Below are 57,460 nucleotides of genomic sequence, written 5' to 3'. Positions count from 1 at the left end.
GCCCGCCGGCCTCCCGTCCCGGCGGGTAGCTTGAATCACCAAAACGCTGATTTGTGAATCCCCAACGATTCAGTCAGATGGGCTAACGCTCTAATCACCCAGATCGAACAGAAGGAAAAGGGAGTTTGCGGCCCTTACCCGCAACCCGTCGCCGAGGCTCTTCTCAAGTCCGCGCAAAAATCCATCACACTGGCCGGCCACAAACTGCAGGTCACGCTCGAGGCGATCAAGACTCCTTGCGAACTCTGCGGCAAGCCCGAGGGACAGACGGACGTTCGGATCGGCAATCGCACAATCTCGCTTTGCAGCGAATGCATGCGTGCAGCGGATGAGCCCGCAAGCGGACAGGAAGAGAATTTCGAGTTTGCTTGCGACGTCCTTGACTGGCACTTTGCCGGCACTGCGCGCAGCAAACTCGTGACCACGATCCGCCAATTTCCCGGCCACATGCGGGTCGATGTCCAGGCCGCGATCGACCGGCTCTTCGGCAAAGCCATCCGGTTGTTCGGGCTGAACGAGGAGCAGCGCTACGAAACGCTGTCGATTTCGCGCCTTCTCAAGAGCGGCCGCTATGCGGTCGCGATCGCCCCGCTGCAATATTCCGACGTCGACGTCGGCGAGAAGAGCCCGGTCAAGTGTCTGGATAACGGACTGTGGCTGTGCCAGCAGGACGGTCTCCGTTATGCGGTGTTGCTCTGCGCACACCGCGAATACAGCCGCGAGCCAGGAATTCGGATCGAGATCCTGGTGCCGTCAGGCACCGCAGGCGCAGCCCTGGTCCAGCAGTGCTTCAGCGAGCTGGAAGAGGCCGTGCAGGCCGCACGAACCTATCGCGGCAAGATCCTCTCGCTCGATGCCGACTCCGACTATCGCGGTCGCTCGCGCGGCATCACCGTGCACCGATTGCCAGAGGTCGCGCGCAACGATGTGATCCTGCCCGAGCAGACCCTGCGGCTACTCGATCGCAACGTGCTGACTTTCGTCGGCACGCGCGATCAATTGCGCCGGCTTGGCCAGTCCACCCGGAAGGGCATCCTGCTGTATGGCCCACCGGGCACCGGCAAAACCCACACGATCCGCTATCTCGCGACGCATTTGCCCGGTCATACGACGCTGATCATCACCGCGGAGCAGATCGGCTTGCTCGGCGCCTATATGAGCCTGGCGCGCCTGCTGCAGCCATCGATGGTGGTGATCGAGGACGTCGATCTCATTGCCCGCGATCGCGACGACATGGGGCCGTGTGAAGAATCGATGCTGAACAAGCTGCTCAACGAGATGGACGGACTGAAGGAGGATGCAGACATCCTGTTCGTCCTGACCACCAACCGGCCAGAGGACCTCGAAGGCGCGCTCGCCGGCCGCCCGGGCCGGATCGATCAGGCGATCGAAGTGCCGCTCCCTGACGAGCAGGGCCGCGGCAAGCTGGTCCGGCTCTACGGCAAGGGGCTGCCGCTCGACGATGCGGTCATCACGGAGGCGGCACGCCGCAGCGAGGGCACGAGTTGCGCATTCATCAAGGAATTAATGCGACGGCTGGCCCAGGCGAGCCTGGCGCGCGATGGCGGCAACTCGGTAACGTCAGCCGATATCGACGAGGCGCTCGACGACATGCTGTTCTCCGGCGGTCGGCTCAATGCGCAATTGCTTGGCGGCGCACAGGCGATGGCGGCGGGGTGATTCCACCGCCATCGCGCTCAGCACGCATTGTCCCTAAGGCGCGCAGGTGAAGCTCGCCGCCTCCGTCACGGGGCCGGACTTGTAGTGCGGCCAGGCCGGCCAGCGGCACAGCGGCATCGCGCGTGTGACCGCAAATAACGGCGCCTCGACCTTCTGCTCGGTGACTTCGAGATCGCCGGGCGCCGTGCCCTTCTCGACCCAATCGACCAGCGCGCTCAGCATGTCGACATTGGCGGGCGCGCCGGAGCCGACATGGTCGACACCGGGCGCGGTGTAGAGCCGTGCGAACTCGGCGGTCTCCGATTTGCCGAGCTTGCGCTCGACGCTCTCGAAATAGCGGATGCCGGCATAGGGGCTCTGCGCGTAGTCCGCCATATGCTCGAGCATGATCAGCCGGCCGCCGCGGGCGCGAAAACGGCTGAGATCGGGATCTGTCGAATCCATCAGTGCCGACACCTCGAGCAGCCGCGCCTTGTGGTCCTCCACCTTGTAGGTGGTGACGTCGAGCTTGGGATCGCGCGCGAACACGTATTGAATGCCGCCGGCACCATAGATCCAGGCGATGCCGTTGTTGGGCGCGGGCGGCTGCGCCGGCGGCGCGGCGCCGAGCCACCACGCCATCCAGCCGCCGGTCGGTCCGATCGCCGGCGTATCCTCACCCGACACGCCCCAGCCTGGATAATCGTCGAGACCATTGGCGAGCGTGAACGGGAATTTGTAGGTGGCGTGCAGCGTGTCGACCGCCTTGATCTGCGCGTCGGTGAGGCACTGATCGCCGCTCTTGCCTTCGGCGCAGCGCAACGTCTCGACCTTGAAGGCTGCCTTGCAGCCCACGGGGTCCTGCACCAGCGCATCTTCGGATCCGTCGGCCTTGTCGCAGGCCGCTCGCACGGCATCGCCCACGAGCTTGACCTGCGCCGGATTGATCCAGCCCTCGCCCATGGTGACGATGCCGGAACGGGTGCCCGCATGCTGCAGTCCAACCCAGTTGATGACGGGCACGCGCGCGAAGATCCCGTCGAAATCGTCGGGATAACGCTGCGCCATCGTCAGGCCCTCGCGGCCGCCTTCGGACGAGCCCATGAAGTACATTTTTTCGGGCTTCTTGCCGTAGGCGCGCTCCATTAGCGTAACAGCGGCGTCACGCACCTTCTTGTAGGAACGATGAGCAAAATTCTCGAACGCCTCGTCGTTGAGCGCGAACAGCTGCGGCGGCTCGCCCGGCCTGGACTCATGACCGGAGTCGGTGCCGTAGGTGACGAAGCCGCGCGCGAGCGGCGACGGCTTGTCGAAGGGATAGGCCGGCGGCAAACCGAGACCGGTGATCAGCACGCCGTTGAAGCCACCGCCGCCATATTGCACCGAGCGCCCGTTCCATTCGACCGGGAGGTTGACCTGGAACTTGATTGGCGGCGCCTTGGGATCGACCGGGTCGATATGGCCGAGCACCTTGCAAAAGGCGGGATTGGCCGGCGTGATGCGTCCCGACGGCGTCGGTCCGCGCTCGGCAATGGCGAGCTGAGACGGTATCTGCAACGTCGCGGCATCGATCTTGACGGCGTCGGTGCCGCCGGCGAGACCTTTACAGACGGTATCCGCATCCTCGGCCAGTGTCGCCGCGAACGCGCCGGTCGCGCTCAGCGCTGCCGCAATCCCCACCAGCCATGCACACAGCCTTGCCCTTGTTAACGTCATCGTTTCCACCCGGCTTTCTCGGTTTTTGCGTCCGACAGTTGGCCGCATTCAACGCAACCTTCGTGCCTGCGTCAATCGCTTCAGAACGATCCAAGGGCGCTGCCCAGCGCAATCACAGCCACCAGCGCCAGCAGCGACGTCACGATGCCCACCATCACAATGTCCAGATAGCTGTCGCTATGGGTCAGGCCGCAGATCGCGAGCAGGCTGACCACCGCACCATTGTGCGGCAGGATATCCAGCGTCCCCGAACCGATCACTGCAACACGATGCATCAGCGCGAGGTCGATGCCGGTGCGCGCGGCGAGATCGACATAGGTCTGGCCTAGCGCGTCGAGCGCGATCGTCAGGCCGCCCGACGCCGAGCCGGTCAGCGCTGCCAGGATATTGGTCGCGACCGCGAGCGAGACCAGCGGACCGCCTTCGATCGCGAGCACCCATTCGCGCACCAGCGCGAATGCTGGCAGCGAGGCGATAACCGCGCCAAATCCGACGAGGCTCGCGACACTGAACGCCGGCAGCACCGACGCATTGGCCCCGGCGTCCATGGTTTGCCGCAATGCCGGCAGCCGCGCCCAGTTCAGCGCGATGGTCGTGACGATCGCCGCTGCCAGGGCGACCGCGACCGACCACACGCCCGCAACAGCGGCAAGCGACGTTCCGCCAAAACGCTGCTCGGCGAGATAAGAGACGTCGAGCCGCGGCAGCACCACGAGGGACATCAGGAGATTGACGGCCACGACGACGACCAGCGGCAGGACGGCACTCAGGGCCGGCGACGGCTCGCCGCTGCGATGGCCATGCTGCATTTCCGCCGGATCGAACTCCCGTGCCGTCGTCGCACGTTCGCGGACGAGCTCGTCGGCGGCGGCTCGCTCGGTCACATCCTCGACGTCATCGCCATAGCCTTCTCCGACGCGGCGAGCCTTGGCTTCGGCGCGATGCAGCCACCACAATCCCGTGCCGAGCATGATGAGGGAGGCGACGATGCCCAGGCCCGGCGCGGCGAAGGGCGTCGTGCCGAAGAACGGCATCGGGATCGCATTCTGGATCGACGGCGTGCCCGGCAAGGCCGACATGGTGAAGGTCGACGTCCCCAACACGATAGCGGCCGGAATCAGCCGGCGCGGAATCGCGGCGGCACGAAACAGCGAACGAGCCATCGGCACGATGACGAAGAACGCGACGAACAGGCTGACACCGCCATAGGTAACCAGCGCACCGGCCAGCACCACCGCCAGGATCACGCGCCGCTCGCCAAGACGTTTCGCCATGAAGGCGGCGACCGACGTGACCGCGCCGCTGTCATCCATCAGCTTGCCGAAGAGGGCGCCGAGCAGGAAGATCGGGAAAAACTGCGCGAGAAATCCCGCCGCGTTCACCATGAAGACCTGAGTGAGGTTCGCAAGCAGCGGCTCGCCGCCGAACAGTGCAGCAACGAGCGCTGCGAGCGGCGCAAGCAGCAGCACGCTCCAGCCGCGAAAGGCAAACAGCACGAGCAGGCCCAGCCCGACGAAGAGGCCAAGAAGCCCCATGCCTCAGCACTCCGCCAGAAGCACATCGAGATCGGCGGTCGATTGCCGGCCGATATCCGCACCGTGTTCGGCCAGGAACACATCCGCGGCGATGCGCCCCTCGGCACGCAGCATCGAGACGAACTCCCATTCCGCATTGAGCTTGGACGATGCGCCGAACTTCGCCAGCATGTCGCTCTTGATCCGATGCGTCCGCATTTTCGCCCAGCGCGCGCCCTCGCCGCTGCCGGGATCCGCCGCCTGGCGCAGCAGCGCGATCATCCGCAGCTCCTTCATCAGCGGTGAGTTGAAGGAGATTTCGTTGACACGGTTGAGGATCTCCGCGGCGGTCCGCGGCTGCTCCAGCCGCTCCGTCGGATTGATCTGAACGAGAATAGTGTCGTGCGCGTCGCTCTCGCGCACCAGCGGCGTGATGGTCGGGTTGCCGGCATAGCCGCCATCCCAGTAGGGCTCGCCATCGATCTCGATCGCACGGAACATGGTCGGCAGGCAGGCCGAGGCCAGCAGCACATCTGCCGTGATCTCGGCGTTGCGGAAGATGCGGCCGCGACCGGTGCGCACCCGCGTTGCAGTGACGAAGAGCTGGATCGGCGAGCGCGCCAGCCGCTCGAAATCGATGCTCTCGGCCAGCACCGCACGCAACGGATTGTAGCCGGTCGGATTGAGATCGTAGGGCGACAGCACCCGCGACATCAGGTCGGTGAGGATGTAGAAGGGCGAGGTATCGAGCGTCCAGCGCCCCATCAGCCGATCGAGCGGCGAACGCTGCAGCGGGCTGAAGGCCGCGGCCTTCGCGACACGGCGCCAATATTGTTCTAAGGCATCACGCGCGCCCTCGGCGCCGCCCGCCGTCCAGCCATCCGCCAGCACCGCCGCGTTCATCGCGCCTGCGGAGGTTCCGGAGATCGCGGCGATGCTGAGCCACTTTTCCTCCAGCAGGCGGTCGAGTACGCCCCAGGAGAAGGCGCCGTGCGAACCGCCGCCCTGAAGCGCGAGATCAATCAGTACGGCGTCCCGTTCCATGGCGGACACTCACGCAACTGAAGCTCAAATTCGACGCGATTTGTAACACGCCGAAGATGAGAGCAGTGTAGAGAGCAGTGGCCGCAAGATGCAACTGGAACGTAGGCCGCTCGCCGCCTAATGCTCGAATACCAGCCGTGCGCCGATCGTGCCTTCGAGCGCACGGATTTGCGCCAGCAGCGCGCCTGATTCCTCGCCGCCGAGATCGGCGTCCAGCACGACATAGCCGAGGTCGCCGGCCGTCTCCAGATATTGCGCAGCGATGTTGATGTCGCGCTGGAGGAAAACCTCGTTCAGCCGGCGCAGCATGCCCGGCACGTTGCGATGGACGTGGCTGAAACGCACGCCGGAGGGACGCAAATGCAGCTGCACCTCCGGGAAGTTCACCGCCCCCATGGTCGATCCCGTGATGAAATAGTCGACCAGCTTGCGTGCCACCTCGCCGCCGATGCGCTCCTGCGCCTCTTCGGTCGAGCCGCCGACATGCGGCGTGAGGATGACATTGCCGAGGCCCTGCATGGGGCTCTTGAAGCGTTCCGCGTTCGAGGACGGCTCAACCGGGAACACGTCGATGGCGGCACCGGCGATGTGGCCGTCACGCAGCGCGCCTGCGAGCGCGTCGAGATCGACCACCGTGCCGCGGCTGTTGTTGATCAGGAACGAGCCCGGCTTCATCGCCCGCAGTTCCTTCTCGCCGATCATGCCGGCTGTCTCCGGCGTCTCCGGCACGTGCAGGCTGACCACGTCGCTCTGCGCCAGCAGCTCTTCCAGCTTCTCGACCGGCTCGGTGTTGCCGTGGCGGAGCTTGTCGGTGCGATCGTAATAGATCACCCGCATGCCCATGGCTTCCGCGAGCGTCGAGAGCTGCGAGCCGATATTGCCGTAGCCGATGATGCCGAGCGTACGTCCCCGCACCTCGCGGCTGCCGGCCGCCGATTTTTCCCAGCCGCCCTCATGCGCCGACACCGAGCGCGGAAAGATCTGCCGCAGCAGCATCACGATCTCGCCGATGACGAGCTCGGCGACGCTGCGCGTGTTGGAGAACGGTGCGTTGAACACGGGAATGCCGCGCTTGCGCGCTGCCGGCAGATCGACCTGGTTGGTGCCGACGCTGAAGCAGCCGATTGCGAGCAGCCCGTCGGCGGCTTCCAGCACCTCGTCGGTGATCTGGGTGCGGGAGCGGATGCCGAGCAGCGAGACACCCTTGAGCGCCCGGCGCAGCGCCTCGCCATCCAGCGCCTTGGTCAGGCGCTCGACATTGGTGAAGCCCGCGCTCTTGAACAGATCCACGGCGCTGTCATTGACACCTTCAAGCAGCAGCGCCTTCGCGCTCCGCTCAGGGCTTTGGCCTGGGGCTGGCATGGAATCTCCGTAAGTAGCGGTTTTGCCGCAGCTCATAGACCGCGGACAGTGCGCAGCACAATAGGCTTTCGATATTGGGAGAAGATGGCGCGGCGGTAGATATGCTCGGTGTACTAGTCCCGTCATCCTTCGAGGCTTGCTCAGCGGCGCGATCGCGCCGCAGAGCGCACACCTCAGGGTGACGGATAACGGTATCAGATCACATAAAATCCGTGCGTGCCGTCACGGCGGAGCTGGTCGACGAGGCCGTATTCCCAGTCGAGATAGGCCTGCATCGCGCGCTCGGCGATACCGGTTCCCTCATAGGGGCGGCGGTAGCGATGCGCGGGGTCGGGCTTCGGCAGGCCCAGCGGAGGACCGACCTCGAGCGTGCCGGCATAGCCGCCTTCGAGCACATAGACCTCCCACCCCATCTGCGCGAGCCAGGACGCCGTCATGTCGGCGCGCACACCCTTGTCGTCGCTCAGGAGGATGCGCGCGCCGCGCACCGGCGCGGCCATGTCGGTCTCCTGCACGAGCTGGCCGCCCGGATTATGGCGGAAGCCCGGGAGATGACCGGCTGCATACTCCTCCGCGTCGCGCACGTCGAAGCGATAGAGCGTGCGGCTGGTCTCAGCGACCAGCGCTGACATCTCGTTCGCGCCGATATGGCGGACGCCGGCGCGATAGGCGACGTCGCGGGCCTTGGCCGGGCCGCCCTCGAAGGGCCCGATCGCGCCACGCCGGTCAGCACCATGAGCGAGCGTGTGCTGCGCCAGCGTCCAGCCGATCGTGCCGTTGCGCAGCGCCCGCACCTTGTTGGGCACGCCGGCATTGATCAGCGACTGGGTGCCGATGATCGAGCGGGTGCGGCCGGCGCAATTGACGATGATGGTGGTGTCAGGATCGGGCGCGGCCTGCCCGGCCCGCAGCACCAGCTCGGCACCAGGCACGCTGACCGAGCCCGGAATGTTCATGGTCGCATATTCGTCGAAGCGGCGGACGTCGAGGATGGCGATGTTGGCCTTGTCCGCGATCAGTTTTGCCACTTCGTCAGCGCTGAACGACGGCGTGTGCCGGCGCGCCTCGACCAGCTCGCCGAACGCCTTTGAATAGGAATTGACGTCTTCAAACACCTCGTAGCCCGCCGCGCGCCAGGCTTTCAGCCCGCCATCGAGTGCACGGACGTTGCTGTGGCCGAGTGCCGCGAGGCGTTCGGCGCCTACAGCGACCAGCCCCTCGCCGTCGTCAAACAGCACGACCGGCGCGTCCTTGCGCGGCAGCCGCACCGCGGCCTCGATTGCGATCCGGTCCGCGGCCATGTTGGCCGCGAACAGCGGATGGCCGGTGGCGAAGGCCGCCTCATACCTGAGATCGAGCAGCGCGATCTCCTCGCGCAACAATAGCGCGCGGCGGATATCGGCGGGGGTGACGGTCGAAAGCTTCATGGCATGAACCCTAAGCAAGGACAGGCCATGGGCTTTTGAACGATTGCGGCGGGCTTGGCTAGCCTTCGCATCCGTTCACTCGCCCGGAACCAGCCGCCCGAGCGGCTGCTGCGCCGGACGCCGCAGCTTGCGACGCGACAGGTACAGCAGGACACCCGTAACGGCAAACAGCGGCATCAACGCCGCGGCGATCATGAAGGCGAACTTGCCGGGCCAGCCCAGGACCGCGCCGCGGTGGATGTCGAGCACGCTCGCAACGGCTTTCTCGCCAAGCGTCTTGTCGGCATAGCGCTCCGCCGAGATGATCTGGCCGGTGACAGCATCGATGCGGAACTCATCGCGCATGGACTCGAGCGTGGAGTCCTTCGGCCACGACCGGATCCGCATCACCGTGCCCGGGGCGGTCGGGAGCGTCAGCTGCGCCCTGGCGAAGCCGTCGCTCTCCTCATACTTGAAGGCCGACCATGCGCGATCGAACCCGACCGGCTGAGCCGGTTCGGGACGGCCGGGTGGACGCGGCTGCTTCGGCTGCATCTTCGCCGCCGCCACATGCGGACGCGACAGCAGCCAGACCACGCCGTCCTTGTACCAGTCAAACGAGTACCAGAGCCCGGTCAAGGTCATCACGAGATAGACCGGCAGGACCCAGGTGCCGATGACGGCGTGCAACGAGCGATACAAGCCGCGGCCACTGAGCCCGAAATTCGGCTTCAGCCACATCTTCACGCTGCTTGCCCGGCGCGGCCAGCGCAGCACGAGCCCCGAGATCAGCATCACGATCATGCCCAGCGCGGCAACACCGGTAACCTGGCGCCCCCAGCCCTTGGCATCGCCGGGGATGAGTAGCCAGCGATGCAGCCTGCGCACCGTTGCGAAGAAATCCTCGCCGCGTGGAACGCCAAGCACGTGGCCGTCATAGGGATCGACATAGAGCGAAGACGGCCGCGCGCCCTGCTCGTCGCGGGCGAAGCGAACATGCACGGCCGCCGACGGATCGCTCGACAGCATGATGGCCGCAACCTTGCCGGCATCCGGCGCTACCTTCAGCCGCGCCGCCAGCTCATCCGGCAGCAGCGCCGGAGCAGTCGGTGGCACGACCCGCATGATGCCGGCGTTCAGATGGTCGACGATCTCGTCCTCGAAGCTCATGATCACGCCGGTCAGCGCGATCAGGGAGAGCAGCAGCGCGAGCACGAGGCCGGCAATGGAATGGACCTGGAGCAGCGCCGCCTTGATCCTGTGCCTGAGCCTACTCATCGAAGCCCGCCTTTTTGATGAGCGCGATGGCGGCTTGCTGGGTCCGGCCGATCTCGTCGATCGGCAGCGCATCGTCGGTGACCGAGCCCATTTCGGCAACGATCGGCGCGCGCTCCGCCGTGGCCAGCACGGGATATTCGAGCTCGGCGGCCGCAAACATCCACTGCGCCGGCGACGTGACCAGGAACTCCAGGAATTTCTGCGCGCCGGCGACGTGCGGCGCATGTTTCGCGATGGCCGCACCGGTGAGGTTCACATGCGTACCGCCGCCGTTGAAAGCGGTCGGAACCGCCTTGACCACCATCGCCCAGGCGCGCCAGTCGGCCCCTTCCCGTCCGTCACGCAATTGCGCCAATGCCACGGTGTTGCCGATACCGATCTCGCACGTCCCTTGCGCGATCTCGCGGATCACGTCGTTGTCCTTGCCAGCAGGCTTGTGGGCGAGATTGGCCTTCAGACCGGCGAGCCAGGCCTCGGTCGCCGCTTCACCATGGTGAGCGAGATAGGCGGCAACAAGCGCGACATTGTTCTGATGCAGCAGCGAACGCATGCAGAGCTTTCCGCGCCATTGCGAACCCGCAAGGTCCTCATAGTCGATCGCCGTAATTCCACCGTCGTTGCGCGCCATCACGACGCGCGGGCGGATCGCAAGCGCGATCCACTGCGAACTGCCCCCGCGAAGGTTGGCCGGAACGGCCTGTTCGAGACGCGGCGACGTGAAAGCCTGTGTCCGATCGCCTGTAGCAAGCTGGGTGGTCTTATCCAGTCCGATTGTCAGCAGGATGTCGGCGGGCGATGCCTCGCCTTCCGACGCCAGGCGCTTGACGAGACTGTCCTCGACGAAGACGATTTTGACGTTGATGCCGCTCGTTTCCCTGAAGGCCGCGGCAACAGGCGCAACCAGGGCAGTCTCCCTGGTCGAATACAGCGTGATCTCCTCGGCGCGACTCGCACCTGTGGCCACAAGGCAGGCAGACGCCGACGCGATCAGGACCGCGATGGCTTTGCGCTGCATCCCCATCGCTAGAACTTCACCGTGGCCGACAGCGAGAACCGCCGCGCATCGCCGATCGCGACGGCTAAAGCGCTTCCGGTGGTGGACGTATAGTAGACCTTGTCGAACAGGTTCTTGACGTTGAACTGATAGGTCACCGGCAGCTTGTCGATCTTCGTGTCGTAGGTCGCAAAGACGTCTGCGACGGTGTAGGCCGACAGAACGAACGTGTTGGCGGAGTCGCCCGGCCGGTCGCCGACATAGTGCGCGCCGCCGCCGAGCCGCAGACGTCCGGGCAGCCGGTCGCCGAAATCATAGACGAGGTAGAGCGAGGCCGTGTTCATCGCGGCGTTGAACAGCTTGGCGTTGCCGACATCGGGATCGTTGATCAAGCGCGCATCGGTATAGCCGTAACTTCCGATCATGCTCCAATCGTCAGTCAGCTTGCCGGTCACGTCCAACTCGACTCCGCGCGACCGGGCCGCGCCGGACGTTCGCGCCGAAACCGTCCCGTTGCCGAGATCGTCCCTGACCAGCACGTTCTTCTTCTGGATGTCGTAGAACGCCAGGGTACCCGACAGCCGCTTGTTGACGTCGAATTTGAAGCCGGTTTCCCACTGTGTGCCTTCCTCGGGCGCGAAATTGCCGGTGACCACGAAACCGACGGTCGTACCCGCGAACTGCGCAATGACCGAAGTCGGCTTCAGCGACTGGGTATAGCTCACGTAATACGAAAGCTGATCATTCAGCTTGAAGATGACGCCGCCGAGCGGCAGCACCTTATCGCCCGACAAATTGGTATTCGTGATGAAGACAGGCCGACCTTTTCCCGCGAGCTGCTCGTATTCCATCCAGCGCACGCCGCCGACCACGGACAGCCAGTTGGTCAGGTGGAACGTGTCCTGCGCGAAGAAGCCGCGGGTTCCGAGCTTGTCGGTCTGCTCGCTGTCGATTGCAGAAACGGTCGTACCCGGCGTGACCAGCCCGTAGACGGGGTTGTAGAAATTGAAGTTCGCCGTCGCCTGGCGGATCAGGTCGCGGCGATCGATCGTGCGATACAGCGCCTCACCGCCGAACAGGATCTCGTTGCGGAAGCCGCCCACCCAGACGTCACCCTGCAGATAGGAGGTGCCATAGCTGGCGTTGCTCAGCGAGTTCTGGGTGCCGTCGTTGCTGCGTTTCTCGACGCCGGTCGTGGCGTCGACATTGGTGATGCGGAGCTGGTTGGCGCTGTAGGTCTCGGTGTTGTAGCTGTAAGCCGCCGTGACCTTCCAATTGTCGTCGAGCCTCTGCTCGACCGAGGCCTGCACCAGGTCGGACGTGCCCCACATGTTGTTGAAGGGTTCGTCGAGCCGGCGCGTCGCGGGGATCGCCAGCGGGGCGCCTTTCACGAAGGCGGTGCCGCGGTCGAACGGATAGATGAATTCGCGGTGCTCATAGGTGAGCTGAACCGTCGTGGTCTCGCCGTACCAGGCGAGCGACGGGTTCACGAGCATTTCCCGATGGCGGCCGAAATTGCGCCAGTAGTCCTCGCTAACACCATAGCCGATGAAGCGATAGGCGAGACCGCCATCGCCGATCGGACCGGTGACGTCGAGTGTGCCGTCGGCGCCGTTGCGGTTGTTCGCGTAGGTCGAGCCGAGCAGCGTGACCGAACCGTGCTGATAGAGCTCTGGGCGCTTGCTGATCGTGTTGACGATACCGCCGGGATCCATGATGCCGTAGAGCAGCGAGGCCGGTCCCTTCAGCACCTCCACGCTGTCGACTGCGGCGTTCAGGCTGCGGGCCTGCACCAGCGGCATGCCGTTGCGCATGATCGAACCGTCGCGATTGTCACCGAAGCCGCGGCGGATCACCGCGTCCTGGGTACCGGCAAGCGTGTTGGTCTGGGTGATGCCGCTGATGTTGACCAGCGCATCGTCGATATTGCGCGGCAGCTGGTCCTTGATGACCTGCGCGGGCACGACGTTGACGGATTGGGAGGTGTCGAGCGGTGATGCGCCCGAGCGCAGCGTGCTCGCGCTCGGCATCGCGCGATAGCCGAGCTTTGCGGCTTGTTGCGCGGCGGCTTCAGTCGCCGCACGTTCGGACGGCGTCGGCGCCGCGGGCGGACCGGCCGTCGGGCTACGACGCGCGACTGCCTGTGTGCGTCGTTGCGACTGCTCCGAAGCGCGTGCCTGCTTCGGCCGCTGCGTCGGTGCATCCACATTCACCGGCGGCAGCGCCGTTTGCGCCTGCGCATTGGTGGTGTCGAAGGGATATCCGGCGAGCAGCACGGCCGTTCCGATGAGAAGGCTGGCGCGGCTGTTGCCGGCGCGATTTCGATGACCACTGACGCGAGGGCCATCCACAGGAGCACGCACTTTCGATTCACTTCCAAGTCACAGCATTGAAGTTGGCGCATCTACCAGCCGCGGCGAATGAAGAGAACCTGGCAGCGACTTGAATCGCTCTAGTGTTGAAGCGTTCTAAGCTTTGTTGCTCGCCGTGCGGCAATCGTCGCTTGCCATCGCAGGGCGCACGACACGCAGATCGCGAATTCGCGACAACGTGTCGCGCCCTCGTGCGATCTCAGGCGATGGCGAACTCGCCCGCGAATCGGCTTGCCGCCCAACCACGCCGGCGTCGGTCGCCGGTTACCGCGACGGGGCGAAACGCACGGCCACAAGATGCAAGCCATCCTCGCATCGCGATGCCCCCAAGCCGTCACATCGATCGAGACGTTGCTTGGGCGCAACAGCGCAGGAACTTTCGGCAACGGCACAGCTACCTTTGGTTGCGGAGTTCATCCGGATCGTGCGAGTTTTCCGGAGGGCGCTTCAACGGGGGGATCGGACCATGGGCATCCGAGTCACAGCCGCGGTTTTGCTTGGCGCATTTCTTGGCGGGTGCGGCTTGAGAGTGCCCGATTTGCAGGAATTTCCAGCCGCGCCGATCGACGGACAGCTCATGGTCCAGTCGATTGTCACCAGCGTGCACTGCGAAATTGCGAATGCCGTCAAGTTTGTAATCAATCGCGATCTTGAACTCGCCCGTTTGAATCACGGAAAGCGATATGCGGAGTGGCTGGAGACCTGGGGCGTCCAGGTCAGCCTCACGCTGACTATCGAAGAAAGGTCGTCCCTCAATCCAAACGCGGTCTGGCTGCCGCCCACACCGGCAAATTCGATATTCACGCTTGCCGGAGGAGCGACAGTCTCGGCCGACGCGACTAGGACCGACACGCTGAACTTTTTCTATACCATCCATGACCTATACTATCGCAAGTATTGCCAGACCGGCGTGCAGATGGGCAACTCGCCCTCTCCCCTAGTTCGAAGTGATCTGAAGCTCAGGGAGTGGCTACAGGCGCAGGTCGGACCGGTCGCGACGCAGGACATCTCGCCCCCCAGCGACCCCGGTGGGCCGCTCGAGCGAAATGCGATTTCTCACGAGGTCAAATTCGTCATATCGACCGCGGGCGACCTGACGCCAGCCTGGACGCTCGTCCAGGCGACGATCAACCAGAATGGAGCACTCCTCTCGGCAAGTCGCGATCGCACGCATGATCTGACGATTACGTTCGGGCCCAACGGCGGTCAGAAATTGGCGCTGCCAGCACTCGAAGCGCACTTCGCTAAGCAGGTCGGGCTTGCGGTCTCAACCAATCTGAAAGGCCGATAGCAATCGGACATCAATGACGTCGCACCATCGAGGAACAGGCAATGGCAAAGGCCAAAAAGCGTGCAAAGAAGGCAAGGACGGCGAAAAAGGCAACGACGGCGCGAAAGGTCAAAAAAGCAAAGAAAGTAGCGAGCCGCCGCCAGAGTCTGACGGCCAAGGCGGCGCTCCCCAGCTCGCCAATCTACGTTTCAGGGCCAAACGGCGAGCTCGAGCGTTGCGACTGGAGCAGCGAGCAAAACATCTATGTCTGCAAAGTCGTGAGCGATGGCGAAACAGCGCCCGCCGGCGCGCTTATGATGCGGCGTGCGACCCGGACAGCCTGATCGGCGTCGCTCCGCAAGCAGCAACAAGGGCGCACGTACAAACCAAGCACCGCGTGGCGGCGTGACCACAAGCTGCGGATGTTATGGATCGGCCGTGCGGTTTTTGCAGCTACGTGAGCGCGGGGCTGGTCAGTTCGTCCAGCTTCGCCTTGAGCGCGGCGCCGTCCGACAACGCACGCAGCGGCGGACGCACGCGCAACCAGCCGGCGTCGCCGGTCTGTGCGGCGAGAATGGCCTTCAGCGTCGTGAGGAAGGATGGCGATTTCACCACGATATCGACCGCGGCCTGCATGCGGGCTTCGACATTCTTGCCGTCGAACATCGCCTTCACCAGCTCCGGCGCGATGTTGGCCATGCCGCAGATGGTGCCGGCGCCGCCGCCGGCGATCGCACGCGCGATGTCGGTTTCGTTGCCGACCGTGATGGCGAGCTCCGGCGCAGCAGCGCGGAATGCCTGGAACTGCTTGAAGTCGCCGCTGGAGTCCTTCAAGCCGGCGACCACCTTGCCGTAACGCTTGCGCAAATTCGCCGCGACCGTCGTCGGGATCGCGACGCCTGAGACCTGCGGAATATGATAGAGATAGGCACGCAGGCGATCGTCGGCGACACCGTCGAAGATCGCCGCGAACGCATCCTCGATGCCTTCGGGCGTGACGCTGCGATCGAAGTAAGGCGGCAGATACAGCACGTGGCGCAGACCAAGTCCGAGCACGGCGCGCGTCAGCGCGATGCTGTCGCCGATGGCGGGGAAGCCGCCGCCGATGCCGATGCGTTCCGCCGGCACGCCGGCCTTGAGCACGGCTTCGATGGTCGCTATGCGTTCGGCAACATTGAACGAGGTGCCCTCGCCGGTGGTGCCGCACAGCACGACGCCGTCGACGCCCTTGCCGAAGAGTTTTTTGGCATGGGCGGCAAGCTTGGCGGAGTCCACGCTGCCGTCCGTCGCGAGCGGCGTCGCCGACGCCACCCAGAACCCGCGAATTGCCTCCGTCATAGCACCACCCATTGTTGCGGCTCCCGAATAAGCCCCTGATCTCCAATGATCTCAGAGAGCCTACCGAGCCTTGTTTTTGCTTTACTTTTCATCTTGTACCTTACATACAAGATAGGCGCAAATCCTTTCCGCCGTCGCGGCGCGCGTGAGGCGCAGCCAAATCTGGAGGAGGTCTCGCATGAACATGGTGACCCCCGCGGGATATCCCGAGCCATCGCTCGCCGCCTTGCGTAGCAAGCTCGGTGCCGCAGCCGTGCTGACCGGAAGCGACGTGCCCGCGCGCAATTGCAACGACTGGAGCGCGAGCCTGCCGCAGACGCCGCTCGCAGTGATCCGGCCGCTCGATGCGCAGGGCGTTGCCGATGCGATCATGACCTGCCGGCAGGCACGCCTGCCCTTCGTGCCGCAGGGCGGCTTGACCGGGCTCTGCCGCGGCGCCGCACCCGAAGCGGGCTGGGTCGCGATCTCGCTGGAGCGCATGACCGGCATCGAGGAGATCGATCGCGCCTCGATGACGATGACGGTGAAATCGGGCACGCCGCTGGAGACGATCCAGAAGGCAGCCGACGAGGCCGGCTTCTTCTTTCCGCTCGATCTCGGCTCGCGCGGCTCCTGCGCGATCGGCGGCAATCTCGCGACCAATGCCGGCGGCAACCGCGTGATCCGCTACGGCATGACGCGCGAGCTAGTGCTCGGTCTCGAGGTGGTACTGCCCGACGGCACCATCATCACCAGCCTCAACAAGCTGATGAAGAACAATGCCGGCTACGATCTGAAGCATCTCTTCATCGGCTCGGAAGGCACGCTCGGGATCATCACCCGCGTGGTGCTGCGGCTGTTTCCGAAACCGCGCTCGACGATGGCCGCGCTCTGCGCATTGAAGGACTATGCCGCGGTGATCGCGCTGCTCGATGCCGCACGCAGCGGGCTCGGCCCGCTGCTGTCGGCGTTCGAGGTGATGTGGCCGGACTATTGGGACGTGATCACGACGCGCGCCGGCGTCAAGCCGCCGGTCGCCGCCGGCCAGGGTCTCTATGTGCTGGTCGAAGCGCAGGGCACCGACGAGAGCGTCGATGCGCCACGCTTCCAGGCCTGGCTCGAAGAGCTGATGGAGCGCGGGCTGCTCGCGGATGCCGCCGTGGCGCAATCGCTGGCGCAGACGCAGGCGTTCTGGCGCGTGCGCGACATCTGCGCCGAATTCGGCCAGGTGCTGGGTCCGCACATCTCCTACGACATCGGCCTTGCGGTGGCGCGGATGGACGAGTTCGCCACGCGCTGCAAGGCGGCCTTGGCTTCCGGCATCAAAGGCTGCGAGAGCGTCTATTACGGTCATATCGGCGACGGCAATCTGCACCTCGTCTCCTGGGTCGCGGGCCTTCCGGTCGAGCAGCAGCCCAAGGAAGAGATGGACACGATCATCTATGGTCTCGTGCGCGACATGGGCGGCAGCGTCTCCGCCGAGCACGGCATCGGCACGCTCAAGAAGAAGTGGCTTGGGCATGCCCGCAGCGAGGGCGAGATCGCCCTGATGCGGACGTTGAAGGCCGCGCTCGATCCCGATCATCTGCTCAACCCCGGCAAGGTCATCTGAGAGCATCCATGCGCGCGCTGAAGCTCGATGCGCCGAAATCGCTGTCGCAGCGGGTGATGCTGCGGCTGCGGCAGGCGATCATCGACGGCGAGTTTGCGCTCGGTGCCGCCATCTCCGAGGAGATGGTGGCAAATTCCTTCGGCGTCAGCCGCACGCCGGTGCGCGAGGCGATGGGCCAGCTGCAGGCGCAGGGGCTCGTGGTGATCCGGCCGCAGGTCGGCAGTTTTGTGTTCACGCCGAGCGCGGCGGACATTGCCGCACTCTGCACTTTCCGCATCGCGCTCGAACCCAGGGCCGCCGAGCTCGCCTTTCGCCACGACCGCGATGGTGCGATCGCGACCATGAGCGATGCGATCGCGGCGATGGAGCCGGCGGTCGAGGCCAAGGACAACATCGCCTACGGCCGCGCCGACGCCAGCTTTCACGAGGGCCTGTTCGCGCATTGCGGCAACCGGTACCTCGCCGAATCCTACCAGCTCGCATCTAGCCGCGTCGCCGCGCTCCGCACCAACCTGACCTCGCCGATCGACGTGCGCACCCGCTCCTCCTTCGACGAGCATCGCAAGCTGCTCGATCTGTTCGCGCGCGGCGAGCACGCCTCCTTCGAAGCGGCGATGACGTCGCACATCACCAATTCGGGCGTGGTCTATGCAAAAGCGCTGAAGGTGGACTGAGCGGTCCTACCGCGCGTCTCCCGATTCCGGTCTGTCCAGAAAATCCAGCGCGGTGTTGATCTGTTCGAGCTGGTGCTCAATCTTGTCGCGGTCCTCGACCGACTGCGCCTGCTCGAGCTGTTCCACAAGCTTCTGCTTCCGCGACAGCAAGTTCTCTATGACTGTATTCACAGCTCCCCCACCGCCCGAGGCGAATATCGTGGTCATCCGGGATCCTGGACCGAGCGCGCGCGAGCCGGGCTCGCCGCAAACCCCATCACAATGTTCGCGAAGGCAGATGGTTCCCGGAACCTTAACCTTTCACGTGCCCGTCGGTTGTATTCGCGGCCCCGGAGCCCTATGCCTGTGCGCCATGGACACCCAAACCATCACCGCCGAAAAGCCCCTGATGGCGCAGGCGCGCCCGCGCAAGCCGGCGCCGTTCCTCCCCATGAGCCGCGCCGAGATGGATGCGCTCGGCTGGGATGCCTGCGACATCGTGCTGGTGACGGGCGATGCCTATGTCGACCATCCGAGCTTTGGCATGGCCATCATCGGCCGGCTGCTGGAGGCGCAAGGATTCCGCGTCGGCATCATCGCGCAGCCGGACTGGCACTCGGCCGAGCCGTTCAAGGCGCTCGGCAAACCAAATGTGTTCTTCGGCGTCACCGGCGGCAACATGGACTCCATGGTGAACCGCTACACCGCGGACCGCCGCCTCCGCAGCGACGACGCCTATACCGCCGGCGGCGAAGGCGGCAAGCGGCCGGACCGCTGCACCATCGTCTACGCGCAGCGGTGCCGTGAGGCGTTCAAGGACGTGCCGGTCGTGCTCGGCGGCATCGAGGCCTCGCTGCGCCGGATCGCGCACTACGATTACTGGTCGGACAAGGTGCGCCGCTCGGTGCTGGCCGACGCCAAGGCCGACCTGCTGCTCTACGGCAATGCCGAGCGCGCCGTCGTCGAGGTGGCGCAGCGGCTTGCTGCCGGCGAAGCACCGCGCGAGCTCGACGACATCAGGGGCGTCGCGCTGTTCCGTCGCGTGCCCGAAGACTATGCCGAGCTGCACGCCGACGATCTCGATTCCGCCGACGAGGGTGCCACGCGCCAGAAGGGCGCGACCGTGATCCGGCTTCCGGCGCTGGAGCAGGTTGAGCAGGACAAGGAAGCCTATGCGCGCGCCTCACGCGTGCTGCACCGTGAGAGCAATCCCGGCAATGCGCGGCCGCTGGTGCAGCGTCACGGCGACCGCGACCTCTGGCTCAATCCGCCGCCGATCCCGCTGACCTCAGAGGAGATGGACGCGGTCTACGACCTGCCCTATGCGCGCGCGCCGCATCCGTCCTATGGCGAAGCCAAGATCCCCGCCTGGGACATGATCAAGTTCTCGGTGACGATCATGCGCGGCTGCTTCGGCGGCTGCACCTTCTGCTCGATCACCGAGCACGAGGGCCGCATCATCCAGAACCGCTCCGAGGGTTCTATCCTGCGCGAGATCGAAAAGATCCGCGACAAGACGCCGGGCTTCACCGGCGTGATCTCCGACATCGGCGGCCCGACCGCCAACATGTACCGGATGGCGTGCAAGGACCCGAAGGTCGAGGCCGCGTGCCGGCGGCCGTCCTGCGTCTTCCCGGAAATCTGCCCGAACCTCAATACCTCGCACGACGACCTGATCCGGCTCTACCGCAAGGTGCGCGAGACCAAGGGCATCAAGAAGGTGATGGTCGCCTCGGGCGTGCGCTACGACCTCGCGGTCGAGAGCCCCGAATACATCAAGGAGCTCGTCACCCATCACGTCGGCGGCTACCTGAAGATCGCGCCCGAACATACCGAGCGCGGTCCGCTCGACAAGATGATGAAGCCGGGCATCGGCGCCTACGACAAGTTCAAGCGGATGTTCGATGCGGCGGCCGAGCAGGCCGGCAAGAAATATTACCTGATCCCGTATTTCATCGCGGCGCATCCGGGCACGACCGACGAGGACATGATGAACCTCGCGCTCTGGCTCAAGAAGAACCGCTATCGCGCCGACCAGGTGCAGACCTTCCTGCCCTCGCCGATGGCGACCGCGACTGCGATGTACCACACCGGCGTCAATCCGCTGCGCGGCGTGCGCCGCGGCGGCAGCGACAAGGTCGAGGCGATCAAGGGCCTGCGCCAGCGCCGCCTGCACAAGGCCTTCCTGCGCTACCACGACCCCGACAACTGGCCGGTGCTGCGCGAGGCGCTGAAGGAGATGGGCCGCGCCGACCTGATCGGCTCGCAGCCCCACCAGCTCGTGCCCGCGCACCAGCCCCCCGGCACCGGCAAGGCCGCCGGTACACGGCGACCGGTACGGCCGGGCGGAAAGACGCAGCGGTTCACGACCAAGGGTCTGCGGGTGATGAAGTAACGGGTGGACATGAGCAGGCTCGTCGTGACGTGCGCCCCTGCAAAAAATCTAAAACAACCCCATGCACAGTAGCCCGGGATAGCGAAATCAAAGGCTTAAAGCGCAACGCGATCGGGATGAGTCGTCATCGCGCCTGAGCTTGTTGTTCAGAGCACGACATTTCCGAAAAACAGAAAAGCGCTTGACCCGTCGGGCAAAACAGGCGCAAGATGGCATGATCGGTGCGTGTGGCAAGCGCTCGCTCACGCGACAGCTCGACAGGCATCTGCCTACGAGGGCGCCTACTCATAAACTCGTACTCATAAACTCGTCAGGTCCGCTTATGAACAGGCCGCTCGGACCAATCAGCTCACTCCAACCAGCGCCTTACAGACCTCCCGGCTGGCCTCTTGGAATAATTTGACGGCACTTCCGGCCCGTCGTCCCTTCAAGGTGATTGAGGCTATCGGGGCGGAAGTATCGCCAAGATCGACGTTCAGCGCGCGCAGCCATGCGCTACTCGATCGCATTCTGAGTATCTGCATGGGCAATAGGGTTATAAACCGGCTGCTCGCCAACAGATTCAACCGCATGTAGATTGAAATCGTGGTGACGGTCGTTGGCGGAAGCGGCAGGTTATGTCGCCGAAATAGCTCGACGCCGGTACGCCCCAAAAAAGAATCGGGCGGCGAGAGCGTCCATTGCTCTTGCATAAGTTCTGCGAGCTTCAACTTCTTCCTCGATCGCAGGAGCGGATGCCGTCGCTCCGCCATCACCGCAAGGGAGGATCTAAACAGCACCTCCGCGGACAAATCATCGGCGACCGGCAACGGCGCCCAGCGCGTTATGGCCAGATCAAGCATTCTCTGACGCAGAGCATGCTCCAGCGCATCCCGATCACCTATCGTGATATGATACCTGATGCCTGGATATCTGCGGACGAGATGTCCGATAATTTCTGTAACGATGGCGGTGACCGGCTCGGTCGTACCGATCGCAACGAGCCCTTGCGCCGGATCTGACCTTTGCACAATGTCGGTAACACCTAGCTTTATTTCGTCGAAAACGACGCGCGTGCGATCGACAAGAAGGCGACCGCACTCAGTGAGTTCAACTCCGCGCGAAGTGCGATCCAGCAGCGCAGCTCCGACGGAATGCTCCATATCGGTGATAGCTTTGGAGATCGCCGGCTGCGACAACCCGAGACGGCGAGACGCCTTGGCCATGCTGCCGACCTCTGCGACGGTCTGCAGCGTATGCAGATCCTTGAGGCGTAGGCGTCGGCCGATGCGGTCGTGCCACTGCATGGGCATTCACCTCACGTTATAGCCCGATAGGAAAATGCAATTTCGGGTTATAGCGTTGTTGCTTCAGAATAGCGAGATGGAAAGCCGGCCGGATTATCGCATTGCTGTCCCAAGCACATGGAGAACGCCATGCAGCTTTACTCGCGTCGCGCCATACTGGCCGGGTTTTCGGCTCTGGCTCTTCCGCTACCCGTTATTGCTGCCGACCAGCCGCTGAAGATCGTGTTTCCATTCGCGCCTGGTGGGTCGGGAGATTCGATCGCGCGGCTGTTTGCCGAGCAGCTTCAGACCAGGCTCGGCAAGGTAGCGATTGTGGAGAACCTTGCTGGCGCTGGCGGGCGCATCGGCGCTCAGGCGGTCAAGAATGCCGCACCGGGAGAGGAGGCAGTGCTGTTTGCTTCCGCTTCGCAATTCACGCTTCAGCCGCATCTCTTCAGGAGCCTGGGATATGATGCAGAGCGCGACTTTGTGCCACTTACGCAGGTGATGACGGTCGATCTGGCTCTGGCGGTCAGCGGGAAGCTGCCCATCCATTCGGTGCACGAACTCATCGACTGGATGAAGGCCAATCCCGAACAGGCCGTGTACGGCTCGCCGGGAGCAGGTACAGCACCTCATTTCATCTGCGGCGAGTTTGGTCGGATCACAGGACTAAACCTGCGCCATACGCCCTATAGGGGTACGCCTGCTGCCCTCCCGGATATGCTGGCCGGCCGGGTCCCGATGTATATGGCGTTTCTGTCCGAACTCCTGGAGCAACATGGGGGCGGTGGCATACGCATCATCGCCACTGCAGCCGCTGCGCGATCTTCCTTCCTGCCCCAGACCGCAACTCTGAAGCAGAGCGGGATCGATATCGACGCGGCCGGGTGGTTCGCGTTCTATGCGCCTGCCCATTCCTCGCGTCGGTTCGTTGAGCGCCTGGGACAGGAGATCATTGCAATCGGGAGCGATCCCGAAATGCGCGCAAAGATTCATGCCATGGGGTGCGAGCCAACAGGAACGACATCGGACGAACTTAAACGTATCCAGCGCGCCGAGTTCGAACGCTGGGGACCGATCGTCAAGGCGTCAGGATTCCCGATCGAAGGCTAGAGCGGCACATGACCACCGATCCCCGCGAAAAGTTGTTGGATCTTGTTCAATCGCACCGCGTGACGGCAGTGATCTATGTCGCTGCCCGGCTGGGGCTCGCCGAGTTGCTGCGCGACGGACCGCGAACGGTCGACGAACTTGCGAGCCGAACCCACACGGATCGGGACGCACTTGCCCGCTTGCTCGTCGCGCTCTCGACCGTCGGCATCTGCTCTCGCGTCGGTGAAGGCCGCTACTTGCTAACCGAACTGGGGGCGGGACTCGACGGTGCTGCGGGACGATCATTCAAGAACTGGGTCATTTTTGAAGGCTCCATGCTGACCAGGAGGTGGGATGGTCTTCTGGATTCGATCATGTCGGGCAAGACGGCTTCCCAACTTCAGGACGTCGACGACAATTTCGACCTGATGGCGCGCTCGCCAGAGCACGTGCGGGTATTCAATGAAGCCATGACAGACCTGACACGGCTGGTCACGCACGATCTACTGCAGGCCTATGACCTTGGCACGATCTCCCATTTGATGGATGTCGGAGGCGGCTCCGGGGAACTCGTGGGCGCGGTGGCGAGGGCATATTCAACCATCAGAGGAACGGTTTTCGATCTGCCGAGGTGCGCCGACGCCGCCAACCAGCACTTCGGGCACCTCGGAATCTCCGACCGCGTCGACTTTGTTGCAGGCGATTTCTTTCACGCGGTGCCTGCAGTGGCCGATGCGATCATCTTGAAAAGCATTATTCACGACTGGGATGATGAGCGCAGCCGCATCATTTTGGGAAACTGCCGCAAAGCGCTTCCCCAAAAAGGCAGACTGCTATTAGTCGAACGTGCGATGCCCGAATTGCCCGGTACCGATGACGCGGGCAGGTCGTGCGCGATGAGCGATTTAAACATGCTGCGCGGTCCAGGTGGACGGGAACGGACCGAAAGGGAATATTATCGGCTCCTGACCGAGAGTGGCTTCCGTCCCATCGCGGTTCTCCGCGCAGGCCGCTTTAATCTGACCGAGTCGCGGCTTTGTTGAGACCTGGAAGCCGGCCGCGGCTATGCGGCGATGCGCCAGAGGCGGACAAACACGCCGCAACGAGTGGGGCGTGCTATTCGATGACATCATCGGCCTTAGCAAGCTCTCGCACTGTCGATCAATCCGCGTATGCGCGACGCGACCGCCGCCGAGATCTAGTGACCCACGTACAGGCACCGCAATCGCTTGACCTCGCCTCCATCATGTAACATATACAGTTACATGAAACGCGACAGCCGTCTATCTGGCGTACTCCACGTCCTGCTCCACATGGCGCAGCAGCCCGGGCCCTTCACGTCCGAGACGCTGGCGAAGGCCCTGGACACCAATCCGGTGGTGATCCGCCGCGTCATGGCGGGCTTGCGGGACCTCGGCTACGTCCGCTCCGAGAAGGGGCATGGCGGCGGCTGGACGCTGGCCTGCGATCTGTCGAAGGTGACGCTGCGCGACGTCTACGCCGCGCTCGGCAGCCCCTCGCTGCTCGCCATGGGCAACCGGACGGAGGCGCCGGGCTGCCTGGTCGAGCAGGCCGTCAATGCAGCCCTCGATCAGGCATTTGACGATGCAGAGGCGCTGCTGCTGTCGCGTTTTGGCGAGGTGACACTGGCCATGCTGAGCGACGACCTGCGCAAGCGTCTCGGGTCCCGAAAGCTTCACAGCATGAGCGCGCATCACGCGTGATGAACTCAATGCAGCAGGACAACGTCATGACCGACATTCAAAACGCGTTCTCCGATCCGCAAATGGTGGCGAAATATACGGAAGGACCGCCGCGGTTCGTTCCCGGATACAATTCCATGCTGTCGATGGCGGCGATCCTTCTGGCCGAGCGTGCGCATAAAGATGCGCGGATGCTCGTTCTTGGTGCTGGCGGCGGCCTGGAGCTGAATGCTTTTGCGCAAGCGCAGCCGCGCTGGACCTTTGATGGCGTGGACCCGTCCGCTGCGATGCTGGATCTCGCGAAGCAGACGCTGGGCCCGCTCGCGTCGCGCGCGCATCTGCATCAAGGCTATATCGACGATGCGCCAGCTGGGCCGTTCGATGGCGCGACTTGCCTGCTGACCCTGCATTTCGTCGATGTCGGCGAACGGCTGCGAATAGCGTCCGAAATCCGCCGCCGCCTCAAGCCTGGCGCGCCATTCGTCGCGGCCCATTTCAGCATCCCCGGCGACGACAATGAGCGGCCGCTGTGGCTTTCGCGATATTCCGCCTTTCTCGCCGCATCCGGAGTCGAACCCGAGAAGGCGGCCGCCGCCCGAAAGGCAGTTGACGGGCAGTTGAGCATTCTTGCGCCAGAGCAGGACGAGATGATCTTGCGCAATGCCGGCTTCTCCGACCCGACGCTGTTCTATACCGGCTTCACGTTCCGCGGCTGGGTGGCCTACGCCTGAGGCGTGCAGGCATTACCGACAGGGCAATCGCATATGGCATTTTGCACGACCTGAGTGCGCGCCTCGTCCTTCGAGACGACCGCTTCGCGGTCTCCTCAGGATGAGGCTAAGCGGCATCGGTGCCCGTTGAAACTGCTACACGGGTCCTCATCCTGAGGGCCCGCCAACGGCGGGCGTCTCGAAGGATGGCCGCAGGGGAGGCTCTCCGCGATAGCCCTGCCCTCACCGCTCCATCGGCACCCCCCGGCCCGGGATGATACCCGCTGGAAAAGAACACCAGCGGCGTAAGGTCGACGATGCCGATGCGATGCAGGAGGCGACGATTCAGCATCTCGGCATCGCCATCCTTCCGGACTGGAATGCGGCGGTTGCACCGGCCCATCGCATACCCCACCGCCCGTGCCGGCGGTTGACGCCGTCCCTGTCATCGTTAAATGACGCCCATGAAAAAACTCGGATTCCTCTCCTTCGGGCACTGGACACCCTCGCCGCAGTCGCAGACCCGCTCGGCAGCGGACACGCTGCTGCAATCGATTGAGCTTGCCGTCGCGGCCGAGCAACTCGGCCTGGACGGCGCCTATTTTCGCGTCCATCACTTCGCGCGGCAGCTCGCCTCGCCGTTTCCGCTGCTCGCCGCCGTCGGCGCCAGGACCAGCACAATCGAGATCGGCACGGCCGTGATCGACATGCGCTACGAGAACCCGCTCTACATGGCGGAGGATGCGGGCTCCGCCGATCTCATCGCCGGCGGACGGCTTCAGCTCGGCATCAGCCGCGGCTCGCCCGAGCAGGTGATCGACGGCTGGCGCTATTTCGGCTACCAGCCGGCCGAGGGCGAGAGCGACGCCGACATGGGCCGGCGCCACGCGGAGGTCTTTCTGGACATCCTGCGCGGCGAGGGTTTTGCAAAACCCAATCCGCAACCGATGTTTCCAAACCCGCCGGGGCTGCTGCGCCTCGAGCCGCATTCGGAAGGCCTGCGCGAACGGATCTGGTGGGGCGCCGGCTCGAACGCAACGGCGGTGTGGGCCGCCAAGCTTGGCATGAATTTGCAGAGCTCGACGCTCAAGAACGACGAGACCGGTGAGCCGTTTCACGTGCAGCAGGCCGCGCAGATCCGCAGCTATCGCGCGGCGTGGAAGGAAGCCGGCCACAGCCGCGAGCCGCGCGTCTCCGTCAGCCGCAGCATTTTTGCGCTGATGGACGATCGCGACCGCGCCTATTTCGGCTCCGAGCGCGGCGGCGAGGACCAGATCGGCTTCATCGATCCGCGGACGCGCGCGATCTTCGGCCGCTCTTATGCCGCCGAACCCGACGTGCTGATCGAGCAGTTGCGGCAGGACGAAGCCATTGCCGAGGCCGATACGCTGCTGCTGACGATCCCGAACCAGCTCGGGGTCGACTATTGCGCGCATGCGATCGAGGCGATCTTGAAGCATGTCGCGCCGGCGCTGGGGTGGCGGTGAGGCGCGCGACGCATTGCCTTGGTCAGATCAGGCAGACTGAGCGCAAATTCCCGGCTTGCCGTGGCACTGTCATTCCGCGTGTGACGGGTGGCCGCCTGTCATGCACCTCGTGCGGGAACCAGCCGACTTGTTCCATCTTTACGGTGCAGGCTGCAGGCCGGTAGTCTCCTCAACTGATTCTCGACTGACGAAGCGTGCGGATATCGCAGCCATCATCGGCGCGGTCATGTCTGGCGGGAACGATCCTGGTGCCGAGGATGATTTCGGCGTCGTCGGGGGAGGACAATTTGCGGGACCGCGAACGCGAATGCAAGTTCGGCTAGCGTCAGCCGAAATGCATCACCATACGACTTTTCACGATCCCGTTCTGGTCGCGCTTTCGATCTTGATCGCGGCCCTCGCTTCCTATACCGCGCTGGACCTGGCGACCCGGATGCGAGCTGCTTCGGGGTCGGCTCGCCGATCCTGGCTCGTAGCCGCCGCGATTGCCATGGGCGGTGGCATCTGGTCGATGCATTTTGTCGGCATGCTGGCCTTCAACCTGCCCGGAATAGAGGTCTCATACGATCCATTCCTGACCCTCCTCTCGCTTGTCATTCCTATTGTCGTCGCCGCTGCCGCCTTCGCCGTTGTCGGACGACGCCCGCAGGCACTTCTCGCATCGGGCTTCGCGATGGGCCTTGGTATCGCCGGTATGCATTATACCGGCATGGCCGCAATGCGAATGGCGGCCTTGATGGCATACGATCTCCTGTGGGTCGTGCTCTCGATCGTGATCGCGATCAGCGCCTCGGTCGTGGCGCTCTGGCTCGCCTTTCGCAACACCAGCGCAGTCCAACGGCTGTTCGCGGGATTGGTGATGGGCCTTGCGATCTCCGGCATGCACTACGCCGCGATGGAAGGCGCCATGTTCCTGCCGATGATCCCGATGGCAGGGCAGGCAGGACATCTCGGCGTCGGTCAGGCGCCGCTCGGGTTCCTGCTCGCCGGCATCACCATTGTGATCCTGAGCATCGGGATCGCCGCCGCCGTCTATGACAGGGCATCCGCGGAGCGCGCCCAACGCGAGGCCGACGCACTGAGGCGCAGCGAAGAACGCTTTCGGCTGCTCGTGGAGGGTATCGCCGACCATGCGATCTTCATGCTCGATCCGGATGGGCGCGTCGGCAACTGGAATCTCGGCGCGCGCCGGCTGATGGGCTATCGCGATGACATCGTCGGAACGAGCTACACGATCTTTCATACCGAGGAAGACTGTGCGACCGGGGCGCCCGCACGCGCGCTCGTTGAAGCCGAGCGGGAGGGGAAGTCCGCAATCGAAGGCTGGCGTGTGCGCAAGGACAGCAGCCGCTTCTGGGCGGAGGCAACGATCGTCGCGGTGCGGAACGAAAGCGGCGCAATCGCCGGCTTTGCCAATATCGTGCGCGACGTCAGCGAAAGGAGGCGGGCGCAGGAGGCGCTGGATCGGGCGCGCGAAGCACTGATGATGTCGCAAAAGATGGAGACCATCGGCCAGCTGACCGGCGGCGTGGCCCACGATTTCAACAACCTGCTCGCGGCCGTTCTCGGCAGCCTCGAGCTTTTGAAGAAGCGCCTGCCGTCGGGCGATCCGAAGATCCAGCGCCTGGTGGACAACGCGATGCAGGGCGCGCAGCGGGGCGCCTCCCTGACCCAGCGCATGCTTGCTTTCGCGCGCAAGCAGGATCTCAGGCCGGCGGTCGTCGATGTCCGCGACCTCGTGCACGGCATGGCGTCGCTGTTGAAATTCGAGGCCGGAATTCGTGTCGAGACGCTGTTCCCGATGGACCTGCCGAAGGTAAGGGTCGACGCGAACCAGCTCGAGCTGGCTGTCCTCAACCTGGCGGTCAACGCGCGTGATGCGATGCCGGACGGTGGCCTGATCACCATTGCCGCTCGCGAGGAGCGGGACGATGGCGGCCTTGCGACGCGCGGCTATGTTGCGCTCTCGGTGAGCGACACGGGCTGCGGCATGGACGATGAGACCCTCAAGCACGCTCAGGAGCCGTTCTTCACGACCAAGGGCGTCGGCAAAGGCACCGGGCTCGGTCTGTCAATGGTCCACGGCCTTGCCGAGCAGTCCGGCGGCAGGCTCGTATTGAAGAGCCGTCCTGGCGAGGGCACGACAGCCGACATCTGGCTGCCGATAGCCGAAGAGATGGCGGTGCCGGACTTGCGCGCGGAGGCTCCGGCACCGGTGCCTCGGGCCAGCCGGCAGCTCGCCGTGCTGGTCGTCGACGACGACCTCCTGGTGCTCGAGAACACGGCCGTGATGCTGGAGGATCTCGGGCACACCGTGCTCGCGGCGCGCTCGGGCGAGGAGGCGCTGGATTTGCTCCGCCGCACGCGTACTATCGACCTTGTCGTGACCGACTATGCCATGCCCGGCATGACCGGACTGCAGCTTGCAAGTGCGGTCGCTGCGGAGCGCCCCGGGACGGTCATCCTCCTCAGCTCGGGATACGTGGACCTTCCCAGCGACACCCGATCCAGCCTGCCGCGCTTGTCAAAGCCTTTCGACCAGGCCGCGCTTGCGAAGGCCGTCGAGGCGGCGATGCGCCAGGAAGAGCCAAGCGGATCTATCGTCGCGTTTCGGCCGAAGAGCGCGTGAATGCCTGATGATGAGTGGCGCGCCCTGCACGATTCGAACGTCCGACCTTTGGATTCGGAGTCCGATGCTCTATCCGGCTGAGCTGCGGGCGCGTGGTTTCGTAGGCAGCGACCGCCACCTCACCCCGTCTTCACGCTCGCATCGATCAGCAGCTTCGCCGCAGCAAGCGCCGACTGCGCCGGGCCGTCTTCCGATTGCTGGCCGGTGACATAGATGCCTTCGATCAGCAGCAAGAGCGCATCGCCAAGCACGTTCGGCTGGCGCGCGCCCATGGCGGCTGCGAGCTCGCGCAGGCGTTTGCGGAAGACCTTCTTGTGCGCTTCGGCAACCTTGCGCGCGGGATTGTCGCGCGAGGGATATTCCACTGCGGCGTTGCTCAGCCCGCAGCCGCGATAGCCTTTGGCGACGGCGCGCGACGAGAGCTGGCTGATATAGGCGAGCACATGATCGCGGGCGTTGCTGTAGGTCTTGCCGTCGGGGCGTTCGAAATTTTCCCAGAAGCTCAGATCGTAGTCGCGCAAATAGGCGGCGGCGAGATCGTCCTTGGAGGCAAAGCTGCGATAGAGGCTCGGCTTGGTGACGCCGGCCCGGTCCACCACCTCGTCGACGCCGACGGCGCGGATGCCCTCGCGGTAGAACAGCTCGCTGGCGGAGGCGCGAATCCGGTCGGCGGCGCGGAGGGGTGCCGCTACGGGCTTTTCGGCTTTCTTCGGCATCTGGCTTCGTCCGATCTCAGGCACGGGGCTTGACAATGTTACTTACCGGTACGTATTAGTACCGCATCGCAATACGTACCGGTAAGTAACATGCCCCCAGCTTCCGTTCAATCCTCCGCCATCTCCAAAAGGCCGTTCGGCCCAAACTACGCCTTCGTGGTCGTTGCCGTGATCTTCCTGGCGCTGCTGGCCTCCGCCGGCCTGCGCGCGACGCCCGGCGTGCTGATGCTGCCGCTGCAGAAGGCGTTTGGCTGGGACGTCAGCGTGGTCTCGTCGTCGGCCGCAATCGGCATCTTCCTCTATGGCCTTGCAGGTCCGTTCGCGGCGGCCGTGATGCAGCGCTTCGGCATCCGCCGCACGGTGCTGGGCGCACTGGCGCTGATGTCGGCCTCGACGGCTGCGAGCTATTTCATGACCACGCCGTGGCAATTGTTCATGAGCTGGGGGCTGCTGTCCGGCATAGGCTCGGGCGCGGTCGCCAACGTGCTCGGCGCCACCATCGTCAATCGCTGGTTCACCACCAATCGCGGCCTGGTCATGGGACTTTTGACCGCCAGCACCGCGACCGGCACGCTCATCTTCATGCCGGGCCTCGCATCGCTGGTCGAGTGGGGCGGCTGGAAGCCGGTGGTGCTGACGGTCGCCGCGTGCTGCGCGGTGCTGATTCCGCTGGTGTATGTTCTGGTGCCGGAACGGCCAGCCGCGATCGGCCTGCGCTCCTATGGCAGCCCGCATGAGGACCAGCCCGTAAGCCCGGCGCAGGGCAACCCGTTCGTCGCCGCGATCAGCAACCTCGTGCGCGCGGCCAAGGTGCCGACCTTCTGGTTCCTGTTCGCGACCTTCTTCATCTGCGGCTTCACCACCAACGGCCTCGTCGGCACCCATCTGATCGCATTCTGCGGCGATCACGGCATCTTCGAGGTTCAGGCCGCGAGCCTGCTGGCGCTGATGGGCTTCTTCGACCTGTTCGGCACCACGCTGTCGGGCTGGCTCACCGACCGCTTCGATCCGCGCAAGCTGCTGTTCTTCTATTACGGCCTGCGCGGGCTGTCGCTGATCTACCTGCCCTACTCGGATTTCTCCTTTGTCAGCCTGTCGGTATTCGCGGTGTTCTACGGCCTCGACTGGATCGCAACCGTGCCCCCGACCGTGCGCATCGCCAACGAGGCGTTCGGCGACAAGAATGCGCCGCTGATCTTCGGCTGGGTGGTCGCCGGCCATCAGTTAGGGGCCGCCTGCGCCGCCTTCTTCGCCGGCTTCATGCGCTCGTCGCAGGGCGACTATCTGCAGGCCTTCATGATCGCGGGCGTCACCGGCATCATTGCTGCCGTGCTGTCGCTGATGATTGGACGGCAGCCGAAGCAGCCGGTGCTGGCTGCGGCGTGAGAATATCGCGCCGGCATGGCGATCAACGCCGACCTTGCCGGCGCAGCTGCCCGTGACGTTTGATTTGTCGATTGATTCCGTTGAGGAAATTTGGAATATTGCGATGACGAAGCGGGTGGTTCGAAAGCTCGCGCAGGGGCTGAGAGTTCGCGTTGCGTCCAGCTCCATCCCAATCAACCAAACGATTTGTGGCGGCCCCGGCGGATGAGCGATTCCCTGCTTTCAACGGTCGGTGACCATTTCTTCCTTGGCCTGCGGCCGACCAGCGTCCTCGATGACCGCGACCGCGCGCTGCTGCGGGATCTCCGGCCCGCCGGCGTCATCCTCTACAAGAGCAATTTCCGCCACGACCTGCCCTATCGGGACTGGCTGTCGATCCACCGCGACCTGATCGCTGCGATCCGCGATGCCTCGCAGCGCGACAAGCAGTTCATCGCCATCGATCACGAAGGCGGACGCGTCTGCCGCACGCCGGCGCCGATCACGCGCTTCTCCTATGCGGCGCGCTGGGCCGGCACCGCGGAGCAGGTCGGCGATGCCATGGGCGTCGAGCTCGCCTCGCTCGGCTGCAATCTGAATTTTGCGCCGGTGCTCGACATTCACAGCAACCCCGCCAATCCCGTGATCGGGGAGCGCGCCTTCGGCCGCTCGGCCGACGAGGTCATCAAGTCGATGCTTCCGTTTACCAAGGCGATGGAACGCCGCGGCGTCCGCGCCTGCGGCAAGCATTTTCCGGGGCATGGCGACACACAGGTGGATTCGCATCATGAATTGCCGGTGCTGGATCTCGATCTCGACCAGATCAAGGCGCGCGAGCTGCTGCCGTTTGCCGCGGCGATCGCCGATGGCATCGGGATGATCATGACGTCGCACATCCTGTACCGGAAGCTCGACCCCAACGATCCCGTCACGCTGTCGCGCGCGATCACGCACGGGCTGTTGCGCGAGGCGATGAATTTCCGAGGCGTGATCGTGTCCGACGACGTCGGCATGCGCGCGATGGCGGGCCGGCTGGACGCGCCGGATTCCGGCGCGCGCTTCATGGCGGCCGGCAACGACATGCTGATGATCTGCTCGCATCTGACCGACACCGAACGCGCCCGCGGCCTTGCCCGGTCGATCATCAACGGCGTCGACCAAGGCAAGCTCGATCCGGCGTTGCTGGCGGCATCAGCTAAGCGCGTCCGCGCGATGCTGGATAGCACCGCGCAAAACGCGGTCTCGGAGCTATCAGGCGAGGTGCTGGCCCGCCATCGCGGCGCCGGCACCCAGTTCGACGCGGCGACGGTCGAAGTCGTCTAGGGCGGCACCGGGGGTCGGGCCCCGCCAAAATCCATCGGCAAGCCAGACGTTCAGCAACGCAAGCGCCGTTGATCTCTATCCGCTACGCGTGCTAATGTTACGGATGGTAGCATATCGCGTCCTGCCGATATCAACGTCAGGTTGCTTCATGCTAAGAGGTTCCGCGCCGGGACAATCAACCGGGTATTGGCGGCCGGCTTGGGGTGATGGGCTTGAACGTGAAACGTACAGCAAAACTCCTCATCGCCGCGCTGGTCGTGTTGCCGGCGGGCTATGCCGGGTATTATTTCAGGCATGACCTCAAGCTTCCGTTCGCGCTGCCCTTCATCCAGGCGGCGGAAGCCGAGCAAACTGCCGCCGCCACGTCTGCAGCACGGCCGCCGGTCGCCGTAAAGGTCGCGGCCGCGAAGGCGGAGGACGTCCCGATTTACCTGACCGGCATCGGCACGATCCAGGCCTACAACACGGTCAACGTGCAGAGCCGGGTCGACGGCGAGATCGTCCAGATCCTTTTCCAGGAAGGGCAGGACGTCAAGCAAGGCGACATCCTCGCAATCATCGATCCGCGCCCGTTCCAGGCCCAGCTCGATCAGCAGGTCGCGGTGAGGCAGAAGGACCAGGCGCTGCTGGACGGCGCCCAGATCGACATGGAGCGCTACGACGCGCTGATCCAGAAGGCCGCCGCGATCTCCCGGCAGGTGGTGGACCAGCAGCACGCGCTGGTCGAGCAGTACAAGGCGCAGGTTCGGAACGACGACGCCCAGATCGAATATGCGCGCACGCAGCTCGGCTTCACCAGCGTCCGCGCGCCGATCAGCGGACGGCTCGGCATCCGCCAGGTCGACCAGGGCAATTACGTCCGCGCGGTGTCGCCGGCGACCCTCGTCACCGTCACGCAGTTGCAGCCGATCTCGGTGATCTTCACCCTGGCTGCGGTCGCCGTCGGCCAGACCCGGCTCAGCCTCGGCCAGGCCGATGCGCCGGTGGTCGCGCTCACGGCCGACAATACCACCGAGCTGGACAAGGGCACGATCACGCTGGTCGACAATCAGGTCGATCAGGCCAGCGGCACGATCAAGCTGAGGGCGACGTTTCCCAACAAGGCGCTGAAACTCTGGCCGGGCAATTTTGCCAACGGGCGGATCACGGTGGACACGCGCAAGAACGCGATCACGGCGCCCGCGATCGCCGTGCGGCACGGACCGCGCGGCGATTTCGTCTGGGTCGCGAAGGCGGACGATACGGCGGCGTTCCGGCCGGTCACGGTCGGGCAGATCTTCGACGGACGCGCGATGATCGAGCGCGGCCTCGCCAAAGGCGAACGCGTCGTCACCGACGGCTATTACCGGCTCGAGAACGGCTCCCGCATCACGATCGAGGGCGCGACGCCGACCGCCAAGGCGCAGCCGGCCAGCCAGCCGCGCTCCGAGCCGCGCGTTGACTGAGGTCCGCCATGTCCGCGCCCTTCATCCTCCGGCCGATCGCAACGACGCTGATGATCGTCGCGGTCGTGCTGCTGGGCATGCTCGGCTACCGTGAGCTTCCGATCGCGCCGCTGCCCAATGTCGACTTTCCCACCATCCAGGTGGTGACGCGCTATCCCGGCGCCTCCGCCACCGTCGTCGCAACCTCGATCACCGCGCCGCTGGAGCATTATTTCGGCACGATCTCGGGGCTGACGGACATGAGCTCGACCAGCTCGTACGGCTACAGCCAGATCACGTTGCAATTCGATCTGTCACGCAAGATCGACGCGGCCGCGCAGGACGTGCAGGCGCGGATCAATGCGGCGGCGGGCTGGATTCCGGTCGAGCAGCTGCCGAGCCCGCCGACCTATCGCATGGTCAATCCGGCCGATACGCCGGTGCTGATCCTGGCACTGACCTCCAGGACGATGGCGCTGCACGAGGCCAATGATCACGCCGCGACCATTCTGGTGCCAAAGCTGTCGCAGATCCCGGGCGTCGGCGCCGTCAGCATCGAGGGCGGGCAGACCCGAGCAATACGCCTGCAGATGAACCCCACGAGACTGGCCGGGCTCGGCATGTCGCTCGACGACGTCCGCCGCGGCATCGCCGCCACCACCGCAGACAATCCGAAGGGGTCGCTGGATGGGCCGCGGCAGGCGTTTCACGTCGACACCAACGACCAGCTCTTCACCGCGGAGGCCTATCAGGATGCGGTGATCGCCTATCGCAACGGCGCGCCGGTGCTGCTGCACGATGTCGGCACCGCCATCGACGGCGTCGAGGATTCCGAGCAGGCGGCCTGGTTCCAGGGCGAGCGCGCCGTGCTGCTGGACATCCAGCGCCAGCCCGGCGCCAACACGATCGAGGTGGTGAATGCCATCAAGAGCATCCTGCCGAAGCTCCAGGATTCGCTTCCCGCCGCGCTGAAGATCTCGGTCGTCAGCGACCGCACCACGACGATCCGGGCCGCGATCCACGACGTGCAGTTCACGCTGGTGCTGACGGTCGCCCTCGTCGTGCTGGTGATCTTCATCTTCCTGCGCAAGCTGTGGGCCACCGTGATCCCGAGCGTCACGCTGCCGGTCTCGCTGGTTGCAACCTTCGGCGCCATGGCGCTGTGCGGCTTCAGCCTCGACAATCTCTCGCTGATGGCGCTGACCATCGCCTCGGGCTTCGTCGTCGACGACGCCATCGTGATGATCGAGAACATCGCGCGCTATGTCGAGGAGGGCGAGGATCCGCTCGATGCGGCCTTGAAGGGCGCGCGGCAAATCGGCTTCACCATCGTCTCGCTGACGGTCTCGCTGATCGCCGTGTTCATCCCGCTGCTCCTGATGGGCGGCGTGGTCGGCCGGCTGTTCCGGGAATTCGCGATCACGCTGTCCTTTGCCGTCGTCATCTCAGGACTCGTCTCGCTGACGCTGACCCCGATGATGTGCGCGCAGCTTTTGCAACGCGAGGACCCCGATGCGCAGCACGGCTGGCTGTTCCGCATCAGCGAGCGCGGCTTCGACGCATCCGCAAGCTTCTACCTGTGGGGGCTCGACTGGGTGCTGAGGCACCGCAAGCTCACGCTGGTCTTCACCGTGTTCACCCTGGTCGCGACCGGCATGCTGTACGTCGCCATCCCCAAGGGATTCCTGCCGCTGCAGGACACCGGCCTGTTGATCGGCACCACCGACGCGGCCCAGGACATCTCGTTTGCGGCGATGACCGAGCGGCAGCAGCAGCTCGCCGCCGTGATCGCGCGCGACAGCGATGTCGTCACCGTCGGTAGTTTCGTCGGTATCGGATCCGTCAACACGACGTTGAACAGCGGCCGGCTCTATATCGATGTCGGCAGCCCCGACGCGCGGAAATCATCCGCAGCCGCTGTCATGGCGCGGCTGCAGCATGCGGTCGAGGGCGTGCACGGCATCACGCTGCACCTGCAACCGGCGCAGGATCTGCAGATCGAATCGCGCGTCGCACGCACGCAATACCAGTATGCGCTGCAGGATCTCGACGAGGACGAGCTTCGGCTCTGGAGCCGGCGCCTGGTCGAGGCGCTCCGCAAGCGCCCGGAGCTCGCCGACGTCGCCGACGACCGCCAGGACGAAGGTCTGCAGATGTCCGTCACCATCGACCGCCAGCTCGCGGCGAGCTACGGCGTCAGCCTGAACACGATCGACCAGACGCTGTATGACGCATTCGGGCAGCGCCAGATCGCAACCGTGTTCGGTCCCCTCACCCAGTATCACGTGATCCTCGAGGTCGATCCTGCCTTGCGCAACGATCCTGATATCCTGGGCAAGATCTATCTGACCGCGGCCGCGGCCCAGGCCAGCACCATCGACCAGCAGACCAGCGGCTTCAGCGGCGCCTTCAGCAAGGCCTCCACGCCGGTGCCGCTGTCGGCCTTCGCGCGGATCGAGCGGCAGCACGCGCCGCTGCTGATCTCGCACCAGGGCCTGTTTCCCGCCACGACGATCTCGTTCAACCTGGCCGAGGGGGTTTCGCTGAGCCAGGCGACGGAGGCACTGCGCCTGACCGAGCACGAGATCGGACTGCCGGATGCGGTCACGACCAAGCTGATCGGCACCGCCGCCGAGTTCGCCAACTCGCTCTCGGACGAGAAGTGGCTGCTGCTCGCCGCGATCGTGACGGTCTATCTGATCCTCGGCATGCTCTATGAGAGCTACATCCACCCGATCACGATCCTGTCGACCTTGCCGTCGGCAGGCATCGGCGCCTTGCTGGCGTTGATGCTGTACCGGCAGGATCTCAATCTGATCTCGCTGATCGGCATCATCCTCCTCATCGGCATCGTCAAGAAGAACGCCATCATGATGGTGGATTTCGCCCTCGCCGCCGAGCGCGAGGACGGCGCGTCCTCGTTCGACGCCATCCGGCAGGCCTGCATCCTCCGCTTCCGTCCGATCATGATGACGACGATGGCGGCGCTGTTCGGCGCGCTGCCGCTGGCGATCGGCTCGGGCACCGGCTCCGAGCTGCGCCAGCCGCTCGGCATCGCCATCGTCGGCGGATTGATCGTCTCGCAAGTTCTCACGCTCTATACGACCCCAGTCGTCTATCTGGCGTTCGCCTCGCTGCGCACCCGGTTCGGATGGCAATCCGCCGATGATCGGGCGGCTGCCCTGCCTCAGGCAGAGCAACCATCGCCGTGAGCATCACCGCACAATTCGTGCTGCGGCCGGTGGCGACGACGCTGCTGATGATCGGCGTGTTCCTGCTCGGTTGCGTCGCCTATTTTCGTCTGCCGATCGCCTCGGTGCCGGCAGTGGAGCGGCCCACGATCGGAATCTACGCGCCTTTCCCCGGCGCGAGCCCGGTCACGGTCGCGAACGCGCTATCGCAGCCGATCGAGACCACGCTCGCGCTAATCCCGGGCGTGACGGAAATCACCTCGTTCAGCGCCATGGGCGGCACCAGCATCACGGTGCAGTTCGAGCTCTCCGTCGACATCGATGCCGCGGCCGGGGCGGTCCAGGCTGCCATCAACTCGGCAGGGCCAAACCTGCCGAAGGGACCTTGGCCACCCACCTATTGGAAGGCCAATCCCGCGGGCGCGGCGGTCGTCGCGCTCGCCTTGACCAGCGACGTGTTCACGCCCGGAGAGGTCTACAGCCTTGCCGACGGCGTGATCTCACCAAAACTGTCGCAGCTGCCGGGCGTCGCGCGAATCAACGTCACCGGCGCCGAGCGCAGCGCGGTGCGCATCCAGGTGTCGCCGGCGCGGCTGGCCGCCATGAACCTGTCGCTGGAAGCGGCGCGCGTCGCCGTCCTCAATGCATCGCAGAACCTGCCGAAGGGCGCGGTGTCGGTCGATGGCCAGCGCCTCACCATCGAAGCCAACGACCAGCTGCTGCAGGCCTCCGAATATCGCGATATCGTGCTGGCCTGGCGCAACGGTGCCCCGGTCCGCCTCGGCGACGTCGCATCGGTAACCGACAGCGTCATCAACAACCGTCTCGCCGGCTGGTACGGCACCGAGCGCGGCATCGTTCTGTTTGTCTACAAGCAGTCCGACGCCAACATCGTCGAGACCGTCGACGCGATCAAAGCCGAGCTGCCGGAAATCCAGCGCTGGCTACCGCCCGGCATCAAGCTGCACACGGTCTATGACCGCACCACGCTGATCCGGGCCGCCGTGAACGACGTCAAGCTCACGCTGGTGATCGCCTCTGCGCTTGTCGTGCTGGTCATCGCGCTGTTCCTCCGGCGGTTCTGGGCCACATTGATCCCGAGCGTCACGATTCCCGTTTCTCTGGCCGCGACCCTGTTCGTGATGAGCCTGTGCGGGTTCAGCCTGGACAATCTGTCGCTGATGGCCCTGACCATCGCCGCCGGCTTCGTGGTGGACGATGCCATCGTCATGATCGAGAACATCATCCGGCGCATGTCCGAAGGCGAGCCGGCGCTGCAGGCCGCAATCAACGGCACCCGCCAGATGGCGTTCACGGTCGTCGCCATCACCGTCGCCCTGATCGCGGCGCTGATCCCGATCCTGTTCATGCCCGACGTCGTCGGGCGTTATTTCCGCGAGTTCGGCGTGACGCTGGTGGTCGCCATCGTGTCCTCGGCGGCGATCTCGCTGACGCTGACACCGATGATGTGCGGACATCTGCTGGATCGCGGCCGGCAGAAGCTGCATAATCCCGATGCGGTCTCCGAACACCGCACCTTCTATGCCCGCAGCCTCGACTGGACGCTGCGCCACCGTCTTCTCACCGTCCTGATGATCACCGCGCTGACGGGGGCCAGCGTCTGGCTTTATCTGCAGCTGCCGAAAGGATTCATGCCGACCCAGGACACCGGCGTGATGTTCGTGCGGACCGTGGCTCCGTCGAACATCTCGTTCCTGTCCATGGAGGACCGGCAGCGCGCCGTCGGCGCAGCTATCCTGGAAGATCCCGCAATCTCAGGTCTGACGTCCTACATCGGCGAGGGCAATGGCAACGCGCTCAGCATCGGGCAGATGTTGGTTGCGCTCAAGCCGCCTGACGTCCGCAAGCTGTCGATCCAGCAAGTGATCGCGCGGTTGCGCGAACGCATGAACAGGATTGACGGCGTAAGGGTTTTCTTCGTGCCGCTTCAGGATCTCAATCTCGGCGTCCAGTCCGCCGGCTCGCGTTATCAATATACGCTGTGGGGCATCGACGAGGAGCAGGTGCTCCGCGCCGCGGAAAACATGATCCGCCGCGTCCGCGGCATTCCGCAGGTCATCGACGTCATCGCGAGCTGGGAAACCGGCGGCCTGCAGGCCGGCCTGACCATCGACCGCCTGCGCGCCGCGATGCTCGGCGTCACGCCGGTCGCAGTCGACAACACGCTCAACGACGCCTTCGGCCAGCGCCAGATCAATCTGCTGTTCCTTCCGACCAATTATGCGCGCGTGATCTTCGAGGTCGAGCCGCAGGCGGCGAGCGACCCCGGCTCGATGGGCCAGATTTACGTGCCAAGCGCCAGCGGCAAATCGGTACCATTAACGGCCTTGACCCGGCCGCAACGCGCGCATGCGGCGATGTGGGTGCGCCACAGCGCCCAGTTTCCGGCCGCGACGATCTCGTTCGACATCAAGCCCGGCACGTCGATCGGCGACGCCATCGCGTCGATCCGCAAGGAAGAGGCCGAGGCCAAGCTGCCCGATGACATCAAGGCGGAATTCCGCGGCGAGGCCAAGGAGGCGGACAAGTCGATCGTCAAGCAGGCGGCGCTGTTCGCGGCCGCCCTGATCGCGATCTACATCGCGCTCGGGATGCTCTACGAGAGCTACGTTCATCCGCTGACGATTCTCTCGACCCTGCCGCCGACCGCCTTCGGCGCGCTGGTCGCGCTGTGGGCAACGGGAACGCAGTTCACGCTGGTGACCACCATCGCCTGTATCCTGCTGGTCGGCATGGTGATGAAGAACGCCATCATGATGGTCGACTATGCCCTCGACGCGGAGCGGCATCGCGGCCTCAACGCCCACGACGCCATCCTGCTCGCGGCACGGCTGCGGGCGCGGCCGATCACGATGACGATGCTGGCGGCTTTCTTGAGCGCCGTCCCGATCGCGTTCGGCACCGGCCCGGGCTTCGAGATCCGCCAGCCGCTCGGCATCACCATCATGGGCGGCCTGGTCGTCGCCCAGCTCTTCACGCTCTACTCGACGCCGGCGATGTACTTGATCCTGGACAGGCTGAGGCGGCGGAAGAAAATGCGCGCCGCGGGTGCGCCTCAGGCATCCGCGGCCGGCGGTGCGCCGGCTTCGCCTCTTTCCGGCATCAGCGGCTGATCGGGCGCTGCGCCGACGGCTTCGCACCAGCTCCCACCCGTACGCTCGTAAGCGATTATGATCGCGAATTGACGACATCGCGAGCGCAGAGCCGCCTGCAAGAACTCAATGACCGCCTGGAACGCAACAGCGATGAGCACAGCAACCGCCTTCTGTGAAGCGGGCCTTGCGCATTTCAGGGACGGACGGCATCTCGACGCGCGCGCCTGCTACCAGCAGGCCCTCGGACTAGATGCCGAGCACACCGACGCCCAGCACCTCATGGGCCTGCTGTTTCTCCACGCCAGGCAATACAACGAGGCCCTGCAGTGGATCGTCGGCGCGATCCAGCGCGCACCGAAACCGGAATATCTGGCGAGCTTCGCGACCATCCTGCAGCAGTATGGGCGCTGCGACGAAGCCCTCAACGTCCTCGACCAGGCAATACAGCTGCGGCCTGACGACGCCGAGCTGTGGCGACAGCGTGGCGACATCTTCGTTCAGCTTGCGCGCCTTGATCAAGCCCTGCCGAGCTTTCAACACGCGCTCGAGCTCGATCCGCATCATCAAGACGCGCTGTATAAGAGCGGGATTGTGCTTCACAAGCTCGGGCGGAACGAGGAGGCGATTGCCTGTCTTGACCTCAGCGACAGCCTGCTCCCGGACCATGCCCCGACGCTGCGGACCCGCGCATGGGTTCTCTATTGCCTGAAACGGTTCGAGGACTCCGCGACCGACGGCAGACGGGCGCACCAGCTCGATCCTGATAATGCCGAGATCTGCAACAATCTCGGTCTTTCGTTGCGGCGGCTCGGCAGGAATGAAGAGGCGCTGGCATGGTTCGACAAGGCCATCGAGATCCAGCCGCGCTTCGTGGACGCCTTCGACAACAAGCTGGTCGCGCTTTTCCACCTTCATCGCTTCGACGAGGTCTTCGCGCTGTCCGATCGGATGACATCGCTCGGGCTGAACAGTACGGTGACGGAATGGAATGTGTCTCTGGCCCATCTCCTGACGGGCAATCTCGAAGCCGGCTGGCACGGACACCAGGCCCGATTGAAATTGCCTTCGGCCAGACACCCTGAGTTTCAGCGACCGATGTGGCTCGGGGAAGAAAACATCGAGGGAAAGACGATCCTTGTCGCGGCGGACGAGGGATTAGGCGACACCATTCACTTCGTCCGCTACGTCCCCATGCTGGCGGAGCGTGGAGCACGCGTTATTCTGGTCGTTCAAGACCCGCTGCATCGGCTCATGTCGGCGCTGGGCGGTGCATCCCTTTGCGTTCCGCGGTCGGCGATGGGCACGCTGCCGGCTTTCGATCTGCACTGCCCGATATCCAGCCTGCCGCTCGCCTTCGAGACCCGTCTCGATACGATCCCGTCGGGACCGTATCTGCCGGCCCCTCCGGACAGCCTTGTTCAGGCCTGGGACAATCGCCTTGGCCCTCGCAGCAGGCTCCGGGTCGGCCTGGTCTGGTCCGGCGATCCATTCCACGTGAATGACGAGACGCGCTCGATACCGCTGCGAACGCTGTCCCGTATCCTCGACGTCGATGCTACCTATGTCAGCCTGCAGAAGGCGCCGCGCCGGCATGATGCGGCGGTGCTGCGCGAGAGGAACGACATCGTCGACCTGACCGCCGATCTCACCGACTTCGCCGAGACCGCCGCGTTGATCGCTTGCCTTGATCTCGTGATCACGGTCGACACCAGCGTTGCCCATCTCGCCGGCGCCCTTGGACGTCCGACCTGGATCCTGCTGCCATGGACGCCTGACTACCGCTGGCTGCTCGATCGCGCGGACAGCCCCTGGTATCCGAGCGTGCGGCTGTTCCGGCAGACCAAGGCACGTGAGTATGAGAGTGTGCTCGATCGCGTGCGGCACGAATTGCGCGTGCTGGCCGCCGCGTTCGGTCATTGAGGCTGAATGCACCGCGAACGACGCCGGCAGTGTTCATGGCCTCGTGCGGAAATGGCGCCCCATTCAGAATAAAACCGCGAACTCCTATACTATTGAAATATTGTTATAATTTCTAGTCTTGATCAGGCCCATGCTGGGATCTGCTTGAGCCGACGCAGGACGACGAGGGAAAGAGCGGCTGTTCCGGAATGGGGAATGCGTTCGCGCCCTTGGCAGGACGTCGGCATCTCGCTCCTTCCGGGAACGCGCCTGCGATTCAGCGATGATAACGAAGATGATAACGAAAGAGTATCGGCAAGGGGTGCGCCGCGGAAGTTCAGCAGAACGGGACGCAAGATCATGAGGGAAGCCGGCGTCGAACTGCAAAGCGGGGGTGCGCGAGCCTGTTTGCGACGACCCCGATCGAGACAGCACGCCGCGCGACAGCGATCGAAATCGCCGGCGGGTTCGCAGCGCAGATTACGGCAGCGGTCGCCGTGTATGGCGCGGCAAGCTATACCACGGGTATCGACGCCGACGTGAATCGTCAAAGCGTCGGCGCCAACGTTGGCGTGCGCGTACGGTGGTAGAAGATGAAATGCGGCTTCTCCGCGATTGGCGGCGCCATTCGCCCTCACGTCGCCAAAGCCAGGATGCGCTTCGATATCTGGCTTGCTGAGAGCCGTGCGACGAACTCATTTCGGCAATACATGATGGGTTGGCTGCGCTCATTGTGCAGCGGCGGCCGCTGTTTGCAGGCTGTGGGCTTCGTCGGTGCTGATGGTCGGCGCCGATCCCTCCAGCGGCCGCCCAGACGTCTCCTGCATGAGCAGCACCGCAAGCAGCCCGACCAGCGCCGCCAGCATCGCGTAGAGGGCTGGCATGTAATCGTTGCCGGTGATGCGCACCAACCACTCCGCCACCAGCGGTGCCGTTCCGCCGAACAGTGAGGCAGACACGTTGTATGCGATCGACAGACCGCCGTAGCGGATTGCCGTCGGAAACATGGCGGGCAGCGTCGATGGTGTCGTACCAATGAAGAGCGTCTGGCACAGGCCGAGGATCAGGAGCCCTGCCAGGATCGCTCCGATGTAGCCTTGTTTCAGGAGCCACAGTGCCGGCAAGGACAGCGCCAAGTAGCCGACGCAGGCTGCGAGCAGCACTGGGCGTCGCCCGATCCGGTCGCCCAACCACCCCACGAACGGGATCGCCGCCAGCATCACCAGCATGGTCAGCAGGCTAAGCAAGAGGCTGTGCGTGGTGTTGTAGCCGAGCGTCGCTGACAGGTAGTTCGGCATGTAGGTCAGCACCAGGTAGTTGGTGACATTGAGCGCCAGCACCACGGCCATGCAGAGCAGAACGACCCGGCTATGCTCGAAGACGATGTCGTATAATCGGCTCCCGCCGGATCGCGCATGCGCCTGTTCGTTCATTGAGGCGAAGGCTGGCGTCTCCGAGAGCCTGAGCCGCAAATAGAGCCCAATGATCCCGAGCGGACCAGCAAGCAGGAACGGCACCCTCCAGCCCCATGACTCCATCGCAGCGTCGCCAAGCGCCGCCGTCAGGCCGGTGACAAGCGCTGCTCCCGCGACGAATCCGGAGATGGTGCCGACCTCCAGGAACGATGCGAGGAATCCGCGTCGTCGATCGGGCGCGAACTCGGTGACGAACGTGGAGGCACCGCTGTACTCGCCGCCGGTGGAGAAGCCCTGCACCAGACGGGCGACGTAGAGCAGAACAGGCGACCAGATGCCGATCGATGCGTAGCTCGGGATCAAGCCGATCGAGAAGGTAGCCACCGCCATCGCGATGATCGTCGTCGCGAGGATGCTCCGGCGACCGATCCGGTCACCGAGCATTCCGAAGAAGAGCCCACCGATCGGCCGGACCAGGAAGGCGACTGCGAATGCGGCAAGGCTGGAGATCAGCTCGTCGCCGCTGCCGGGGAAGAAGACCTTGCCGATGACGACGGCGAGATAACTGTAGATGCCGAAATCGAACCACTCCATCGCGTTGCCCATGGCGGTGGCACCAACAGCGCGTTTGACCTCCTGCTCATCGACAACCAGCGGCTGGCCGTCTTCTGCAGCCTGTGGACCGGCAGTCAGCAATGCTAGTTTCCTTTATCTACGGAGCAGGCGGCCGCCCTCGTGACTGGCGATCCGAAACCGGACGACCGACTCGGCCGAGTTCGAAATCGATAACGTGCGAAAGCTGGGCAAGTTCGCGGGAACATTTGGGCGCATGTTCCGAGATCGACGGTCTCAAAAAATGGATGAATTTTCAGGAAATTAAATGGCGCGCCATTCGGAATAAAACCAAGAACTCATATATGTTATTGAGATTGCGCTATAATCTCGTTAAGTGCCCCACGGAATATTCATGCGCAGACTGGCGATGCAATTCGAGCACCTGCTACCATGCGTGTCGCACCGTGCCTTTGCCTGCGTAGCTGCGGGTGCCCGCTCACCACGCATACCGTGCGACGCCCTTGCTGGTATAGCTTTGGGAAGCACTGGAGAATTCGCCTTCGAAAGTGGCGGCAAGCGAAAAGCCGCCGATCCATTTTATTTCGGCGGACGCGGTGGTCAGCGCTGCGTCGCCGGCCTGTCCGGCGCCATTGACGACGAATGACGCGCCCGGCAGCGTTTGAAACGTCGCGGCGATGGCGCGATCGGTGGTGAAGTCGTGTGCCCATGCGACGCGGCCGCGCAGCGTCAGGATGGCATCGGTCAGTGCATACGATTTGTCGGCACGAATACCAAGTTCGCTGCGGGGCGCGGTCGCGGTTTTCGCGCCGTAGGTCAACGCGAATGTGTTGGTGCCGCTGACAGCTTGCTCTGCATAAGCGGGCAATGCGTAAGTGGTGAATTGCCCGGCGGCATAGGGCGTGATCCCGACCGACGACGTCGCAAAGCGATAGCCGCCTTCCAAACGGCCCGAGAACGCGTTGGCGTTGAACTTCGCGTGCAACTGATCCGCGCCGGCAACGGAGACAGTCCGGTCAGTTGTGACATTCTGCCAGCCATAGGCCAAGGCAGCGACCATGTAGGCCGGACCCATCGTGTGACGAACGAATGAGCCGGCTTGGAACAGATCGGAGTGACCCCTGCCCCCATTCGAGACACTGAAATTGGTGCCGCCGCCAGCTAAGGCAAAGCCGGCCAGCGTCGACGGCGAGAGCAGATAGTCGGCACCCGCAGCCATGCCGTAAACACGGCCGGTCGCGCCGCTCGAGCCGAGCGCGGCATCGCCATTGGTGGTTCGGGAGCCACCGAAACCAGCACCCCAAACGCTCCAACGCCGATCAAAGCTGGCCGCCGGCGGCGCTTGGCCGGGCATCATCGCAAAAGCGGGCGACGCACCGGACGCGCGGGTTTCGTCAGCGAATTGCGGGGGCGCCGATGGCCCAACCACTTCGCCGCGCCTTCCCATAGTCGGATCGGTCATCGCCCCCAGAAACAGACCCATCGCATCAAATGTCGTCTGTTGCGAGCCGGCGGCCAATTCGCCGGAGACCTGCGTCAGGCCGGCTGGCGTCAGCGACCCGAACACGGCCGGAATGCCGCCGGTCGTATTGAAGAAGTTTGTCAGCGAATTGGCGACGTTCTGCTGATTGATGCTGAGACCGCTATATTGCAATGCGAGGTCTAGATTGAGATAGGCGTTGTTTGCGTCGTAGCTCAAGCTCGACCTGAAACCGGACGGCAGGTTGGTATTTACCACCACCGAACCGAACGTGCCGCTGACGCCGCCGGTAGCGTTCAGGATTGTGTACTGTTTAACGACGTAACTACCCGGAGCAAACGACGCATTCACCGTGGCGCCGCCGAGCGTCGCCGTGCCCGTAACATTTGTGAGGTCAGCCGCCGTCGGCGAGACCTCCACAAGGTAGTGTGCAGCCGAGGTGAACGCGAGGCTGCCCTGCACGGTCAGCGTGCCGATCGAATTGCCGGGCGACAGCGTGCCACCATTGATGGTGGTGTTGCCGACTGTGCCGGTGCCGCCGAGGACGCCGCTGCCCGACACCGTAACGGCAGAGCCGGCGAGCGAACCGTTCACGGCCAGCCGGCCGCCCGTGACGTTGGTGGCGCCGGTGAACCCGCTGGAATCGGCGGTGAGGATCGTGGTGCCGGCGACCTGGTTGATCGTGCCGTTGCCGCCAATGACCGGCGTAAAGTCATAGCCCGCGCTGGTGTGATTGAAGTTGATGCTACCGGCACCCAACCCAAATCCGACGGTTGGGGTGTTCAACGTTCCGGGCGCGGCGGCGGCGCTAGCCGCATCGGCTCCGATGTTGAGTGTGCCGACCGACCCGGCCGAGGCTGCGATAGCCATGCCGCTTGGCGCCGATATGGCGCCGCCATTTGAAACCGTGAGCGCGCCGCTGCCACCGAAGCCGACAAAGACGCCACCGGTACTCGTCCAGATCGAATTGGCACCGGTAACCGTCATAGTCCCGGCCCCGCCGGCCGCAACACCTAAATAACCGTCGCCCGTGATGACGGTGCCCCCGTTCGAAATCGTCATCGCGCCCGTGCCGCCAACGCCGACGAACAGAAAAGCGGGCGTCGTCCACGACGACCCAGTGCCGTCGACCGTCACGGTGCCGCTCGATCCCGCGGCTTGGCCCAGGATACCGGCGCCGTTGCTGCTGCTCATCGCGCCGCCATTCGAAACCAGAAGCGAGCCGGTGCCGTTTGCACCAATGGTCAAATCGAAAGCGCCGAAAGACCAGGCTGAACCGGCGCCCGTCACCGTGACCGCGCCTTGGGCACCGGCGAGGTTGCCGATCGCACCGCCGCTACTGACGAGCGATGAATTGCTCGCGACCGTCAACGTGCCGGTGCCGGTAAAGCCGACGTTGACCGCCCCCGCTGTCGATACTCCAGAATGACCGGTGAGGCTCACGGTGCCGGTGCCGCCGGCAACGCCAATGAGGACGCCGGCGGCCGTCGCCTGGCCTTGGTTCGAAAGAGCCAACGTGCCGGTCCCCTGAGTGCCAACGGTCAGGGTTGAAGTATTGGTCCAGGTAGAGCCCAGACCATCCACCGTCACCGTGCCGACGCCGCCGGTATTCTGACCAACTACGCCGTTTGCATCGCTGACCGCGCCGCCGCTCAAGATCTGAAGCGAGGCGGTGCCGAAGTTTCCGATCACGACCTGGTTGCCGATTCCTGTTGTGGTCAAGATCGAGCCTGTTCCTGCCACGGTCACCGTGCCAGTCGAACCGGCCTGATCGCCGGCCGTGACGCTTGCGGCGCTGACGGCGCCGCCGTTGGATACGGTCAGCGTGCCAGTGCTCGAGCTGCCGATCGTAACACCCTGGTTGTTGGTCCAGGTCGATCCCGCGCCGTCAACCGTGACAGTGCCATTACCGCCGGCAAAATTACCGATCATACCAATATTGCTGATGACCTTCGCGCCATTCGAGACCGTCAACGCGCCAGTGCCAGATTGGCCGACGTTGAGAGCCCCGCTGGTCGACAATGCCGAATTGAGATCGGTGACGTTGACCGTACCTGTGCCATCCGCGACACCAATGTAGGCCGTGACGGCGGTGACCTGGCCTTGGTTCGAAATCGTCAGCGTTCCGGTCGATTGAAGTTCACCAATTCCGAGAATTGCGCTGTTCGTCCAGGCCGAACCCAGACCATCCACGGTCACCACTCCGGTGCCGGCAACATTGCTACCAACGAAACCGGACGCATCGCTGACGACGCCGCCGTTCAAAATCTGAAGCGTACCTGTGCCCAGGTTACCAATCACGACCTGACTGCCGGCACCCACTGCGGTGAGAGTCGATCCCGATCCCGTCACGGTCACCGCGCCAGTGGCTGCGGAGGTGTTGCCGGCCGCGACACCGAAAGCGCTGAGGACACCACCACCCGATATCGTAAGAGCGCCGGTCGCCACTTGACCTACAATAACGCTGTTGCCGGCGGCGCCTGCTGCGCCGATCACCGTCGGATTGGGTGCGATCGTGTCGATGACAACCGTAGTTGCGGCCGTCGGCACCGTGTTCGCGCTCCAGTTGCTGCTCGCAAACCAGTCGGTGGATGTCGCGCCGGTCCATGTCTGGGCCTGCGCCGGCGATGCGAGTGGCAGGCCAGCAAGTGCCGTTCCAGCCAGCAGCAATGCGGCGAACCGTCGCGCGTGCTGCTGCAGATGGAAGCGGGGGCAGCTGGGGAGCGATGTCGTCATGGCAAAAAGACTTTCAAATGAACGCCGACGGATGCCGAGGAAAGTAGGCGGGCAAACCGTAGCGGGCCGACTCGGCACGGCGCTTGGTCTGAATGACGTGATGAGTTGGGCTAGACGGCAAAGTCGGCCATCGCCGAGCCAATGTTGCTGATCGGCAACTGTACTGACTTGGTCATCCGACCCGCGCCACGTGACGGACACCTAACGGCTAGACCAGGGAAATGCTCTCAGCCCGCGGCATCGTCGGGCCGGCGGCCCGCAGCGCGTATATCGGATGGGGTCGCACGGTAACGCCGCCGAAACGCATGATTGAAATAGGACAGATCCCCGAACCCCGCTTCGAAGGCGATGGTGCTGATCATGTAGCCGGCAAAGCGCGGATCAACGAGGCAACGATGGACCCTGGCGAGGCGCTGACCCAGCACGAAATCGGTGAACGTCGTCTCCTCGCTCTGGAAGAGCGTCCTGATGTAGCGTGGCGATATACCGTGCCGCGAGGCAAGGGCTTCGATCGACAGATCGTGCCGGGTGAGATTGGCAAGGATATCGGCCTGGACCGCGAGCAGCCGTGCGGCGCGAACGCCGCGCCCCTTGGCAACTTCGGTGGCATCCCTTGTTGCTCCAAGTGCCAGCGCCACGAGATCCTGCACGTGCGAACTTGTCACCGCCTGCAATTCCAACGACATGGAACTAAACTCGCGTTGCAGTAACCTGACGTAGCTGGTCAAAAGCCGAAGCGCCTCGTTGTCACGCGAGATAAGCTGCATCAGGACATCGTCTATATTTGCAACGACCTGCGTGAGGACGGTTCGCGACATGGCAATCGTGAGAAAATCGATCGACGAGTTGTAAAGCGCGCCTCCGGGCGCAGCGTTCGACCACAGAACAGCTTCCGACTTCTGAAACGAAACCTCTCGTTTTCCTTGATGCGTAACGGCTTGTCCGCTGAGAAGAATGCCGAGCACAAGGTCGTCGCTACCGTCGGCGGCGAGGGCCCGCGTCCGGGCAATCCGGTTGGGAGAACTGGAAACCGATGCGACCGTCAGGTTCGGCATTGCATAGATCTGAGCTTCGCTTCGAAACGGCCCACTGCCGATCGACTCCATTTCCATCTTGACGACGGTGCGCCCAAAAACTTCCCGCCACACCGAAAGCCGATCGCGCTCTGGCAACTCGTCGGTCGAAAAGCGGAAGAATCCCGCACCCTCCTGCACAGCAGCCCCTCCGGCCGCCTCTTTAGCGACATCGAGACAAGGTACCGAGAAGAAGCAGACGGCCGCTTGGGCTGGATGACATATCGTCTTGGGCTGTGAGGAACAGCCGAACTCAACTGTCAGCCTGTGGTTGGCTTAGTCGGCGGCGTTCCGCCATCCATCGTTGCGCCGGGCTGCGGCCCGTATGTCGGATGGGGTCGCTCCATAGCGTCGGCGAAAGCGGTGATTGAAATAGGAAAGATCGCCAAAACCAGTTTCGAACGCAATCGCACTAATCAGACGATCGCCGTATCGCGGATCGACCAGGAGCGCATGGGCTCGGGCCAGCCTTTGGCTCAGCACGAAATCTGTGAAGGTCGTCTCCTCGCTCTGAAAGAGCGAACGGATATAGCGCGGAGAAAGACCATGGCGCGCGGCGATCGCGTCAAGCGAAAGCCAGCTTGAGGCGGCGTTCGCGGCCGCGTCCGCCTTGATTGCCTGCAGACGCGCAATTCGCACCCCGCGACCGGTCGCGATCTCAGCAGCGTCCCGGGTGGCGCCCAAGGCGAGAGCTGCGAGGTCATGGATGTGGTCGGCCGCGCTCCGCTGCAGAACGGAGGGCGATCGCGTCAGTTCGCTACCGACAATCTGCAGGTAAGACGTCAGCAGCCGCAATGCCGGATTGTTCACTGACATCGGCCGCAGGAGGAAATCGTCAGCATCCGCAAGCTGCGGAGCAAGCCTCTTACGCTCGAAACGAAGGTTGATGAGTTGCGTACGCGTATGCCCGGCAAAGCTTCCCGGCGCGTCGTTCGTCGTCAAGATCGCCTGGCCATTGCTGATAGTCGCTTGTCTGCCACGTTGCCCGGCCGTACCGACGCCCTCCTGCAGAATGACGAAAACAAGATCATCGTTGTCGATCAATGCACGGGTGAGCCGATTGCGCATGGGAGAGAGAGAACCGGATGCCATGCCGAGCCCCGGCAATGCCTGCAATGTCATGTCGACATCGAATTCGGTACCACGCTCGGGCTCGATCTCGATCTTGAGAAGCTTTCGCCCGAAGACTTCGCGAAATGCCTCCAACCGCTGCGCGGCCGGCAATGCACCGGTGGCAATTCGAAGACTATCCATCCGATCCCCAAAGGAAGCGTTCCAGCGATCAATAAGCAAATAGCTTGCCGCTGATCCCGCAGCGGGGGAATTGTCGGATAGACCCGGTTCAACCCAAGCACGATGCTAGACGACTTCTTTCTTGCTAGATCGTCGCCTGGATTCTGTACACAGGGATGAAGGCCGGTAATGTCGCGTACGCGCTGCGGCTACTCAGGTGATTGTGGACCGGATTGAAGTAGCCGATGACGCGATACGTATCATCGGCGACAAGGCGGCCTTCATATAGGCGATCGCTGGCCGAGGGTAGCGGCAGGGGCCGTTCACAGTTTTGTACCGAAATGGCGCGCCCGGAACGATTCGAACGTCCGACCCTCAGATTCGTAGTCTGATGCTCTATCCAGCTGAGCTACGGGCGCGTGTTTCGCAAACAAGTGTGCGGGCTGGGCCCGCACGCAGCCTCCAGCGAGCGCCGGAGGGGTGCGAAAGAGCGCTCTGACTAACCGCTCTTGCCCCGGTTGGCAAGGTCCGGGATGGGGAGATTTTCGCGTATTTTCACACCTCTTACTGTCATTCCGGGGCGCGACGAAGTCGCGAGCCCGGAATCCATAACCACCAGCCTGGGTTATGGATTCCGGGCCCGGCCCTTTGGGCCGTCCCGGAATGACAGAAGACTATCGGCCGCTGGCCGATCAGGCCCGCGCCCGCTCGTTGCGGATGGAGAGGAGTTCCACGGGGCGGTCGGGGATGACGATCCGGAAGGTGGCCCCGATGGTGCCTTCGACCAGATGGATGTCGCCGCCATGGGCGCGGACGAGCTCGGCGGCAATGGCGAGGCCGAGCCCGCTGCCGCCGGGGCGGCCGGAGGTCTGGAACGCCTCGAACAGATGCTCCCGGGTCCTCTGGGGCACGCCCGGGCCGGTATCTGAGACCTCCAGGATGGCGACCGCGCCCTCGCGCTTGCCGGTGATCCGGATCTGTTGCGGGCCGCCGTCGCCGGAGGAATGGCTCTCCAGCGCCTGGGCGGCGTTGCGCACGAGGTTGAGCAGCACGCGAAACAGCTGGTCGGGATCGGCATCGACCGCGAGCCCGCGCTCGATCGCGGCGACCCAGGCAATCGAGACGTCGTTGGCAAGACCCGCGGTCTCGCGCACCTCGACGACCACAGGCTCGATCAGCATCATGCGGCGGTCGGGCGCGGCCTCCTGGGCGCGGCCGTAGGACAGCGTCGACTGGCAGAAGGCGATGGCGCGCTCGAGCGAACGCACGAGCTTTGGCGCAAAACGCTGCACCCGCGGATCGGGCACGCTGGCGAGCTGGTCCGACAGCAGCTGCGCCGAGGCCAGCAGATTGCGCAAATCGTGGTTGATCTTGGAGACGGCGAGGCCAAGCGCGGCGAGCCGGCTCTTCTGATGCAGCATCGACATCAGGTCGCGCTGCATGTCCGACAACTCGCGCTCGGCGACGCCGATCTCGTCGCTGCGCTGGCTCGGCACGATGATCCGCGCCGAGCTTTCGGGGTTCTCGTGGAAGCCGACCAGGCTCGCGGTCAGCCGCCGCATCGGCCGCACGAAGAGATAATGGAGCGCGAGATAGACGAGGCCCGCGGTCAGGACGCCGATGATCAGTGCGACCACCACGACGTTGCGGGAGAAGCGGTACATCGACTGCCGCAGCGGCAGATCGTCGGTCACGATCTCGATGAACTGGGCGTTGCCGACGCCGGGGCCGACGACGCGGATCGGCTGGTTGCCGGTCTCCAGCATCATCTGGAACGAGCCGGTGATGGCCTGCCACACCGTCATGTCGCGCAGGTCGATGTCGTGCTCGATCGTGGCGGGCAGATTGTCACTGGCGAGCAGGCGGCGCTGCTGGCCCATCTTGATCGCGACCCCGCGCGCATTGATGCTCTTGAGGATTTCCCGCGACAGCGAATCCGGCACCATGCCGAGCGGCGCGGCATCGAGCACCAGCGCCGCCGTGTTGGCCGCGGCGACGCGGTCGTTGAGCCGGTTGACCCAGAAGTTGGCGATCGCCGGCACATAGAGCAGGACGGCCGCGATCATCACCAGGGGGACGGTCAGCAGCAACAGCTTGCCGGACAGGCCAAGCCCATCCGGTCCGCGGGATCGCGTCACCGGCTGATCCGCTGGCCGATCCGGATCCTGGTCCCTAACTCGATCCAGATCTTGGGTCTGTTGGGTCGGCTGCTGGAGGTCTGTCGCTATCACGAAATTCGCCCCTGCTGGCCTTCTGATAGAGCTCGACTGATGGAGGATGCGACCCGCCCCCCGGGGAGGTCAAATTACAGATCGCTAATCTGCCAAGGTCGGATGTAGGCGCTGATACCGCTACTCGCCACCTCATGGGTTAAAAACCCCAAGGAAACAGCGATATTCACCGGAACTGTGCGGTCCTGCGACGTTGACGAAAACAAGACGCTCCCTTATAAGCCGGCCAAATTGTCCGCGATGGCCCGGTGCGACACCGGGAGCGGCTCTTCTGGGGCCGGAAATGGCTCATTTTGGGCCGCATCTTCCGGACTTTATCATCAATTCTACAGGCAAATTGCCCGGTCAGCGGAGAAAAACCCGTGAAGCGGACTTATCAACCCAGCAAACTGGTGCGCAAGCGCCGCCACGGCTTCCGGGCCCGTCTCGCGACCGCCGGCGGTCGCAAGGTTCTGGCCGCGCGCCGCGCTCGCGGCCGCAAGCGTCTGAGCGCCTGAGCCGGACCCCCTTTTTGGGATTTCATTATGGATCGGCTGAGGCAGCGGGCGGATTTCCTCGCCGTTGCCAATGGCGCGCGGGTGAATAGTCCCGCGTTCGTCCTGCAAAGCCGTGGTCGCGACGACTCTGGCCCGATCCGGATCGGCTTCACCGTTACCAAAAAGAACGGCAACGCCCCCGAGCGCAATCGCATCCGGCGCCGGCTTCGCGAACTGGTGAAGCGGCTCGATCCGGTGTCGATGCAACCCCATCATGATTACGTGCTGGTCGGCCGCAGAGACGCGCTCTCGCGCGACTTCACGACCATGCTCGACGATCTGCGCATAGCGTTCACGAAGCCCGCGCGGCATACGGCCAAAGGACCTAACAAGGGACAGGTAACGGGACGCGGGCCAAAGCCTGATCCAAGCCTTGATCCAAGCCCTGATCCAAGCTCTGGCCCAGCCGCCAGCCGCAAACCGGATTGATGACGAGACCACAGTGATGACTGACAATCGCAATACCATCCTCGCCGTCATTCTCTCCGGCCTGGTGCTGATCGCCTGGCAATATTTCTACAACGTGCCGGCAATGGAGAAGCAGCGCGCCCAGCAACAGACGCAGGCCGAGCTCCAGAAGACCGCGCCGCAGCCGACGGCGTCTGCAACGCCGGGCGCCACGCCGCAATCAGGCAGCGCGCCTGCGCCGACCACCGCGCCGGGCGCGAACCAGCAGGCCCAGCCGGCCGTCAGCCGCGACGCCGCGATTGCCGCGAGCCCGCGCGTCAAGATCGATACGCCGCGCCTCGCCGGCAGCATCTCGCTGAAGGGCGGCCGCATCGACGACCTCGCGCTGCTGCAGTTCCGCGAGACCGTCGACCCGAAATCGCCGCCGATCATTCTCTATTCGCCTTCCGGCACGGCAGAGCCCTATTACGCCGAGTTCGGCTGGGTGGCGGCAACAGGCGTGACGTCGAAGATGCCTGATGCCCAGACCGTCTGGCAGCAGGAGGGCAGCGGCAGCCTGACGCCGAATTCGCCGGCGGTGCTGAAGTGGGATAATGGCGAAGGCCTCACCTTCCGCCGCACCATCTCGGTCGACGATCACTATCTCTTCACCATCAAGGACGACGTGAGCAATGTCGGCAACGCGCCGGTCACGCTCTATCCGTTCGCGCTGATCTCGCGCCACGGCACGCCGCAGGTGTCGGGCTATTACATCCTGCACGAAGGCCTGATCGGCTATCTCGATGGCCTGCAGGAATACGCCTACAAGAAGATCGACGAAGCCAAGTCGGTGAGCTTCAAGGCCACCAATGGCTGGCTCGGCATGACCGACAAGTACTGGGCCTCGGCGCTGTTGCCCGACACCAGCGCACAGCTTCAGGCGCGGTTCTCCTCGAACCTCAACGGCAACGTCCATACTTACCAGACCGACTATCTGCTCGATCCCGTCACCGTCGCGATCGGCGGCACGACGACGGCGAACGCACGGCTGTTCGCCGGTGCCAAGGAAGCCGGCGTGGTCGGCGTGTTCCCGTTCGCAGGGCTCGGCGGCTACAACAAGGAGCTCGGGCTGAACCATTTCGATCTGTTGATCGACTGGGGCTGGTTCTACTTCATCACCAAGCCGATGTTCCTCGGCCTCGACTTCTTCTACCGCTTCTTCGGCAATTTCGGCATCTCGATCCTGCTCGTGACCGTGATCGTGAAGCTCTTGTTCTTCCCGCTGGCGAACAAGTCCTACGCCTCGATGGCAAAGATGAAGTCGGTCCAGCCGCAGCTTCAGGCACTGAAGGAGCGCTATCCCGACGACAAGGTGAAGCAGCAGCAGGAGATGATGGAGATCTACCGCAAGGAGAAGATCAATCCGGTCGCCGGCTGTCTTCCCGTGGTGATCCAGATCCCGGTGTTCTTCTCGCTCTACAAGGTGCTGTTCGTCACCATCGAGATGCGGCACGCGCCGTTCTTCGGCTGGATCAAGGACCTCTCCGCGCCCGACCCGACCAATCTGTTCACGCTGTTCGGGCTGATCCCGTTCGATCCGACCACGCTGCCGGTGTTCGGCCACTATCTCGCGCTCGGGATCTGGCCGATCATCATGGGCATCACGATGTGGTTCCAGATGAAGCTGAACCCGACGCCGCCGGATCCGACGCAGCAGCTCATCTTCAACTGGATGCCGCTGATCTTCACCTTCATGCTGGCCGGCTTCCCGGCGGGCCTCGTGATCTACTGGGCCTGGAACAACACGCTCTCCGTGCTCCAGCAGAGTTTCATCATGCGCCGCAACGGCGTGAAGGTGGAGCTGTTCGACAATCTCAAGGCGACGTTCGCGAGGAAGGCGACGTAGTCGTCGTCATTGCCGGGCGCAAATGCCTCCACATCGTCATGCCCGGGCTTGTCCCGGGCATCCACGTTTTGGAGGGTACTGTGTGGATGGACGTGGATGGCCGGGACAAGCCCGGCCATGACGAAGGGTGAGGCTTTCGCATGACCGACGACAAAGATGCGAAGCTGATCGAGGCCGGGCGAAAGCTGTTCGCCCGCGACTGGCAGTTCATCTGGGCCTCGCCCTCGATTCAAACGCTGCCGCCGATGGCGGGGCTGGAGATCGCCTTTGCGGGCCGCTCCAATGTCGGCAAGTCGAGCCTGATCAACGCGCTTACGGGGCGCAACGCGCTGGCGCGCACCTCGCATACGCCGGGCCGTACCCAGGAGCTGATCTTCTTCGAGGTCCCCGGGAAAACCGACCTGCGCCTGGTCGACATGCCAGGCTATGGCTATGCCAAGGCACCGAAGAGCCAGGTCGCGTCCTGGACCGAGCTGATCCACAAATTCCTGCTCGGACGCACCTCGCTCGCGCGCGTCTACGTGCTGGTCGATGCCCGCCACGGGCTGAAGGACGTCGATCTTGAAGTCCTTGGGACGCTCGACCGCTCGGCCGTCAGCTACCAGATCGTGCTGACCAAGGCCGACCAGGTGAAGGCCTCCGAGCTTCAGACGCGCATCGCCGAGACCGAGGCCGCGGTGGCCAAGCATCCGGCCGCGTTCCCGAACGTGCTCGCGACGTCTTCACGCGAATCGGCCGGCATGGCCGAGCTGCGCGCCGCGATGGCAAAGCTCTTGGAAGAGCGGACCAAGTGACGGCTCGTCTGCTGATCGCCCTTGCCGGATTGATGGGCGCCGCCGGCGTCGCGCTGGCCGCCGCCTCCGCCCACGGCGCCGACGCCAGCCGGCTTGCCTCCGCCAGCGCCATGCTGCTGTTTCATGCAACGGCCATATTGGCCTGCGTCGCCCTGCTCGCGCGCGGCCTTCTGCACGGCGGAATTGGCCTGATCGCCGCGACCGGCTTCGTGATCGGCGCCGCGCTGTTCGCCGGCGACCTCACTGTGCTGCAATATGCCGGCCATTCGCTGTTTCCATTCGCGGCGCCGACCGGCGGAACGCTGATGATCTTGAGCTGGCTGGCGGTGACGCTGGCGGCGGTGGTGGCGACGCGGGAATAGTGGTTCTTCCTTCTCCCCTTGTGGGAGAAGGTGGCGCGAAGCGCCGGATGAGGGGTCTGCCTCCGCGGATAGAGACCCCTCACCCGTCTCGCCGCTATCGCGGCGATCCACCCTCTCCCACAAGGGGCTATGGGATGCCCGAAAGTGATTCCCCGGAGTTTATGGATGTGATTCAAGGCCTTTCGACCTGTCTGGGACGGAGGGCCTGCGATGTCTTTT

At 64.2% G+C, this 57,460-nt stretch carries 40 protein-coding genes and 1 tRNA gene; 23 read left to right on the top strand and 18 right to left on the bottom strand.

The window, feature by feature from the left end:
* The first annotated feature begins 315 nt into the window (after positions 1–315).
* A complete protein-coding gene (locus tag ABIC09_RS35500; protein WP_354112157.1) occupies positions 316–1,680 on the top strand; it encodes an AAA family ATPase in 1,365 nt (454 codons plus the stop codon).
* A gap of 33 nt (positions 1,681–1,713) precedes the next feature.
* Here ABIC09_RS35500 and ABIC09_RS35495 read toward each other — a convergent pair whose 3' ends face one another.
* From ABIC09_RS35495 to ABIC09_RS35460, 8 genes are all read right to left on the bottom strand, one after another.
* Complete coding sequence (locus ABIC09_RS35495) at positions 1,714–3,375, bottom strand: tannase/feruloyl esterase family alpha/beta hydrolase (RefSeq protein ID WP_354112156.1); 1,662 nt, start codon at positions 3,373–3,375, stop codon at positions 1,714–1,716.
* 80 nt (positions 3,376–3,455) lie between these two features.
* Positions 3,456–4,910: a GntP family permease gene (locus ABIC09_RS35490; RefSeq protein WP_354112155.1), complete on the bottom strand. Its 1,455-nt coding sequence runs from the start codon at positions 4,908–4,910 to the stop codon at positions 3,456–3,458.
* Between the two features lie 3 nt (positions 4,911–4,913).
* Positions 4,914–5,933 (bottom strand): patatin-like phospholipase family protein, encoded by a 1,020-nt coding sequence (locus ABIC09_RS35485; protein ID WP_354084084.1) that lies wholly within the window; start codon positions 5,931–5,933, stop codon positions 4,914–4,916.
* A gap of 117 nt (positions 5,934–6,050) precedes the next feature.
* Positions 6,051–7,295, bottom strand: a complete 1,245-nt coding sequence (gene serA / locus ABIC09_RS35480; RefSeq protein WP_354112154.1) for a phosphoglycerate dehydrogenase — start codon at positions 7,293–7,295, stop codon at positions 6,051–6,053.
* 194 nt (positions 7,296–7,489) lie between these two features.
* Positions 7,490–8,722, bottom strand: coding sequence for a rhodanese-like domain-containing protein (locus tag ABIC09_RS35475; RefSeq protein ID WP_354112153.1), 1,233 nt, complete (start codon positions 8,720–8,722; stop codon positions 7,490–7,492).
* A gap of 75 nt (positions 8,723–8,797) precedes the next feature.
* A complete protein-coding gene (locus ABIC09_RS35470) occupies positions 8,798–9,979 on the bottom strand; it encodes a PepSY-associated TM helix domain-containing protein (RefSeq protein ID WP_354112152.1) in 1,182 nt (393 codons plus the stop codon).
* Positions 9,972–10,994, bottom strand: a complete 1,023-nt coding sequence (locus ABIC09_RS35465; RefSeq protein WP_354112151.1) for a substrate-binding domain-containing protein — start codon at positions 10,992–10,994, stop codon at positions 9,972–9,974. The genes ABIC09_RS35470 and ABIC09_RS35465 overlap by 8 nt, the downstream gene beginning before the upstream one ends.
* 8 nt (positions 10,995–11,002) lie before the next feature.
* Complete coding sequence (locus tag ABIC09_RS35460) at positions 11,003–13,336, bottom strand: TonB-dependent siderophore receptor (protein ID WP_354112150.1); 2,334 nt, start codon at positions 13,334–13,336, stop codon at positions 11,003–11,005.
* Positions 13,337–13,811: 475 nt separating this feature from the next.
* Between ABIC09_RS35460 and ABIC09_RS35455 the strand changes: the two genes are divergently transcribed.
* Positions 13,812–14,636, top strand: a complete 825-nt coding sequence (locus ABIC09_RS35455) for a hypothetical protein (protein ID WP_354112149.1) — start codon at positions 13,812–13,814, stop codon at positions 14,634–14,636.
* Between the two features lie 41 nt (positions 14,637–14,677).
* A complete protein-coding gene (locus ABIC09_RS35450; RefSeq protein ID WP_354112148.1) occupies positions 14,678–14,959 on the top strand; it encodes a hypothetical protein in 282 nt (93 codons plus the stop codon).
* A gap of 109 nt (positions 14,960–15,068) precedes the next feature.
* Here ABIC09_RS35450 and ABIC09_RS35445 read toward each other — a convergent pair whose 3' ends face one another.
* Entirely contained in the window at positions 15,069–15,953 is an 885-nt protein-coding gene (locus tag ABIC09_RS35445; RefSeq protein ID WP_354112147.1) for a dihydrodipicolinate synthase family protein, read from the bottom strand.
* 178 nt (positions 15,954–16,131) lie between these two features.
* On the opposite strand from ABIC09_RS35445, the gene ABIC09_RS35440 reads away from it, so the two are divergent.
* The gene (locus ABIC09_RS35440) at positions 16,132–17,544 is read left to right on the top strand and encodes an FAD-binding oxidoreductase (RefSeq protein WP_354112146.1); all 1,413 of its coding nucleotides are present in this window, start codon (positions 16,132–16,134) and stop codon (positions 17,542–17,544) included.
* An 8-nt stretch (positions 17,545–17,552) separates the two neighbouring features.
* Positions 17,553–18,218 carry a GntR family transcriptional regulator gene (locus tag ABIC09_RS35435; protein WP_354112145.1) on the top strand — a complete coding sequence of 222 codons (666 nt, stop codon included), beginning with the start codon at positions 17,553–17,555 and terminating at the stop codon, positions 18,216–18,218.
* A 6-nt stretch (positions 18,219–18,224) separates the two neighbouring features.
* On the opposite strand, the gene ABIC09_RS35430 is transcribed toward ABIC09_RS35435, so the two are convergent.
* Positions 18,225–18,425 carry a hypothetical protein gene (locus ABIC09_RS35430; RefSeq protein ID WP_148749835.1) on the bottom strand — a complete coding sequence of 67 codons (201 nt, stop codon included), beginning with the start codon at positions 18,423–18,425 and terminating at the stop codon, positions 18,225–18,227.
* Positions 18,426–18,570: 145 nt separating this feature from the next.
* Here ABIC09_RS35430 and ABIC09_RS35425 point away from each other — a divergent pair, with 145 nt between their 5' ends.
* The gene (locus ABIC09_RS35425) at positions 18,571–20,592 is read left to right on the top strand and encodes a YgiQ family radical SAM protein (RefSeq protein ID WP_354112144.1); all 2,022 of its coding nucleotides are present in this window, start codon (positions 18,571–18,573) and stop codon (positions 20,590–20,592) included.
* Positions 20,593–20,936: 344 nt separating this feature from the next.
* Here the strand turns inward: ABIC09_RS35425 and ABIC09_RS35420 are convergent, their stop codons facing one another.
* A complete protein-coding gene (locus tag ABIC09_RS35420) occupies positions 20,937–21,878 on the bottom strand; it encodes a LysR family transcriptional regulator (RefSeq protein ID WP_187434688.1) in 942 nt (313 codons plus the stop codon).
* Between the two features lie 129 nt (positions 21,879–22,007).
* Here ABIC09_RS35420 and ABIC09_RS35415 point away from each other — a divergent pair, with 129 nt between their 5' ends.
* The 6 genes from ABIC09_RS35415 to ABIC09_RS35390 all read left to right on the top strand — a co-directional run bounded on the left by ABIC09_RS35415 (position 22,008) and on the right by ABIC09_RS35390 (position 29,481).
* Positions 22,008–22,973 (top strand): Bug family tripartite tricarboxylate transporter substrate binding protein, encoded by a 966-nt coding sequence (locus ABIC09_RS35415; protein WP_354112143.1) that lies wholly within the window; start codon positions 22,008–22,010, stop codon positions 22,971–22,973.
* 8 nt (positions 22,974–22,981) lie between these two features.
* On the top strand, positions 22,982–23,995 hold the full coding sequence (locus ABIC09_RS35410) for a methyltransferase (RefSeq protein WP_354112142.1): 1,014 nt from the start codon (positions 22,982–22,984) through the stop codon (positions 23,993–23,995).
* Between the two features lie 222 nt (positions 23,996–24,217).
* Positions 24,218–24,676, top strand: coding sequence for an Rrf2 family transcriptional regulator (locus ABIC09_RS35405; protein WP_354112141.1), 459 nt, complete (start codon positions 24,218–24,220; stop codon positions 24,674–24,676).
* An 8-nt stretch (positions 24,677–24,684) separates the two neighbouring features.
* Positions 24,685–25,386, top strand: coding sequence for a class I SAM-dependent methyltransferase (locus ABIC09_RS35400; protein ID WP_502916803.1), 702 nt, complete (start codon positions 24,685–24,687; stop codon positions 25,384–25,386).
* Between the two features lie 443 nt (positions 25,387–25,829).
* Positions 25,830–26,852 (top strand): LLM class flavin-dependent oxidoreductase, encoded by a 1,023-nt coding sequence (locus ABIC09_RS35395; RefSeq protein WP_354112140.1) that lies wholly within the window; start codon positions 25,830–25,832, stop codon positions 26,850–26,852.
* 334 nt (positions 26,853–27,186) lie between these two features.
* Positions 27,187–29,481: an MHYT domain-containing protein gene (locus tag ABIC09_RS35390; protein ID WP_354112159.1), complete on the top strand. Its 2,295-nt coding sequence runs from the start codon at positions 27,187–27,189 to the stop codon at positions 29,479–29,481.
* Between the two features lie 119 nt (positions 29,482–29,600).
* Here ABIC09_RS35390 and ABIC09_RS35385 read toward each other — a convergent pair whose 3' ends face one another.
* Positions 29,601–30,197, bottom strand: a complete 597-nt coding sequence (locus ABIC09_RS35385) for a TetR/AcrR family transcriptional regulator (protein ID WP_354112139.1) — start codon at positions 30,195–30,197, stop codon at positions 29,601–29,603.
* A gap of 90 nt (positions 30,198–30,287) precedes the next feature.
* Here ABIC09_RS35385 and ABIC09_RS35380 point away from each other — a divergent pair, with 90 nt between their 5' ends.
* From ABIC09_RS35380 to ABIC09_RS35355, 6 genes are all read left to right on the top strand, one after another.
* Positions 30,288–31,583 carry an MFS transporter gene (locus ABIC09_RS35380; protein ID WP_354112138.1) on the top strand — a complete coding sequence of 432 codons (1,296 nt, stop codon included), beginning with the start codon at positions 30,288–30,290 and terminating at the stop codon, positions 31,581–31,583.
* A gap of 204 nt (positions 31,584–31,787) precedes the next feature.
* Positions 31,788–32,885 (top strand): glycoside hydrolase family 3 N-terminal domain-containing protein, encoded by a 1,098-nt coding sequence (locus ABIC09_RS35375; RefSeq protein WP_354112137.1) that lies wholly within the window; start codon positions 31,788–31,790, stop codon positions 32,883–32,885.
* A 218-nt stretch (positions 32,886–33,103) separates the two neighbouring features.
* The gene (locus ABIC09_RS35370; RefSeq protein ID WP_354112158.1) at positions 33,104–34,330 is read left to right on the top strand and encodes an efflux RND transporter periplasmic adaptor subunit; all 1,227 of its coding nucleotides are present in this window, start codon (positions 33,104–33,106) and stop codon (positions 34,328–34,330) included.
* Between the two features lie 8 nt (positions 34,331–34,338).
* A complete protein-coding gene (locus ABIC09_RS35365; RefSeq protein ID WP_354112136.1) occupies positions 34,339–37,521 on the top strand; it encodes an efflux RND transporter permease subunit in 3,183 nt (1,060 codons plus the stop codon).
* Positions 37,518–40,634, top strand: a complete 3,117-nt coding sequence (locus ABIC09_RS35360) for an efflux RND transporter permease subunit (RefSeq protein ID WP_354112135.1) — start codon at positions 37,518–37,520, stop codon at positions 40,632–40,634. The genes ABIC09_RS35365 and ABIC09_RS35360 overlap by 4 nt, the downstream gene beginning before the upstream one ends.
* Positions 40,635–40,766: 132 nt before the next feature.
* Positions 40,767–42,536 carry a tetratricopeptide repeat protein gene (locus tag ABIC09_RS35355; protein WP_354112134.1) on the top strand — a complete coding sequence of 590 codons (1,770 nt, stop codon included), beginning with the start codon at positions 40,767–40,769 and terminating at the stop codon, positions 42,534–42,536.
* Between the two features lie 707 nt (positions 42,537–43,243).
* Here the strand turns inward: ABIC09_RS35355 and ABIC09_RS35350 are convergent.
* The 6 genes from ABIC09_RS35350 to ABIC09_RS35325 all read right to left on the bottom strand — a co-directional run bounded on the left by ABIC09_RS35350 (position 43,244) and on the right by ABIC09_RS35325 (position 53,163).
* Entirely contained in the window at positions 43,244–44,626 is a 1,383-nt protein-coding gene (locus ABIC09_RS35350; RefSeq protein ID WP_354112133.1) for an MFS transporter, read from the bottom strand.
* A gap of 355 nt (positions 44,627–44,981) precedes the next feature.
* The gene (locus ABIC09_RS35345) at positions 44,982–48,719 is read right to left on the bottom strand and encodes an autotransporter domain-containing protein (protein WP_354112132.1); all 3,738 of its coding nucleotides are present in this window, start codon (positions 48,717–48,719) and stop codon (positions 44,982–44,984) included.
* Between the two features lie 227 nt (positions 48,720–48,946).
* The gene (locus ABIC09_RS35340) at positions 48,947–49,933 is read right to left on the bottom strand and encodes an AraC family transcriptional regulator (protein WP_354112131.1); all 987 of its coding nucleotides are present in this window, start codon (positions 49,931–49,933) and stop codon (positions 48,947–48,949) included.
* A gap of 135 nt (positions 49,934–50,068) precedes the next feature.
* On the bottom strand, positions 50,069–51,046 hold the full coding sequence (locus tag ABIC09_RS35335; protein ID WP_354112130.1) for an AraC family transcriptional regulator: 978 nt from the start codon (positions 51,044–51,046) through the stop codon (positions 50,069–50,071).
* A gap of 321 nt (positions 51,047–51,367) precedes the next feature.
* A tRNA-Arg gene (locus ABIC09_RS35330) sits at positions 51,368–51,444 on the bottom strand.
* Between the two features lie 273 nt (positions 51,445–51,717).
* Positions 51,718–53,163 (bottom strand): sensor histidine kinase, encoded by a 1,446-nt coding sequence (locus ABIC09_RS35325; RefSeq protein ID WP_187434683.1) that lies wholly within the window; start codon positions 53,161–53,163, stop codon positions 51,718–51,720.
* 455 nt (positions 53,164–53,618) lie between these two features.
* Here ABIC09_RS35325 and rpmH point away from each other — a divergent pair, with 455 nt between their 5' ends.
* The 5 genes from rpmH to ABIC09_RS35300 all read left to right on the top strand — a co-directional run bounded on the left by rpmH (position 53,619) and on the right by ABIC09_RS35300 (position 57,241).
* A complete protein-coding gene (rpmH, locus tag ABIC09_RS35320) occupies positions 53,619–53,753 on the top strand; it encodes a 50S ribosomal protein L34 (RefSeq protein WP_008542748.1) in 135 nt (44 codons plus the stop codon).
* 27 nt (positions 53,754–53,780) lie between these two features.
* Positions 53,781–54,221 carry a ribonuclease P protein component gene (gene rnpA / locus ABIC09_RS35315; protein ID WP_354112129.1) on the top strand — a complete coding sequence of 147 codons (441 nt, stop codon included), beginning with the start codon at positions 53,781–53,783 and terminating at the stop codon, positions 54,219–54,221.
* A gap of 16 nt (positions 54,222–54,237) precedes the next feature.
* Positions 54,238–56,085, top strand: coding sequence for a membrane protein insertase YidC (gene yidC / locus ABIC09_RS35310; protein ID WP_354035759.1), 1,848 nt, complete (start codon positions 54,238–54,240; stop codon positions 56,083–56,085).
* 140 nt (positions 56,086–56,225) lie between these two features.
* Positions 56,226–56,879 (top strand): ribosome biogenesis GTP-binding protein YihA/YsxC, encoded by a 654-nt coding sequence (gene yihA / locus ABIC09_RS35305; RefSeq protein WP_354112128.1) that lies wholly within the window; start codon positions 56,226–56,228, stop codon positions 56,877–56,879.
* A 32-nt stretch (positions 56,880–56,911) separates the two neighbouring features.
* Positions 56,912–57,241, top strand: a complete 330-nt coding sequence (locus ABIC09_RS35300; protein WP_354035848.1) for a DUF423 domain-containing protein — start codon at positions 56,912–56,914, stop codon at positions 57,239–57,241.
* Positions 57,242–57,460: the final 219 nt, after the last annotated feature.

The sequence above is a fragment of the Bradyrhizobium sp. S3.12.5 genome, assembly GCF_040548225.1.
Lineage (GTDB): Bacteria > Pseudomonadota > Alphaproteobacteria > Rhizobiales > Xanthobacteraceae > Bradyrhizobium > Bradyrhizobium cytisi.
The sequence above is the reverse complement of the archived record's forward strand: the minus strand, read 5'-3'. Positions and strand labels throughout refer to the sequence as shown.

Excerpts from the sequence above, each read along its gene's own strand:
- ABIC09_RS35500 (WP_354112157.1), top strand. The coding sequence starts at position 316 with ATGCGTGCAGCGGATGAGCCCGCAAGCGGACAGGAAGAGAATTTCGAG.
- ABIC09_RS35495 (WP_354112156.1), bottom strand. The coding sequence starts at position 3,375 with ATGACGTTAACAAGGGCAAGGCTGTGTGCATGGCTGGTGGGGATTGCG.
- ABIC09_RS35490 (WP_354112155.1), bottom strand. The coding sequence starts at position 4,910 with ATGGGGCTTCTTGGCCTCTTCGTCGGGCTGGGCCTGCTCGTGCTGTTT.
- ABIC09_RS35485 (WP_354084084.1), bottom strand. The coding sequence starts at position 5,933 with ATGGAACGGGACGCCGTACTGATTGATCTCGCGCTTCAGGGCGGCGGT.
- serA (WP_354112154.1), bottom strand. The coding sequence starts at position 7,295 with ATGCCAGCCCCAGGCCAAAGCCCTGAGCGGAGCGCGAAGGCGCTGCTG.
- ABIC09_RS35475 (WP_354112153.1), bottom strand. The coding sequence starts at position 8,722 with ATGAAGCTTTCGACCGTCACCCCCGCCGATATCCGCCGCGCGCTATTG.
- ABIC09_RS35470 (WP_354112152.1), bottom strand. The coding sequence starts at position 9,979 with ATGAGTAGGCTCAGGCACAGGATCAAGGCGGCGCTGCTCCAGGTCCAT.
- ABIC09_RS35465 (WP_354112151.1), bottom strand. The coding sequence starts at position 10,994 with ATGCAGCGCAAAGCCATCGCGGTCCTGATCGCGTCGGCGTCTGCCTGC.
- ABIC09_RS35455 (WP_354112149.1), top strand. The coding sequence starts at position 13,812 with ATGGGCATCCGAGTCACAGCCGCGGTTTTGCTTGGCGCATTTCTTGGC.
- ABIC09_RS35450 (WP_354112148.1), top strand. The coding sequence starts at position 14,678 with ATGGCAAAGGCCAAAAAGCGTGCAAAGAAGGCAAGGACGGCGAAAAAG.
- ABIC09_RS35445 (WP_354112147.1), bottom strand. The coding sequence starts at position 15,953 with ATGACGGAGGCAATTCGCGGGTTCTGGGTGGCGTCGGCGACGCCGCTC.
- ABIC09_RS35440 (WP_354112146.1), top strand. The coding sequence starts at position 16,132 with ATGAACATGGTGACCCCCGCGGGATATCCCGAGCCATCGCTCGCCGCC.
- ABIC09_RS35435 (WP_354112145.1), top strand. The coding sequence starts at position 17,553 with ATGCGCGCGCTGAAGCTCGATGCGCCGAAATCGCTGTCGCAGCGGGTG.
- ABIC09_RS35430 (WP_148749835.1), bottom strand. The coding sequence starts at position 18,425 with ATGACCACGATATTCGCCTCGGGCGGTGGGGGAGCTGTGAATACAGTC.
- ABIC09_RS35425 (WP_354112144.1), top strand. The coding sequence starts at position 18,571 with ATGGACACCCAAACCATCACCGCCGAAAAGCCCCTGATGGCGCAGGCG.
- ABIC09_RS35420 (WP_187434688.1), bottom strand. The coding sequence starts at position 21,878 with ATGCAGTGGCACGACCGCATCGGCCGACGCCTACGCCTCAAGGATCTG.
- ABIC09_RS35415 (WP_354112143.1), top strand. The coding sequence starts at position 22,008 with ATGCAGCTTTACTCGCGTCGCGCCATACTGGCCGGGTTTTCGGCTCTG.
- ABIC09_RS35410 (WP_354112142.1), top strand. The coding sequence starts at position 22,982 with ATGACCACCGATCCCCGCGAAAAGTTGTTGGATCTTGTTCAATCGCAC.
- ABIC09_RS35405 (WP_354112141.1), top strand. The coding sequence starts at position 24,218 with ATGAAACGCGACAGCCGTCTATCTGGCGTACTCCACGTCCTGCTCCAC.
- ABIC09_RS35400 (WP_502916803.1), top strand. The coding sequence starts at position 24,685 with ATGCAGCAGGACAACGTCATGACCGACATTCAAAACGCGTTCTCCGAT.
- ABIC09_RS35395 (WP_354112140.1), top strand. The coding sequence starts at position 25,830 with ATGAAAAAACTCGGATTCCTCTCCTTCGGGCACTGGACACCCTCGCCG.
- ABIC09_RS35390 (WP_354112159.1), top strand. The coding sequence starts at position 27,187 with ATGCATCACCATACGACTTTTCACGATCCCGTTCTGGTCGCGCTTTCG.
- ABIC09_RS35385 (WP_354112139.1), bottom strand. The coding sequence starts at position 30,197 with ATGCCGAAGAAAGCCGAAAAGCCCGTAGCGGCACCCCTCCGCGCCGCC.
- ABIC09_RS35380 (WP_354112138.1), top strand. The coding sequence starts at position 30,288 with ATGCCCCCAGCTTCCGTTCAATCCTCCGCCATCTCCAAAAGGCCGTTC.
- ABIC09_RS35375 (WP_354112137.1), top strand. The coding sequence starts at position 31,788 with ATGAGCGATTCCCTGCTTTCAACGGTCGGTGACCATTTCTTCCTTGGC.
- ABIC09_RS35365 (WP_354112136.1), top strand. The coding sequence starts at position 34,339 with ATGTCCGCGCCCTTCATCCTCCGGCCGATCGCAACGACGCTGATGATC.
- ABIC09_RS35355 (WP_354112134.1), top strand. The coding sequence starts at position 40,767 with ATGAGCACAGCAACCGCCTTCTGTGAAGCGGGCCTTGCGCATTTCAGG.
- ABIC09_RS35345 (WP_354112132.1), bottom strand. The coding sequence starts at position 48,719 with ATGACGACATCGCTCCCCAGCTGCCCCCGCTTCCATCTGCAGCAGCAC.
- ABIC09_RS35335 (WP_354112130.1), bottom strand. The coding sequence starts at position 51,046 with ATGGATAGTCTTCGAATTGCCACCGGTGCATTGCCGGCCGCGCAGCGG.
- rnpA (WP_354112129.1), top strand. The coding sequence starts at position 53,781 with ATGGATCGGCTGAGGCAGCGGGCGGATTTCCTCGCCGTTGCCAATGGC.
- yidC (WP_354035759.1), top strand. The coding sequence starts at position 54,238 with ATGACTGACAATCGCAATACCATCCTCGCCGTCATTCTCTCCGGCCTG.
- yihA (WP_354112128.1), top strand. The coding sequence starts at position 56,226 with ATGACCGACGACAAAGATGCGAAGCTGATCGAGGCCGGGCGAAAGCTG.
- ABIC09_RS35300 (WP_354035848.1), top strand. The coding sequence starts at position 56,912 with ATGGGCGCCGCCGGCGTCGCGCTGGCCGCCGCCTCCGCCCACGGCGCC.